The 41,878-nt window shown below is 71.6% G+C and carries 42 protein-coding genes and 2 pseudogenes; 23 read left to right on the forward strand and 21 right to left on the reverse strand.

Translation table 11 applies throughout. The features are described from left to right. The first annotated feature begins 110 nt into the window (after positions 1–110). Together AB0F61_RS31040 and AB0F61_RS31045 are read left to right on the forward strand one after the other, a co-directional pair. On the forward strand, positions 111–344 hold the full coding sequence (locus tag AB0F61_RS31040; RefSeq protein ID WP_357817066.1) for a hypothetical protein: 234 nt from the start codon (positions 111–113) through the stop codon (positions 342–344). A 63-nt stretch (positions 345–407) separates the two neighbouring features. Then, positions 408–602: a hypothetical protein gene (locus AB0F61_RS31045; RefSeq protein ID WP_091405645.1), complete on the forward strand. Its 195-nt coding sequence runs from the start codon at positions 408–410 to the stop codon at positions 600–602. Between the two features lie 58 nt (positions 603–660). Here the strand turns inward: AB0F61_RS31045 and AB0F61_RS31050 are convergent, their stop codons facing one another. The 3 genes from AB0F61_RS31050 to AB0F61_RS31060 are packed head-to-tail and all read right to left on the reverse strand — an operon-like array spanning position 661 to position 1,927. Then, on the reverse strand, positions 661–1,200 hold the full coding sequence (locus tag AB0F61_RS31050) for a DUF1360 domain-containing protein (RefSeq protein ID WP_357816967.1): 540 nt from the start codon (positions 1,198–1,200) through the stop codon (positions 661–663). Between the two features lie 53 nt (positions 1,201–1,253). Then, on the reverse strand, positions 1,254–1,586 hold the full coding sequence (locus AB0F61_RS31055) for a hypothetical protein (protein ID WP_357816970.1): 333 nt from the start codon (positions 1,584–1,586) through the stop codon (positions 1,254–1,256). After that, positions 1,586–1,927 carry a DUF6158 family protein gene (locus AB0F61_RS31060; RefSeq protein WP_357816973.1) on the reverse strand — a complete coding sequence of 114 codons (342 nt, stop codon included), beginning with the start codon at positions 1,925–1,927 and terminating at the stop codon, positions 1,586–1,588. The genes AB0F61_RS31055 and AB0F61_RS31060 overlap by 1 nt, the downstream gene beginning before the upstream one ends. 131 nt (positions 1,928–2,058) lie before the next feature. On the opposite strand from AB0F61_RS31060, the gene AB0F61_RS31065 reads away from it, so the two are divergent. Both AB0F61_RS31065 and AB0F61_RS31070 read left to right on the forward strand, forming a co-directional pair. Further along, positions 2,059–2,481, forward strand: coding sequence for a hypothetical protein (locus tag AB0F61_RS31065; protein WP_357816975.1), 423 nt, complete (start codon positions 2,059–2,061; stop codon positions 2,479–2,481). A 25-nt stretch (positions 2,482–2,506) separates the two neighbouring features. Then, positions 2,507–2,836, forward strand: a complete 330-nt coding sequence (locus tag AB0F61_RS31070) for a DUF3817 domain-containing protein (RefSeq protein WP_355028951.1) — start codon at positions 2,507–2,509, stop codon at positions 2,834–2,836. A gap of 49 nt (positions 2,837–2,885) precedes the next feature. Here AB0F61_RS31070 and AB0F61_RS31075 read toward each other — a convergent pair whose 3' ends face one another. After that, the gene (locus AB0F61_RS31075; RefSeq protein WP_357816980.1) at positions 2,886–3,386 is read right to left on the reverse strand and encodes a DUF6232 family protein; all 501 of its coding nucleotides are present in this window, start codon (positions 3,384–3,386) and stop codon (positions 2,886–2,888) included. Between the two features lie 510 nt (positions 3,387–3,896). On the opposite strand from AB0F61_RS31075, the gene AB0F61_RS31080 reads away from it, so the two are divergent. Next, a complete protein-coding gene (locus tag AB0F61_RS31080) occupies positions 3,897–4,874 on the forward strand; it encodes an NlpC/P60 family protein (protein ID WP_357816983.1) in 978 nt (325 codons plus the stop codon). Positions 4,875–4,945: 71 nt separating this feature from the next. On the opposite strand, the gene AB0F61_RS31085 is transcribed toward AB0F61_RS31080, so the two are convergent. The 4 genes from AB0F61_RS31085 to AB0F61_RS31100 all read right to left on the reverse strand — a co-directional run bounded on the left by AB0F61_RS31085 (position 4,946) and on the right by AB0F61_RS31100 (position 9,267). Next, positions 4,946–5,935, reverse strand: a complete 990-nt coding sequence (locus tag AB0F61_RS31085; protein WP_357554940.1) for a sigma-70 family RNA polymerase sigma factor — start codon at positions 5,933–5,935, stop codon at positions 4,946–4,948. A gap of 375 nt (positions 5,936–6,310) precedes the next feature. Then, positions 6,311–7,267 (reverse strand): N-acetylmuramic acid 6-phosphate etherase, encoded by a 957-nt coding sequence (gene murQ / locus AB0F61_RS31090; protein WP_357816987.1) that lies wholly within the window; start codon positions 7,265–7,267, stop codon positions 6,311–6,313. After that, positions 7,264–8,178 carry a MurR/RpiR family transcriptional regulator gene (locus tag AB0F61_RS31095; RefSeq protein WP_355028946.1) on the reverse strand — a complete coding sequence of 305 codons (915 nt, stop codon included), beginning with the start codon at positions 8,176–8,178 and terminating at the stop codon, positions 7,264–7,266. The genes murQ and AB0F61_RS31095 overlap by 4 nt, the downstream gene beginning before the upstream one ends. A 75-nt stretch (positions 8,179–8,253) precedes the next feature. Further along, positions 8,254–9,267, reverse strand: coding sequence for an NAD-dependent epimerase/dehydratase family protein (locus tag AB0F61_RS31100; protein WP_357816989.1), 1,014 nt, complete (start codon positions 9,265–9,267; stop codon positions 8,254–8,256). A gap of 113 nt (positions 9,268–9,380) precedes the next feature. Between AB0F61_RS31100 and AB0F61_RS31105 the strand changes: the two genes are divergently transcribed. Next, positions 9,381–10,073, forward strand: coding sequence for an SDR family NAD(P)-dependent oxidoreductase (locus AB0F61_RS31105; protein ID WP_357816991.1), 693 nt, complete (start codon positions 9,381–9,383; stop codon positions 10,071–10,073). Here the strand turns inward: AB0F61_RS31105 and AB0F61_RS31110 are convergent. Beyond that, positions 10,058–10,729: a dTMP kinase gene (locus tag AB0F61_RS31110; RefSeq protein WP_357816994.1), complete on the reverse strand. Its 672-nt coding sequence runs from the start codon at positions 10,727–10,729 to the stop codon at positions 10,058–10,060. The two genes, AB0F61_RS31105 and AB0F61_RS31110, sit on opposite strands and share 16 nt — an antisense overlap. 179 nt (positions 10,730–10,908) lie before the next feature. On the opposite strand from AB0F61_RS31110, the pseudogene AB0F61_RS31115 reads away from it, so the two are divergent. The 5 genes and pseudogenes from AB0F61_RS31115 to AB0F61_RS31135 form a co-directional block, all read left to right on the forward strand. After that, positions 10,909–11,496 (forward strand): annotated as a pseudogene (locus AB0F61_RS31115) (nucleotidyltransferase); the annotation flags it as partial. Beyond that, positions 11,493–11,768 carry a hypothetical protein gene (locus tag AB0F61_RS31120; protein ID WP_357816997.1) on the forward strand — a complete coding sequence of 92 codons (276 nt, stop codon included), beginning with the start codon at positions 11,493–11,495 and terminating at the stop codon, positions 11,766–11,768. The pseudogene AB0F61_RS31115 and the gene AB0F61_RS31120, both read left to right, overlap by 4 nt. Positions 11,769–11,778: 10 nt before the next feature. Beyond that, on the forward strand, positions 11,779–12,555 hold the full coding sequence (locus AB0F61_RS31125; RefSeq protein ID WP_355028941.1) for a metallophosphoesterase: 777 nt from the start codon (positions 11,779–11,781) through the stop codon (positions 12,553–12,555). Further along, complete coding sequence (locus tag AB0F61_RS31130) at positions 12,546–12,689, forward strand: GPGG-motif small membrane protein (RefSeq protein WP_007464364.1); 144 nt, start codon at positions 12,546–12,548, stop codon at positions 12,687–12,689. Before AB0F61_RS31125 ends, AB0F61_RS31130 begins: the two co-directional genes overlap by 10 nt. A gap of 378 nt (positions 12,690–13,067) precedes the next feature. Next, positions 13,068–13,562, forward strand: a complete 495-nt coding sequence (locus AB0F61_RS31135; protein WP_357817001.1) for a TspO/MBR family protein — start codon at positions 13,068–13,070, stop codon at positions 13,560–13,562. Positions 13,563–13,613: 51 nt separating this feature from the next. On the opposite strand, the gene AB0F61_RS31140 is transcribed toward AB0F61_RS31135, so the two are convergent. After that, on the reverse strand, positions 13,614–14,387 hold the full coding sequence (locus AB0F61_RS31140) for a peptidoglycan DD-metalloendopeptidase family protein (RefSeq protein ID WP_357817004.1): 774 nt from the start codon (positions 14,385–14,387) through the stop codon (positions 13,614–13,616). A gap of 250 nt (positions 14,388–14,637) precedes the next feature. On the opposite strand from AB0F61_RS31140, the gene AB0F61_RS31145 reads away from it, so the two are divergent. From AB0F61_RS31145 to AB0F61_RS31165, 5 genes are all read left to right on the forward strand, one after another. After that, positions 14,638–15,984 carry an ABC transporter substrate-binding protein gene (locus AB0F61_RS31145; protein WP_357817006.1) on the forward strand — a complete coding sequence of 449 codons (1,347 nt, stop codon included), beginning with the start codon at positions 14,638–14,640 and terminating at the stop codon, positions 15,982–15,984. Positions 15,985–16,054: 70 nt separating this feature from the next. After that, positions 16,055–17,101 (forward strand): sugar ABC transporter permease, encoded by a 1,047-nt coding sequence (locus AB0F61_RS31150; protein WP_357817010.1) that lies wholly within the window; start codon positions 16,055–16,057, stop codon positions 17,099–17,101. A 1-nt stretch (position 17,102) separates the two neighbouring features. Next, complete coding sequence (locus tag AB0F61_RS31155) at positions 17,103–18,071, forward strand: carbohydrate ABC transporter permease (protein WP_357817013.1); 969 nt, start codon at positions 17,103–17,105, stop codon at positions 18,069–18,071. Positions 18,072–18,139: 68 nt separating this feature from the next. Further along, on the forward strand, positions 18,140–19,186 hold the full coding sequence (locus AB0F61_RS31160; protein ID WP_357817016.1) for a LacI family DNA-binding transcriptional regulator: 1,047 nt from the start codon (positions 18,140–18,142) through the stop codon (positions 19,184–19,186). Between the two features lie 96 nt (positions 19,187–19,282). Next, the gene (locus AB0F61_RS31165) at positions 19,283–20,956 is read left to right on the forward strand and encodes a glycoside hydrolase family 13 protein (protein ID WP_357817069.1); all 1,674 of its coding nucleotides are present in this window, start codon (positions 19,283–19,285) and stop codon (positions 20,954–20,956) included. Between the two features lie 145 nt (positions 20,957–21,101). Here AB0F61_RS31165 and AB0F61_RS31170 read toward each other — a convergent pair whose 3' ends face one another. From AB0F61_RS31170 to xylA, 3 genes are all read right to left on the reverse strand, one after another. Then, a complete protein-coding gene (locus AB0F61_RS31170) occupies positions 21,102–22,556 on the reverse strand; it encodes an MFS transporter (protein ID WP_357817019.1) in 1,455 nt (484 codons plus the stop codon). Between the two features lie 94 nt (positions 22,557–22,650). Continuing rightward, positions 22,651–24,078 carry a xylulokinase gene (gene xylB, locus AB0F61_RS31175; RefSeq protein ID WP_357817022.1) on the reverse strand — a complete coding sequence of 476 codons (1,428 nt, stop codon included), beginning with the start codon at positions 24,076–24,078 and terminating at the stop codon, positions 22,651–22,653. A 9-nt stretch (positions 24,079–24,087) separates the two neighbouring features. Then, on the reverse strand, positions 24,088–25,275 hold the full coding sequence (xylA, locus tag AB0F61_RS31180) for a xylose isomerase (protein ID WP_357817025.1): 1,188 nt from the start codon (positions 25,273–25,275) through the stop codon (positions 24,088–24,090). 78 nt (positions 25,276–25,353) lie between these two features. Here xylA and AB0F61_RS31185 point away from each other — a divergent pair, with 78 nt between their 5' ends. Next, positions 25,354–26,592 carry an ROK family transcriptional regulator gene (locus AB0F61_RS31185; protein WP_357817028.1) on the forward strand — a complete coding sequence of 413 codons (1,239 nt, stop codon included), beginning with the start codon at positions 25,354–25,356 and terminating at the stop codon, positions 26,590–26,592. 404 nt (positions 26,593–26,996) lie between these two features. On the opposite strand, the gene AB0F61_RS31190 is transcribed toward AB0F61_RS31185, so the two are convergent. Further along, positions 26,997–27,623: a MarR family transcriptional regulator gene (locus AB0F61_RS31190; RefSeq protein ID WP_357817031.1), complete on the reverse strand. Its 627-nt coding sequence runs from the start codon at positions 27,621–27,623 to the stop codon at positions 26,997–26,999. 97 nt (positions 27,624–27,720) lie between these two features. Between AB0F61_RS31190 and AB0F61_RS31195 the strand changes: the two genes are divergently transcribed. After that, complete coding sequence (locus AB0F61_RS31195) at positions 27,721–28,851, forward strand: PP2C family protein-serine/threonine phosphatase (protein ID WP_357817034.1); 1,131 nt, start codon at positions 27,721–27,723, stop codon at positions 28,849–28,851. A gap of 10 nt (positions 28,852–28,861) precedes the next feature. On the opposite strand, the gene AB0F61_RS31200 is transcribed toward AB0F61_RS31195, so the two are convergent. The 7 genes from AB0F61_RS31200 to AB0F61_RS31230 all read right to left on the reverse strand — a co-directional run bounded on the left by AB0F61_RS31200 (position 28,862) and on the right by AB0F61_RS31230 (position 37,430). Beyond that, positions 28,862–30,328 carry a sugar transferase gene (locus AB0F61_RS31200; RefSeq protein ID WP_357817072.1) on the reverse strand — a complete coding sequence of 489 codons (1,467 nt, stop codon included), beginning with the start codon at positions 30,326–30,328 and terminating at the stop codon, positions 28,862–28,864. A gap of 224 nt (positions 30,329–30,552) precedes the next feature. Beyond that, on the reverse strand, positions 30,553–32,310 hold the full coding sequence (locus AB0F61_RS31205) for a substrate-binding domain-containing protein (RefSeq protein ID WP_357817037.1): 1,758 nt from the start codon (positions 32,308–32,310) through the stop codon (positions 30,553–30,555). 157 nt (positions 32,311–32,467) lie between these two features. Continuing rightward, positions 32,468–33,505, reverse strand: coding sequence for a lactonase family protein (locus AB0F61_RS31210; RefSeq protein ID WP_357817040.1), 1,038 nt, complete (start codon positions 33,503–33,505; stop codon positions 32,468–32,470). Between the two features lie 87 nt (positions 33,506–33,592). After that, on the reverse strand, positions 33,593–34,195 hold the full coding sequence (locus AB0F61_RS31215; RefSeq protein ID WP_357817043.1) for an ATP/GTP-binding protein: 603 nt from the start codon (positions 34,193–34,195) through the stop codon (positions 33,593–33,595). Continuing rightward, positions 34,176–34,565: a DUF742 domain-containing protein gene (locus AB0F61_RS31220; protein WP_357817046.1), complete on the reverse strand. Its 390-nt coding sequence runs from the start codon at positions 34,563–34,565 to the stop codon at positions 34,176–34,178. The genes AB0F61_RS31215 and AB0F61_RS31220 overlap by 20 nt, the downstream gene beginning before the upstream one ends. Continuing rightward, positions 34,555–34,977, reverse strand: coding sequence for a roadblock/LC7 domain-containing protein (locus AB0F61_RS31225; RefSeq protein WP_357817049.1), 423 nt, complete (start codon positions 34,975–34,977; stop codon positions 34,555–34,557). The genes AB0F61_RS31220 and AB0F61_RS31225 overlap by 11 nt, the downstream gene beginning before the upstream one ends. Beyond that, entirely contained in the window at positions 34,977–37,430 is a 2,454-nt protein-coding gene (locus tag AB0F61_RS31230) for a nitrate- and nitrite sensing domain-containing protein (RefSeq protein ID WP_357817052.1), read from the reverse strand. The genes AB0F61_RS31225 and AB0F61_RS31230 overlap by 1 nt, the downstream gene beginning before the upstream one ends. A gap of 376 nt (positions 37,431–37,806) precedes the next feature. Here AB0F61_RS31230 and AB0F61_RS31235 point away from each other — a divergent pair, with 376 nt between their 5' ends. From AB0F61_RS31235 to AB0F61_RS31255, 5 genes and pseudogenes are all read left to right on the forward strand, one after another. Then, on the forward strand, positions 37,807–38,400 hold the full coding sequence (locus AB0F61_RS31235; RefSeq protein ID WP_357817055.1) for a hypothetical protein: 594 nt from the start codon (positions 37,807–37,809) through the stop codon (positions 38,398–38,400). 11 nt (positions 38,401–38,411) lie between these two features. Next, positions 38,412–39,311, forward strand: coding sequence for a hypothetical protein (locus tag AB0F61_RS31240; protein WP_357817057.1), 900 nt, complete (start codon positions 38,412–38,414; stop codon positions 39,309–39,311). Between the two features lie 174 nt (positions 39,312–39,485). Next, positions 39,486–41,144, forward strand: coding sequence for a sodium:solute symporter family protein (locus AB0F61_RS31245; protein WP_357817060.1), 1,659 nt, complete (start codon positions 39,486–39,488; stop codon positions 41,142–41,144). 15 nt (positions 41,145–41,159) lie between these two features. After that, a complete protein-coding gene (locus tag AB0F61_RS31250; RefSeq protein ID WP_357817063.1) occupies positions 41,160–41,468 on the forward strand; it encodes a hypothetical protein in 309 nt (102 codons plus the stop codon). Between the two features lie 82 nt (positions 41,469–41,550). Continuing rightward, positions 41,551–41,787 (forward strand): annotated as a pseudogene (locus AB0F61_RS31255) (hypothetical protein); the annotation flags it as partial. Positions 41,788–41,878 lie beyond the last annotated feature (91 nt).

The following is a 41,878-nucleotide window of genomic DNA, read 5'->3' on the forward strand; positions in this document are numbered from 1 at the left end:
CGGGCTGCTCGGCTCGCTGCTGGCGGCCGGGGTGCCCGCCGATCGGGCCGCTGCCGCTGCCGCGTACCTGCACGGGCTCGCCGGCCGGGAGGCGGTTCCGCCCGGGGTAGCTGATCGACGTGACCGACGACGCACCCGTGACCGGCGAGCCGGACACCCGGGCCCTCGACGACCTGCTCGACGACATCTATCGGGCGCAGGAGCGGGTCACCCAGGCAGAGATCTATCGGCGGGCGGTGGCCGCCGAACTCCCGCCGGACCTGCTCGCCCGCATCGACGCGCTTCCCGAGGGTGAGTACGCGGTGGACGAGGCCAGTGACCTGCTGGGCGGCTCCATCGGCTGAGCCGCCTGTGCCAGCTCCGTCCGTGAGCGACTTCGCCTGAGCGACCGCAGAAGGGACATCGACATGACGCACCACGAGGACCACGACGAGAAGGTGCCAGCGTTGGGTCAACCGCCTAAGGGCCGGGACACCACGCCCGAGCCGGACTTCGCCAACGAACACGACCGCACCGCCGTCGACCGGGACATCATCACCGGGGCGGACGAGGACGAACGCGAACCGGAGTCGCCGCACGGCTGGTCCGGCATGCAGCGCTGACGTACGACGAGAAGGGGGGCCCGCGTCTGCCGGGCCCCCCTTCTTCGCGTCCACCCGGTCAGTCGTCCTGGTGCCCACCCTCGGCGGCCTGCTGTGCCGTCGCGTACGCCATCTGGAGGAAGTCGGACGCGGCGACCGCCGTCAGCGCGGTGGCCACCAGCCGGGTCAGCCGGGGTGCGAGCACCAGGCCACCGGTCAGCCCGGTGGCTACCCAGACCGCCAGGCAGAAGGGGCAGCTCAGCAGCTCGCCGATGGCGTGCCGGGTGGGGCTGCCCGAGTCGCGGACCTGCTCCATCACCTCACCGCTGCCGATCGGACGGTCGTAGCGGGTGAACGGCGCCCGCAGCGGGCTGGTCACCGCGTCCTTGGACAGCAGCCGGCTCAGCTTGTGCGTGGCGATGGAGAGCAACACCACGTCGGATGGGGCGGGCCGTTCCGGCACCTGTCGACCGGTGGCCCTGACCAGACCGGCGAGGGCCGCGGTCACCCCGGCGTAGGCACCCATGGCCACCAGGTAGCCGCCGAGGGGCCGGTGTTCGTGCGGCGCGTACGCCCGGCGCAACCGCGCCGCCTTGTGTCGCAGGCCGGTGTCGCTCACCCGGTCTCCTTTACATCTCGTGGTGGTGTGGGAGCGCCGTCCGCGCGGTCGCCTCAGCCGGCCTGGAGGTTGTCGGCAACCTCGCGTGCCAGGTTGGTGAGCGCCTCGTCAGCCAACTGGTCCGGGTCCGACCCGTCCGACCCGTCGGCCAGATCGAGCTGGATGCGGGCGCCGCCGGAGTCGGCCGACTCGACCCGGATCTCGGCGGACCAGTCGGCGTCGCCACCCCACCGGGCCCGCAACTCCGCGCCGCTGATCTCCGCGGCCTGGCTGCCGCCACCACGCAGTGGTTCCGGCAGCCAGGCCGAGGCCCGGTCGGGGTCGGTGGCCGTGTTGAAGACCACCTCGGGTGGCGCGGACATGCCGCGCACGGCACGCGCCGGCATCAGGAGTCCCGCAGACGGTTGGGGTCGACCTCCCGGCCCGGGTGACGCGCCAGGTATTCGGTCTCCAGCTCCGCGGTGCGCCGCAGGTGGTTGGCGAGCGCGGAGTCCGCCGCGTGCCGCAGGGTGTCCAGGCGGGTGCGGTGCAGGCTGTGCATCTCGCGGATCAGATCCTCGTCGGTCAACTCCGTCGGGTCGATGCCGAGCAGGTCGCCGTCGAGATCCGTGGCGCCCGCCGGGTCGGCGAGCTGGTCGCCACCCCACTCGGGCACCCGCTGCTCCGGGCTCATGTCGGTGCCGCCGCCTGACGCAAAGCCGTCCTCACGTACCGATCCGGTCATCATCGCCCCCCTTGATCTCGTTTGGGCTGGCGTCTAGACGATTGCCCAGGCGTGGTGACGCCAAACCATCCCGGCCGCGCGGCAACTACGACACCGTGTCGGAGACCGGCAGCGCCCCCGGTACTCTCGATGCCATGAGGCGGCTCTGGACCCCGGCGTGGATCGCACGTCACGTGGCCATGGTCGTGCTGGTCGTGGGCTTCCTCGGGCTGGGCTGGTGGCAGATCAGCCGGGCCACCAACGGCAACAGCCTGAGCTGGGGGTACGCGGTCGAGTGGCCGATCTTCGCCGGCTTCGTGGTCTACGTCTGGTGGCGTGAGGTGAAGCTCGCCCGTCGCCGGGCCGTCGACGCCGACCTGCCGTCGGCGGAGCCGGAGGCCGAGCCCGCGCCGGCGGTCACCGCAGGATCCCGACCGGCGGTACGCCGACCGGTGCGGGTGTCGCGGGGACAGCCCGGCGGCGATGTCGTCGAGGACACGGACCTGGCCGCCTACAACCACTACCTGTCATGGTTGAGCGCCAATCCTGGCGCCCGACCCGGTGACTATCCCGGCTGAGCCGGGCTCGGAAGGACGGACGAAGGTGGGCGCTGCCCTTACCCGGTACCGCGCGATCGCCTGGATCGTGGGCGTCGTGCTGATCCTGCTGGTCGTGATCGGCATGCCGCTGAAGTACGTGTTCGACAACGCGGTAGTGGTGGAGACGGTGGGACCCGCGCACGGGTTCCTCTACATGATCTATCTGGTGGCCGCGTTCGACCTGAGCCGGCGGGCCGACTGGCCGCTGAAGCGGATGCTGCTTGTGATGTTGGCCGGCACCGTGCCGTTCGTCTCGTTCTACGCCGAGCGCCGGGTCAGCGCCTGGGTCGCCGCGCCGCAGGAGACCCGGGCCCCGGAGCCGGTCGCCCGCTGATCGGCCGGTGGGCCGACGCCGGCTCGGCGCGGGCCCACCGTTCGTCGGCTCAGCGGCTGGGCCGCCACGGCTCGGCGGAGGCGAGCGGGTCGACCCAGCCGCCGTACCGGTTCACCTCCCGGGCTCGCAACAACGCCCGGGTGACCTGGCCGAACTGCCGCTCGTCGTCGGCACTGAACAACTGCACCTCCGCGCCTGCGTACCACCCCCACAGTTCGTGCGGCGGTGGGCGCCAGCGATCGCCGACCAGGGCCAGCGCGGCCGGCAGCAGGAACACCGCACCGAGGATGAGGTACGCCCCGGCGGTCAGGCGTTGCAGCCCGCCGGTGAAGCCGAGCAGCAGCCCGACGCCGCCGAGCATGCTGGCGGTGATGACGACGGCCCGGACGGCGATCCGGTCGTGCGGGCCCCGGGCGGTACGCAGATGGGTCAGGTCGGCAACCCGGTAACTGGTTCGGCCGACCGTGAACCGGTCGGCGGTCACGATGATGCCGGGCCGCGCGTACAGCAGGGTCGACCGGGCACCGGGCACCGTTCGCGGCGGTCGCACATTTGCGCCTTCACGATTCACGGTTCCTCCCGCGGGGACGGTTGGCCGAGGATGACCGGCGGTGACAGCTACCGCTGTCTGCCGACGGGATTCCCGGCGCCAGCCCTCATTGTGTTGGTGCGCCGCCAGCCGACCTGGGCAGTTACCGGTTCTCGACAGCTCACCGTCATCGGGGACATCGCCGGGAAACGGCATCCATTTCGGTTTTTATCGGTTATGGGGGCCAGTGATCCGGCGGTATACGCCGGGAACGACGAAAGTCGCATATCCGTCAGTAGTCCATAAACGGGTCTTTGCCCAGTCGCAGCAGGTGTCAGCAGCGCCACCGAGCGCAGAGACCCGAGCGGCCACTCGGCCAACTTTCGCCACTGCTTCAACTGCGAGCGACATGCGTCCCGGGTTAGGTTGGGTGCGCCGGTCCGGCCCAGTGCCGTCCGCCCGGATGGCCCCGGCCGGTGTCGCCGAGGGCGTCAGCAGCCCCGGCGGCCGTGGGAGAGGGGCCTTTCGCTCTTGTCATCCCTGAGAAACCTGCTGCGTACCGTGGCGCTCGCCGGCATGTCGGCCGCGCTGATCGCCCCGACGGCGGTGGCGCACGCCGAGCCGTCCCCCGCCGACCTGACCCGCCGGATCGAGACGTCCTCGGCCGAGTTGGAACGGGTCGTGGAGTCGTACAACAAGCTGCGTGAGGAGATCAAGACCAACGAAGCCTCGGTGGCCCGATTACAGACCCGCATCGGCCCGCTGGAGCAGCAGGTCGAGCAGAGCCGGGCCGACGTGACGGAGCTTGCCTCCACCGCGTACAAGAGCGGTGGCCTGCGGACCGCGGACGCCCTGCTGCGTCCCGGCGGCTCCGCCGCGCTGCTGGACCGGCTGGGCACGCTGGACCAGTTGACCCGCCAGCGGCAGGAGCGCATCTCCGGCTTCACCGCCGACCAGCGGCGACTGCTGGACGAGAAGGCCAGCCTGGACGCCACCCTGGCCCGGCAGGCCGCACGGGCCCGCCAGCTCGCGGCGGGCAAGAAGCAGATCGAGCAGGACCTGGCCAAGCTGTACGAGCTGCGTCGGCAGGCGTACGGCGCGGCGACCGAGCGCCCCGAGCCGAAGGCCGCGGCGGCCGTGGCGAAGAACGTGCCAGCGGTGGCCGGTGACGCCGGCGCCGCGGTGCGCTACGCGTTCGGCGCGGTGGGCAAGCCGTACGTCTGGGCGGCTGACGGGCCGAACGGCTACGACTGTTCCGGGTTGACCTCGGCGGCCTGGCGGGCGGCCGGGAAGTCCCTGCCGCACAACACCCGGATGCAGTGGGGCGCCGTGGCGCACATCGGGCGGGGCGACCTACGCCCGGGTGACCTGGTCTTCTACAGCGGGCTCGGGCACGTCGCCCTCTACGTGGGCGACGGTCAGGTGATCGACGCACCGAGCGCCGGCCGGAACGTGCTCAAACGGGGCATGAACATGATGTCCATCCAGGGTTACGGGCGGGTCCGCTAGCGGACCCGGCAACGGCGAACGGCCGGCGTCCCCCTATCGGACGCCGGCCGTTCGCCGTCATTACTACCCGGTCAGGCTGCCTGCAGCCCCTCTGCCCGAGCCAGCTCACGCAGCCGGCCGAGGGCCTGGATCTCCAACTGCCGGATCCGCTCGCGGGACAGCGAGAACCGGGACGCGACCTCGGTGAGCGAGTGCTCCCGGCCGTCCTCCAGCCCGTAGCGGGCCCGCATGATGCCGGCGGACCGGTCGTCGAGGTGGTTGAGCAGCCCCTCGATGCGCTGCCGCTCCAGGCCGCTGAGGACGATGTCCTCCGGCGACGGCGCGTCGCTGTCGGCGACCAGGTCGCCGAGGTTCGTGTCGCCGTCGTCGCCCACCGGGGTGTCCAACGAGACGGTGTCCTGCGACCAGCGGCGGAGTTCGTTGACCCGCTCGACGGTGACGCCGAGGGAGGCAGCGATCTGCTCCGGCTCCGGGTCGGCGCCCAGCTCACGGGTGAGCTGCCGGGCCACGTTGCGCATCCGGTTGACGTCCTCCACGAGGTGCACCGGCAGCCGTACGGTGCGCTCCTGCTGGGCGATCGCCCGGCTGATCGCCTGGCGGATCCACCAGGTGGCGTAGGTGGAGAACTTGTAACCGCGCTCGTAGTCGAACTTCTCGACCGCCCGGACCAGGCCGGTGTTGCCCTCCTGGATCAGGTCCAGCATGGGCATGCCCGAACGCACGTAACGGCGGGCGATCGACACGACCAGTCGGAGGTTGGCCCGGATGAAGAGATCCTTCGCCCGCTCCCCCTCGACGACCAGCCACTCCAGGTCGGCCCGGTCCACACCGGCGGGGACGGCTTCCTCACCGAGCAGGTGCTCGGCGTAGAGGCCGGCCTCGATAGCCTTGGAGAGGTCGACCTCCTTGGCGGCGTCCAGCAGTGGCGTCCGGGAGATCTCGTGCAGGTAGACGCCGACCAGGTCGCGCTCCTCGGCAACCTCGTCGGTTCGCATGCCGATGTTCTTGTCCACGTTGCCCACGGTCCCCTCGCTCGCGCCGGTTGCCCGGTTCCTTGCCATACCCCACGTCCGTCAACCCCTGGTAACTTCTGCTGTGCCCATCGGTGCTGACACCTACACAACAGATGAGACGTGTCGGGGATTCCGTGTGGTGAGTCGAAAGTGTCACGAATGCCTGAGTCTTAGCTGAGAGCACGGTCCACGTTTGCTGTCAGCATCCCGTCGGATGGCTCGCCGCTGGGCACCACGCACGGGTTACGCACCATGGCAACACCGCCCGCCGTGGGGGCACAGCGACCCGGGTCACCACCACGCTGCGATCCTGGTCACTGCCAGATACGCGTCGAAGGACCGGTCGGTTCATCCTCGGGGGTGTATTACCCCCCGGCCAGTTGAACAATCCGGAGCCGCGTTCGCTTCCCGGGGCGTGTGAGCCTAGGGGGCGAGCAGGGCGAGGGCCCCGCGTACCTGGTCGGCGGAGCGGGCCAGCGCGGCTCGCGCGGCGGCCACCTCGGCACCGGAGACCAGGGAGACGAGCGCTGTCTTCAGGTCACCGTCGGCCTCGGCGAGCGCCTGCCGGGAAACCTCCTCCGAGCAGCCGGTGGCCTCGATCAGAATCGAGATCATTCGTCCGCGGAGCTTCGCGTTGGTGGCCACCATATCGATCATGAGGTTCGAGTAGACCCGCCCCAGGCGCACCATGACAGCTGTCGAGAACGTGTTGAGCACCAACTTCTGCGCCGTGCCCGCCTTCATCCGGGTCGACCCGGTGACCACCTCGGGTCCGGTGTCCACCCCGATGAACACGTCCACCGACCGGGCGGCCTCCGCCTCCGGATTGGCGCAGAGCAGCACCGTCGAGGCGCCCTTGGCGCGGGCCGCGGCGAGCGCCCCGAGCACGTACGGGGTGCGTCCGCTCGCCGCCAGACCCACCACCAGGTCACCGGTGCGCACACAACTGGCCGCCTCGACCGCGCCGCCCCGGTCGTCGTCCTCGGCGTCCTCCACGGCCCGCCACATGGCGTCCGGACCACCGGCGAGGTGGGCGCAGAACCAGTGCCGGGGCGAGTTGAAGGTGGGGGCCAACTCGGCCGCGTCGAGGACGCCGAGCCGGCCGGAGGTGCCGGCACCGAAGTAGTGCACCCGGTGGCCGCCGCGCAGCGCCTCGACCGCCAGGTCGACGGTGGTGGCGATCTCGTCGAGCACCGCGGCGACCGCCGCCGGCACCCGCCGGTCCGCCTCGTTGATCACGGTGAGCACGTCCCGGGTCGACATCAGGTCGAGGTCGACGCTCAGCGGGTTGCGCCGTTCGGTGGGTGCGCCCACCCGGACTGTCGGGCGGGCGTGCGGTGCTGGCAGGTCCTCGTCCGGTTCCACCGCACCGGCCGTCATGGCCGCCTCCGGTTGGCACCCACCCGGTGCGACTGGACCGCCTCGGCGGTCGACTCCAGGGCCTTGCGGGCCCGAGCCCGGTTGCGGGCGGCCACCCCGACGAAGAGGCAGTCGACCACGGTGAGCTGTGCCAGCCGGCTGGCTGTCGCGCCGGAGCGGTAGGTTGTCTCCCGGGCCGCCGTGGTCAACACGAAGTCCGCCACGTCGGTGATCGGCGAGCGCGGGAAGTTGGTGAGCGCCACGGTGACGGCACCTCGCGTCCGGGCCTGCTCCAGCACCTCGATCACGTCCGAGGTGGTGCCGCTGTGTGAGATGCCGATCGCCACGTCGCTCCGGCCGAGGAGGGCGGCAGAGGTCAGCGCGGTGTGCACGTCCGGGAAGTAGAAGGCGATCCGGCCGATGCGGTGCAGCTTCTGCTGGAAGTCAGACGCGACGAACCCGCTGGCACCGGCGCCGTAGATGTCGATCCGACCGGCGCTGTTGATCGCTTCGACGACCTGCTCGCAGACGGCGGGGTCGAGCTGCTCGGCAGTCTCCTCGACCGCGCGGGCGTCGTTGAACGCTATGGTGGCGATGATCTGGGCGAGGTCGGCACCGGGCGGGATGTCGCCGCCGACCACCCGGGCGTCCGGTGGCTCGATCCGGCGGGCGGCCTCGGCGGCGAGCCGGATGCGCAGTTGGGGATAGCCGTCCATGCCGACCGAGCGGCAGAACCGGATGACTGTCGCCTCCGATGTCTCGGCTGCGGTGGCGAGGTCGGTGATGGTCCGCCGTGCCGCGGCGGCCGGGTCGGAGACGACCAGCCGGGCAACCCGCTGCTCGGCGGGCGACAGCGACGGCAGCAGCCCGCTGATGTGGACGATCAGCCCACCGGGCTCCTGACTCGCAGAAATCTTCGGACTCTTCGCCACGGATGAAACTTACTTTCACCTGGCGTGAGCGTCAACCATGACCGGCCGGGACGAGGGAAACGACCGACGGCCGGATCACCGGTCCCGCACAGCCTGCCACTCCCGCAGCACCGCCGCCTCATCCGCCGGGTCCAGTCCCCCCTGCTGGACGGCGGCCGGGTCCGCTGTCATCCACGCGGCGGTCGCCCGAACAGTGTCGGACAGTGGACGGATCGCCAACCCGGCGCCCAGAGCCGGTCGCGCGTCCCGGTCCATCAGGCCAGCGGACTCCGGCAGCCGCACCCAGAGCGGCAGGGCCCGCTCTCCCGACCACTCGCGGACGTCATGGGCCAGCAGGAACTCCTGGTCCACCCAGGTGAGCACCGGATCGGCCACACCCAGCCCGGCGGCCACCCCGTGCAGCAGCTCGGCGCGGGACATCGCCGGCCCGGTGCCGTCGTACGTGCCGGCGAGGCCGGTGCCGGCGGCGTGCAGCAGCCAGCCCGCCAGATCGGCCACGTCCACGAACTGCACCCGGTCGGTCGGCCGGCCGGGTGCGAGCACCTCTCCACCGGTCGACAGCCGCCGCACCCAGTACGGGAAGCGGTCACTGGGATCTTCCGCGCCGACGATCAGCCCCGCCCGGCAGATGAACGCACGGTCACCACCCATCCGCTCCCGGACCAGCCGCTCGATGCTCACCTTGCACTCGCCGTACCAGCGGTGGTCCGGGCCGGGGCCGTCCACCTCCGGTGGGGCCGGTGCCAGCACCGGCGCGTCCGACGCGGCCTGACCCGGTGTGGCGTGGTCGGCGTACACCGAGATCGTGGACACGAAGGACCAGTGCCCGACCCGCTCGGCAAGCGCGGCGAGCGCGTACCGGGCGTGACTGATCTGGCGGGTCACGTCGACCACTGCGTCGAAACCGACGCCGCCGAGCGGGGCGAGCCCCTCGGGATCGTCCCGGTCCACCGGCACGAACCGGACGCCGCTCGGCGCGGCTCCGGACACGCCCCGGGCCGCGCAGGTGACGTCGTGCCCCTGTGCGGCGGCGAGTCGGGCCACCGCCCGGCCCAGGAAACGGGTGCCACCGAGAACGAGAATCCGCATGCGGTGATCCTGCGCTGCCGCCGGGTGGTTCAGCCAGCCGGTCTGCTGTGGGCAGAGCGCCGGACAGCGGACCGCCACGGCCGACGTCGGGGGTGGAGGCTAGCGTGAGGCGTATGGCGGAGCGCAGCGTGTTGGTCACCGGAGGCAGCGGCGGGCTCGGTGGGGCGGTGGTGGCCGCGTTCGTCGAGGCGGGTTGGCGGGTGGTCGTACCGGAGCGGACCGCCCGGCCCAGCTCGGGCCCGGCGGCTGACGAGCTGGTCCGGCTGGTCGCGGACCTGAGCGAACCGGAGGGGGCCGCGCGGGCGGTCGAGGCCGCTGCCGGTGCGCCGGCCGCGCCGCTACGGGCGGTGGTCAACCTGGCCGGCGGGTACGCCAGTGGCGGTCTGGTGCACGAGACGCCGATCGCGGATTTCGAGCGGATGTTCACCGTCAACCTGCGGCCCACCTACCTGGTCACCCAGGCCGCGTTGCCCCATCTCGTGGCGGCCGGCGGCGGCGCGGTGGTCTGCGTCGCCGCCCGCGCGGCGGTCGCCCCGTTCGCCGGCGCCGCCGGGTACGTGACGGCCAAGGCGGCGGTGCTGGCGCTCGCCAACACGGTCGCGGTGGAGTACCGGTCCCGCAACGTGCGCTGCAACACGGTGCTGCCGAGCGTCATCGACACCCCGGCGAATCGGGCCGCCCAGCCCGACGCCGACCACTCCCGCTGGGTGGCCCCGGCCGAGATCGCGTCGGTGATCCGATTTCTCGCCTCGGCCGAGTCCGCGCCCACGAGCGGCGCCACCGTGCCGGTCTACGGGCGGGCCTGAGCCACGAACGCGTCGCCGTCACCCTCCGCCGCCCCGGGGGACGCCGGCAGCCAGGTCCCCAGGTGCGCCTGGATCTGCTCGGTCACCTCCTCGGCCGGGCGGCCCGCGTCCACAACCACGAAGCTCGGGTACTCGGGCAGGGCCCGGTAGGCGGTGTCCGCCGCGGTCAGCCAGCCCATCGTCTCGTGGTCGGTGCCGCGCTCCTCGATGCGCCGGTACGCCTCCGCCGGGTCGACCGTGAGCAGGAAGGTCACCTGCGGGGTCGGGAACAGTCGGTACCCGGCTCGGGCCAGCCGCTCCCAGCGGTGCCCGCCATGGGCGCGGATGCTCGCGTACTGGCAGGCCGAGTAGCGGTCCATCACCGCCGTCCGGCCGGTGAGCAGGCAGGTGAGCAGGGCTACGGCGATGGCGAGCCAGCGCAGCACGGACTCCACCGCCAGCACGCCGTCACGCCCGACGAGCCGCTGCGCGTCCGGTCGCCCGAGCCGTTGGGCGAGCCGGCCGAGCCAACGGCGCCCGCTGGCGTTGCGGCGGTAGGTGGCGGGGCGCCCGGCGGCCGTCAGCGCGTCGGCCAGGCGGTGCGCCTGAGTGGTCTTGCCCGAACCGTCGATGCCGATCAGGGCGACGGTGCGCAACCGGGCCCTGCCGCGTCGCATCCCCGATGATCTGCCCACCCTCCACAGATTATCCGACCGACGCACCGACTCCGCGAGGTTTGTACGGTTTCATCCCTGTTGACACCCGACCGCGTCCCCACCAGGTGTGGCCGACCGGAATGCCGGGTACCGGAGTCTGAAACCCAACCCCCGGTCCACCAACACGACGACGGGAGACCCAGATGGCTGAGCGCGGGGACGAGAGTCTGGTGCACACCCTCAAGAAGGTCGCCGCCGTGCTCAAGCAGTCCGAGATCCCGTTCGCCCTGGGCGGCAGCTTCGCCGTCTACGCCCACGGGGGCCACTCCAGCGAGCACGACGTCGACTTCCTGATCCGGGAGGCCGACGTGGAACAGGCCCTGGAGGCCCTGGTGGCAGCCGGCTTCGTCGCTCAGCGGCCACCGGAGGACTGGCTGGTCAAGGTCTTCGACGACGGCCGGATGGTGGACCTCATCCACCGGCCGATCGAGACACCGGTGACCGAGGAGACGTTCGCCGACACGGTCATCCGGCCGGTGGACGCGATCCACATGCCGGTGCTGTCCGCCACCCAGCTCATGGTGCACAAACTGCTCAGCTTCTCCCAGCACTACTGCGACTTCGCCCGCGGTCTGCCGCTGGCCCGGTCGCTGCGGGAGCAGATCGACTGGGAAAGGGTACGCAAGGAGACGCAGCACTCGCCGTACGCCGAGGCGTTCCTGGTGCTGCTGGACCGGCTGGAGGTGGTGCCGGCGGTCGGCACCCAGCCAGGAGAGGGGACACCGTGACCCATCATCGCGACATCGGCGCCGGGCCACCGGACGAGTACGTCGACGCGGAGATCCAGCGGCTGCTCGCCGAGGACCCGGCCGTCGCCGAACAGGGCATCACCGTGGTCCGCCGGGACCACGCCCTCGTGCTCCACGGCGAGGTGGAGAGTCCGCACCGGCGTGCGGAGATCCTGCGCCGGGTGTCCGAGCGCTTTCCCGACGTACCGATCGCCAGCGACATCGGGGTGATCCGCACCCAGGCGCCCACGGAGATCGAGCAACTGCCCTGAGGGAGGTTCCATGGTGATCCGGATCGCCGCCGTGGGCGACGTGCATCTGGACGAGGACGTGGTCGGACGCTTCCGACCGGCGTTGGAAGAGCTGCCGGAGTGCGCTGACGTGCTGCTGCTGGCCGGGGACCTGACCCGGCACGGCACCGAGGCCGAGGCGCGCTGCGTGGCCGAGGAGTTCGGTGGGTTGGCCGTGCCGGTCGTGACCGTGCTGGGCAACCACGACCACCAGTGTGACCAGGTGCCCCAGGTGGTCAAGGTGCTCGAGGACGCGGGCATCACCGTGCTGGAGGGCAACGGCGTGGTGTTGGACTGCGCGGGTGGCCGGCTCGGCATCGCCGGGGTCAAGGGCTTCGGCGGCGGGTTCGCCGGGCGGTGCGCGAGTGACTTCGGCGAGCCCGAGATGAAGGCTTTCGTGCGGACCACCACCGACAGCGCGGACCGCCTCGGCGCCGCGCTGCGCTCACTCGACTGCGACATGCTCGTCGCGCTCACCCACTATGCGCCGGTGCCGGACACGCTGGCCGGCGAACCGTTGGAGATCTACCCGTTCCTCGGGTCGTACCAGTTGGGGCAGGCGATCGACTCGGCACCCACGGCGCTGGCCCTGCACGGGCACGCGCACGCCGGCACCGAGCGCGGCACGACCCCCGGCGGGGTACGCGTACGCAACGTCGCGCACCCGGTGATCAAGCAGGCGTACAGCGTCTTCCACGTGGGCGATCAACTTGATACCGACCAGGTTTCCCCGATCGGCCAGTCGGGTATTCAAAGGTCATGGAGCTGATTCTTTGGATTCTCGCAGTCGTACTCGTGGTCGCCGGCATCCTCGCGCTGTTCCGCCGGCAGATCCTGTGGGGCATCGTCCTCATCGTTGTCGGGCTGTTGGTCGGCCCGGGTGGTGTCAGCATCTTCAATTGACGTTCGCACGACGCAACACCGGGACCCGTCGGGGTCGCCGCGACCGGAGCTCCGTCCTCCCGACAGGAGCACCGGCCGGGGCGATCCCGGCGCTTTTTTGTGGGCGCTCCCGTCCCCGGTCCCGGCCTCGGCCCGACCGCAGATGTCCCGTTGAGCCCCTGTAGAGCTGCCCCAGATGTGGGGCACGGGCGCACGCACGGCATGAGCACGGGCACGGGCACCGGCACCGGCACCGGCACGGGCACGGGCACGGGCACGCCCCATGCATGGGGCAGCTCTACAGGACCGTGCTGGTGACGGTCGGGCCGCTGCGGGTGCCGGAACGCCTGCTACGCCCTCCGACGGTTTGAGCTGACGTTGCCGGGAAATATCTCGACCATGAAGACATCCCAGCGGACGCGACCCACCTCCGGCCGACGGTCGTGGTGGGTCCTCGTGGGCTTCGCCGCGGCCGTCTTCGTCGCGGCCGCGATCGGCGGGCTGGGAGTGCAGGGCACCACCGACGAGTACGCGAGCCTGCGGCAGCCCGACTGGGCGCCGCCCTCCTGGCTGTTCGGCCCGGTCTGGTCGCTGCTCTACGCGCTTGTCGCCGTGGCCGGCTGGCTGGTGTGGCGGCGGGTCGGCTTCTCCACCGCCCTCTGGGCGTGGACCGCCCAGTTGGTGCTCAACGCCTTCTGGACCCCGCTGTTCTTCGGCGCGGGGCGGTACGGGCTGGCGTTCGCCGAGATCGTGCTGATGTGGCTGGCCATCGGGCTCACCGTGGCGCTGTTCGCCCGGGTGTCCCGGGTGGCGGCGGCGCTGCTGTTGCCCTACTGGGCCTGGGTCACCTTCGCTGCCGCGTTGAACCTGTCGATCTGGCAGCTCAACTCCTGACCGACAGGTCCCCGGCGGTGGCGACCGCCGGGGACCGTGGCAGTGCCCGGGTCAGCAGCGGGGCACGCCGGGGATGTATCCGTCCGATCCGGTGTACACGTACGCGTCGGCGATGTACCTACCGGAGCCGATGCGGTCCCAGATCGAGCTGGTGCCGTACGTGCCGGTGACCGTGGTGCCACTGGTCTGGCAGGCGATGGTCACCCGGGTGCCGTCGGCGACGGTGCCCACCGAGGCGTACCCGGTGCCGGGGCCGGAGCGGACGGTCAACGGGGTGCCGCTGGTGTCGACGGTGCCGTTGCCGCCGCCCGAGGAGCACCCGTTGTCGCTGGTGTAGGTCTTGGTGCCCCAGTAGAGACCGAGGGCGCCGTTGAAGCGGACCTGGATGTCGCTGCCGTTGAGGCGCTGCTCGTAGTGCAGGTGTGGGCCGGTCGAGCCGCCGGTGCTGCCGACCCAGCCGAGCACCTTGCCGTAGGCGACCGTCTGCCCCACCGAGACGTTGAAGCCGCTGAGGTGGGCGTAGTAGGTGCTGTAGCCGCCGCCGTGGTTGATCCGGACGTACTTGCCGTAGCTGGTGCCGCCGAGGTCGGTCACCCGGTCGACGGTGCCGGGGGCGCTGGCGACCACCGGGTCGCCGTTGTCGTCGGTGCGGTTGAAGTCGACGGCGTTCGCCGGGCTGTGGTCCGACCGGGTCTGCCCGGACCAGGACTGGCCGCACGGGAAAGGCACCTTGAAGGTCGGCGCGGCAAGCGCCGGGCTCGCCGGCACCAGTGCTCCACCGACGAGCAGGCCCGTCACCAGCAGGCTCATCCACCGCTTACGCATGCAGCTCCTCCTATGTCGAAAACCTTCGATCCGGTGCGCTCAGCCTGACAGATATCGTCAATCTTCGAAAGAGTCCCCAGCATGTCCCGGGAGCGCGCCCACCAGGCAGCCCGCAGGTTTCCGGATTGTTACTCGCTCGTGTCTGACAGGGGGTGGACCGGAGCGAATGCAAGCGCTTACATGTGTGCACGCCCAATCGGACCGGCGACGGGTCACCAGCACGACCGCGCCGGCTAGGAAGGAGGACGGCATGGCGGTCTTTACCAGACCACGCCAGGCCTTCGTGATCGCCGGCGTACTCGGGCTGGCGCTCAGCGCCACCGCCTGCGGTACCGGCGACGACAAGAAGAGCAACAACGCGGGCTCCGCGGAGTGCGCCGCATACGACAAGTACGAGGGCCACGACGGCAAGAAGGTCTCGATCTACGCGTCCATCCGTGACGCCGAGGCCGACCTGCTGGAGCGCTCCTGGTCGCAGTTCACCGAGTGCACCGGCATTGAGATCGACTACGAGGGCAGCGGCGAGTTCGAGGCGCAGCTCCCCGTCCGGGTCGACGGCGGCAACGCCCCCGACATCGCCTTCGTGCCCCAGCCGGGCCTGGTGAAGCGCTTCGCGGACGCCGGCAAGCTGAAGAACCTGAGCGCCGACACCAAGGCCCTCGCCGAGCAGAACATGCCGGCGGACTGGCTGAAGTACGGCACCGTGAACGGGACGCTCTACGGCGTGCCGCTCGGCGCCAACGTGAAGTCCTTCGTCTGGTACTCGCCGAAGACGTTCAAGGAGAAGGGCTGGGAGGTCCCGACCACCTGGGACCAGCTCATCGCCCTGAGCGACAAGATCGCCGCCAGCGGCATGAAGCCGTGGTGCGCGGGCGTCGAGTCCGGTGACGCCACCGGCTGGCCGGCCACCGACTGGATCGAGGACGTGATCCTGCGGACCCAGGGCCCCGAGGTCTACGACCAGTGGACCACCCACGCCATCCCGTTCAACGACCCGAAGATCGTCGACGCGGTCGACCGCGCCGGCAGCATCCTCAAGAACGACAAGTACGTCAACGGCGGCTTCGGCGGCGTCAAGAGCATCACCACCACCGCCTTCCAGGAGGCGGGCCTGCCGGTGACCACCGGCAAGTGCGCGATGCACCGACAGGCGTCGTTCTACGCCAACCAGTTCCCCGAGGGCACCAAGGTGTCCGAGGACGGCGACGCGTTCGCCTTCTACTTCCCGACCATCGACCCGGCCAAGGGCAAGCCGGTGCTCGGCGCGGGCGAGTTCGTCGTCGGCTACGCCGACCGTCCCGAGGTCCAGGCGGTGCAGACCTACCTGGCTTCGGCCGAGTACGTGAACAGCCGCGCGAAGCTCGGCAACTGGGTCACGGCGAACAACAAGCTGGACATCGCCAACGTGGCCAGCCCGATCGACAAGCTCTCCGTCCAGATCCTTCAGGACAAGACGGGCACCTTCCGCTTCGACGGATCCGACCTGATGCCGGCCGCCGTCGGCGCGGGGACGTTCTGGAAGGGCATGGTCGAGTGGCTGAACGGCAAGCCGACCGCCCCGGTGCTCCAGGGCATCGAGAGTAGCTGGCCTAAGTGATCCCGGCGGTGGCCCGGTCCGCGGTCGCGGACCGGGCCACCGGCCGAGGTGGACCCGGAAGGGAGGGTTGATGAAGTTCGACTTCGCCGATCAGCAGCCGAAGTTCCTCATGCTGATGTACGGGCTGGTCGCCTTCGTGGTGGTCGTGGGCGGTCTGCTCCTGTTGCTCGACGTGGTGCCGGCCTGGTTCGCCCGTCGGCGGGAGGCACAGCTCGTCGCCGCCTCCGTGGGCGGGGGCCCGCTGCCCCGCCGACGCAAGCAGCGGGAGGGGCTCTTCGCGTTCTTCTTCCTGCTGCCGACGCTGCTGCTGCTCGTCATCGGCCTGGTCGTGCCGGCCATCCGCACCACGCTGCTCTCCCTGATGGACGGAAGCAGCACCAACTGGGTGGGTCTGCGCAACTACGGCTGGATGTTCTCCGACGACTCGATCGTCCGGGTCCTGATCAACACCCTGGTCTGGGTGCTCCTCGTCCCGTTGGTGGCGACCGGGTTCGGCCTGATCTACGCCGTACTCGTGGACAAGGCCCGCTTCGAGGCGGTGGCCAAGTCACTGATCTTCCTGCCGATGGCCATCTCCTTCGTCGGTGCCAGCATCATCTGGAAGTTCGTCTACGCCTACCGGGGTGACGGCGACCAGATCGGTCTGCTCAACCAGATCGTGGTCAGCCTCGGCGGCGAGCCCAAGCAGTGGTTGCTGGAATCACCGCTGAACACGCTGCTGCTGATCGTCATCATGGTCTGGATCCAGGCCGGTTTCGCCATGGTGGTGCTCTCCGCCGCGATCAAGGCCATCCCCGGCGACATCGTCGAGGCTGCCCGGCTCGACGGCGTGAGCCCCTGGCAGATGTTCTGGCAGATCACCATGCCGAGCATCCGGCCGGCGCTGATCGTCGTGGTCGTGACACTCACGATCGCCACGCTCAAGGTCTTCGACATCGTCCGGACCTCGACCAACGGCAACTACGACACCAGCGTGATCGCCAGCGAGATGTACAACCAGGCGTTCCGGTACGGCCAGAACGGGCAGGGCTCGGCGCTCGCCGTCTTCCTCTTCATCCTGGTCATCCCGGTCGTGATCTACCAGATCCGCAACCTCCGTCAGCAGCGGGAGGGCTGAGATGACCACCGCAACGCCCACCGTCGCCGTCGGCACCCAGAAGACCGACGGCACCCCGACCACCACGGCCGGACGGGTCCGCAAGCGGTTGAACAGCCGCACCGCGACCCTCGTCTCGGTCGTCATCGCGGTGGTCTGGACCATCCCGACCTTCGGCCTGCTCGTCTCCTCCCTCCGACCGGAGGACGAGATCAAGACCACCGGCTGGTGGACGGCGTTCACCAACCCGCAGTTCACCTTCGACAACTACGAGCAGGTCCTGTTCGGGCGGTCGGCGTCCTCCGGGCAGCTCGCCGGTTCCTTCATCAACTCGCTGGCGATCACCATCCCGTCGGTGCTCTTCCCGCTGGCCTTCGCGTGCCTGGCCGCGTACGCGCTGGCCTGGATCAACTTCCGCGGCCGGGACTGGGTCTACATCGCGATCTTCGCGTTGCAGATCGTGCCGTTGCAGATGGCCCTGGTGCCACTGCTGAAGTTCTTCTCCACCGGCGTCACCCTCGGCGGCGTCACCCTGATGCCGGCCTGGGACCTCGTCGACGAACAGAAGTTCGCCCAGGTGTGGTTCGCCCACACCTGCTTCGCGCTCCCGTTCGCCGTCTTCCTGCTGCACAACTTCATCTCGCAGCTACCCGGAGACCTGATGGAGGCGGCCCGGGTCGACGGGGCCACCCACCCGAAGATCTTCCGCACCATCGTGCTGCCGTTGATCACTCCGGCGCTCGCGGCGTTCGGCATCTTCCAGTTCCTCTGGGTCTGGAACGACCTGCTGGTCGCGCTGATCTTCGCCGGTGGCGGCAACGAGACAGCCCCGCTCACCGTCCGGCTCGCCGAGATGGCCGGCACCCGGGGCAACGAGTGGCAGCGGCTCACCGCCGGCGCGTTCGTCTCCATCGTCGTACCGCTCATTGTCTTCCTGTCCCTGCAGCGCTTCTTCGTGCGAGGTCTGCTCGCTGGCAGCGTCAAGGGCTGACCCGCTTGCCCGCCGCCGCCTGGCCCCTCGGGCGGCGGCGGGCGCTCAGGGCACCGAGCGGGGGAACCGTGACGAGGATCGATGATGTGGCCCGGCTGGCCGGTGTGTCCACGGCCACCGTCTCGCGGGCCCTGCGCGGGCTCCCGACGGTCTCCGCCGCCACCCGACACCGGGTGCTCGCCGCCGCCGAGCAACTCGACTACGCGGTCTCACCGAGCGCGTCCCGGCTCGCCGGTGGGCGGACCGGCACTGTCGCGGTGGTGGTCCCCCGGATCACCCGCTGGTTCTTCAGCACCGTCGTCGAGGCGGTCGAGGAGTACCTCCACCAGTCCGGCTACGACCTGCTGCTCTACAACCTGGGCGGACGGGAGCAGGTCCGCCAACGGGTCCTGCGCACGGCCAACCTGCACAAGCGGGTGGACGCCATCATGCTTGTCGCCACGCCACTGCGGCCGGCCGACCTGACCGCGCTTGCCGCCCTGGAACTGCCCGGGGTCACCATCAGCTCGGGCAGCAGGGTGCCCAACTGGCCCTGCGTACGGATCGACGACGTCGCGGCCGCGCGGGCCGCAACCCGGCACCTGATCGACCTCGGCCACCACCGGATCGCGCACATCTCCGGCGACCCGGACGACGAGTTGGCCTTCACCACCCACCTCGACCGACGCCGTGGCTACCGGGCGGAGCTGCGCTCCGCCGGCCTGCGGCCCGACCCGAGCCTGGATGTCGAGTCCACCTTCACCATCGACGGCGGCAACCGGGCCACCGCCGAACTGTTGGCCAGTGGCGAGCCGCCGACCGCCATCGTCGCCGCCTGCGACGAGATGGCGATGGGGGCGATGACCGCGGTACGCGACGCCGGGCTGCGGGTACCGCAGGACGTCAGCGTGATCGGCATCGACGACCACGACCTGGCCGGTGTGCTGGGGCTCAGCACCATCGCGCAGCCCGCCGCCGAGCAGGGCCGGCTCGCCGCCCGGATGTTGCTCGACCCGCTCGGGGCACGCCCTCCGGGCCCCGTCGTGGGGCAACGCGACGCCGGGTACGACACACCGGTGATCCTGCCCACTCGGTTGGTGGTCCGGGACTCGACCGCACCACCCCGGGCACACTGAAAACTTCACCATCCGCCGCCGGCCGGCGGCGGGCGGCGACGCGGCCGGCGGTAGCGCCACCGGCAGTCCACCCACAGCTCGACACGGGAGAAGACCCTGAACACCGATCCGACACAGCAGAACTCCCCCGGTCACCCGGTCACCGGCTGGTGGACCGAGGCGACCATCTACCAGATCTACCCCCGTTCGTTCGCCGACTCGGACGGCGACGGGATCGGTGACCTCCCCGGCATCACCGCTCGGCTCGACCACCTGGTCGAGCTGGGTGTGGACGCGGTGTGGCTCTCCCCCTTCTACCCGTCGCCGCAGGCCGACGCCGGCTACGACGTGGCCGACTACCGCGACATCGACCCACTGTTCGGCACCCTCGCCGACGCGGACAAGTTGATCGCCGAGGCCCGGTCCCGCAGCCTGCGGGTGATCGTCGACCTGGTCCCCAACCACACCTCGTCCGCGCACCGCTGGTTCCAGGCGGCGCTGCCCGCCGCGCCCGGCAGCCCGGAACGGTCCCGGTACATCTTCCGGGACGGCCGCGGGCCGGCCGGTGACCAGCCGCCGAACGACTGGCAGAGCGTCTTCGGCGGCCCGGCCTGGACCCGCACGGTGGACGCCGACGGGCAGCCCGGCCAGTGGTACCTGCACCTGTTCGACACCGGCCAGCCGGACCTCAACTGGGACAACCCGGAGGTGCACGCCGAGTTCCTGGACATCCTGCGGTTCTGGCTCGACCGTGGGGTGGACGGTTTCCGGGTGGACGTGGCGCACGGCCTGATCAAGCAGGCCGACCTGGCCGACTGGCAGGAGCCACAGGAGATCCTCTCCGGCAACGAGGTCGACAAGCCGCGCCCGCCGATGTGGGACCAGGAGGGCGTGCACGAGATCTACCGGCAGTGGCGGCAGGTTCTCGACAGCTACCCCGGCGAACGGGTGCTTGTCGCCGAGGCCTGGGTGGAGCCGGCCGAGCGGCTGGCCCGCTACGTCCGCCCGGACGAGATGCACCAGGCGTTCAACTTCGAGTATCTGCTCGCCGCGTGGACCGCACCGGCCCAGTACGCGGTGATCACCCGCTCGCTGGAGGCGACCGACTCGGTCGGCGCGCCGACGACCTGGGTGCTGTCCAACCACGACGTGGTGCGGCACGCCTCCCGGCTCGGCCTGCCGATCGGCACGGTACGGCCCAACGGCATCGGCATCGGCGACCCGCAGCCGGACGCCGCGCTCGGTCTGCGCCGGGCCCGCGCGGCGACCCTGCTGATGCTCGCCCTGCCCGGCTCGGCCTACCTCTACCAGGGCGAGGAGCTGGGGCTGCCCGAGCACACCACGCTGCCCGACGAGGCCCGGCAGGACCCGACCTGGGAGCGCAGCGGGCACACCCAGCGTGGCCGGGACGGCTGCCGGGTGCCGATCCCGTGGGAGGCCGACGCCCCGTCGTACGGCTTCGGGCCCACCGACGCGAGCTGGCTGCCGCAGCCCGCGCTCTGGGCCGAGTACGCCCTGGACCGCCAGCGCGAGGTGCCCGGCTCGACGTACGAGCTGTACCGCACGGCGCTGCGGCTGCGCCGCGAGCACGGGCTGGGTCGCGGCACCCTGGAGTGGGTGTCCTCCGGCGACGAGTCGCTGACCTTCCGCAACGGCGAGCTGACAGTGCTCACCAACTTCGGTGCGGCGTCGGTGCCGGTGCCGGCCGGTGCCGAGGTGCTCGCCGCCAGCGCGCCCCTGGACGACGACGGCGCGGTGCCGACCGACGTCACCGTCTGGCTGCGGGGCTGACCCGAGCCGTCCGGCCCGTCCCGTCGAGCGATGCTCTCGGGCGGGCCGGACGAGGTGGGGCCCTGTCGCTGTGGAGCTGATGTCGTAAACGATTCGCGCCCCCGCGACGGGCGCGGCGAGCGACGAGCGCGGCGAGCGACGCGGGTCAGAGGCGGTTGGCGCGGGTGTGCAGCAGGTCGTGCACGTTGTCGATGTCCGCTGGTGAGGTCCGCGAGGCCAGCCAGTACATGACGCCGGTGGGGATGAAGAAGAGCTGGAACGCGGCCAACCCGACGGCGAAGTTCAACGGCGGCGGGAACGCCGCCCGCAGCGCCTGGAACGCCACCCCGACCAACCCGTTGCCAGCGGCACGACCGACCCCGTTCACCAGGTTGCCCAGGCTGTAGACGGTGCCCCGGTGCTCCGGCGGGTTGACGTCGGCGATCAGCGCGAACCAGTTCGGCGAGTTGGCGGAGGTCAGCGCGAGCGCCACGACCGCGGTGAGCAGGCTCAGGCCCACCGACGGCTCGGTGAACACACTGGACAGCACCGCGCCCACGACCGCGCCGCCGCTGGCACCGTCCGGCACGTCGATGGTCACCGGGACGAAGAACAGCACCAGGTAGAACGGCAGCGCGGCGAGGATGCCGACCGCGGCGACCAACGCCCGGCCCCGAGGGGTACGGCGTTGCACCGCGTCGCCGATCAGGCCGCCCACGATGGACAGCACCCCGCCGAGTTGGAACAGCGTGGCGAAGACGCTGCCCACCACCACAGCGGTCGACGTCGAGTAGCCCTGGGCCTCGGCCCGTTCGGCGAAGAGCACCGGCAGCCAGACCAGTGAGCCGAACGCGGCCTGCGCGGTCAGCCCCTGCAGGATCAGCCACCGGTTGGTCCGTCGGGCCAGGATGCGCGGCAGGTCGGCGCGGCTGATCCGATAGTCGTACTCGGCGCCGGCGTCCAGCCGGTCGGCCAGTTCCGGCTCGCTCTGACCACGCCGGATGTCGTACGTGAAGAGGTAGGCCACTGTGGCGACCAGGCCGACACCGGTCAGGATCACGAACGGTCGCCGCCAGTCGGTCGCCCCGAGCAGCCCGCCGACGAGGGTGCCCGCCAGGGTGCCGACCCCCTGGGAGAGGCCCCAGAAGCTCATCACCAGCCCCCGCCGGGTCGGTGAGATCAGGTCGGTGACCACGGAGAACCCCACCGAGCCGACCGCGCCGAGACCGACGGCCGCGACCAACTGTGCGGCCAGGAACGTCAGGTACCCGCCGGCCAGCGCGCTGCCGCCGGTGCCCGCCGCCCAGAGCAGCGTGCCCACCATGAGCAGCGGCTTGCGGTTGGTCCGGTCACCGACGTACGCCCAGCCGACCGCTGCCACCGCGCTGACCAGGAAGCTGACCGCGGTGACCAGGCCGAGCAGCCGCCCGGACACGTCGAACGCGTCGGAGATCGGGCCGTACAGCGGCGGGACCAGCCCGATCGCCACGTTGTCGAGCGAGGCGAGCAGCACGAACACCACGACGCTGTACAACCGGTGCGCCGGACCACCGCCCCGGCCGGGCGGGCGTGGGCCGGGCTGCGCCCGACCCTGGCCGGACCCGCCACTGGTCACCGTCATGACCGGCAGCCAACCAGACCCCGCCGAGGGGGCCGTCACGCGGGTGGGTGCCGGTCGACTTCCGGCCGGCGCCCACCCGCGTCGATCCCGACGGTCAGCGCCGGTCGAGAACCAGCCCGCGAGCCGCCGCGTACCCGTCGCGAACGGCGGGGACCGGCTCGGCCGCGTACTCCTCGGTGCCCTCCACCGCCCAGACCGGCGGCGTCGGGCCGCCCAGGGCGACCCAGGCGGCCTGCCGGGCGGCGCCGTCGGCGACGTACTCCCCGGCCGGCGGCACGACGACCGGGCAGCCGAAGACCTGCGGGGCGATCCGACGCACCGCGGCCGACCGGGCGCCGCCGCCGACCAGGATGACCCGGCGGACGGTGGCGCCCTGCGCGGTCAGTGCGTCCAGGCCGTCGGCGAGGGCGCAGAGCATGCCCTCCACGGCGGCCCGCGCCAGGTGCGCGGGGGTCGACGTGCGCAGGGTAAGCCCGTGCACCGCGCCGGTGGCGAGCGGGCGGTTCGGCGTCCGCTCACCCTCCAGGTAGGGCACCATGACCAGCCCGTCCGCGCCGGCTGGCGCGGAGAGCGCCAGCTCGGCCAGCTCGTCCAGGCTGACGCCGAGCAGCGCGGCGGCGGCGTCCAGCACCCGGGCCGCGTTGAGCGTGCAGACCAGCGGCAGGAACCGACCTGACGCGTCGGCGAAACCCGCAACCGCGCCGCTCTCGTCGGCGGCCGGCACGTCGGCCACGCTGAACACGGTGCCGGAGGTGCCGATCGAGACGACCACGTCGCCGGGGCCGGCACCGACGCCGAACGCGGCGGCGGCGTTGTCCCCGGTGCCCGCGCCGAGCAGCGCGCCGCCCGGCCCACCCAGCTCGTCGGCCAGCTTGCCGGCCGACTCCGCCGGACCGAGCACCTCGGGCAGCACCAACTGCCGACCGAAGGCCCGTTCCAACAGGTCCGGCCGGTAGTCGCCGGTCGCCGGCGACCAGTAGCCGGTGCCACTGGCGTCACCACGGTCGGTGCGCAGCGCACCCAACCCCGGTGCGCCGGCCAGCCGCCACGTCAGCCAGTCGTGCGGCAGGCAGACGGCGGCCACCCGGGCCGCCGCCTCCGGCTCGTGGGTAGCCAGCCACCGCAGTTTCGTGATGGTGAAACTGGCTACCGGGACACTGCCGGCGGCTTCGGCCCAGAACCGACGCCCGGCCGCGCCGCCGCCGGCCTCCTCGACGAGATCGGCGGCGGCGTCGGCGGACCGGGTGTCGTTCCACAACAGCGCCGGGCGGACCACCCGGCCGTCCTCGTCGAGGCACACCATGCCGTGCTGCTGGCCGGCGACGGAGATCGCCGCCACGTCGGCCAACCCACCGGCCTGGTCGACGGCGCTTCGCAGCGCCTGCCACCAGGCTTCCGGGTCGACCTCGGTGCCGTCCGGGTGCGGTGCCCGGCCCTGCCGCAGCAGAGCCCCGGTCTCCGCATCCCGGATGACCACCTTGCAGGACTGGGTGGACGAGTCAACGCCTGCGACCAACGGCATGGCGGGGCCTCAGCGGGCGCCGAGCAGGTGCTCGACGGCGAGCTGGTTGAGCCGGACGAAGGCGAAGCCCCGCTCGGCCACCGCGTCGACGTCGACCTCCTCGAACGCGGACCGGTCGGCCAGGAACTCCTCGTAGCCCTCGCCCTCGCCGAGCGTCGGCGTGTTCAGGTCGCCGACCTTGCTGGCAGCGAGCGCCTCGACCACCTCGGGGTCGGCGCGGAACGCCGCCGCCCGCTCCTTGAGCAGCAGGTAGGTGCTCATGTTGGCCGCCGCCGAGGCCCAGACGCCGTCCATGTCCTCGGTCCGGGAGGGCTTGTAGTCGAAGTGCCGGGGGCCGTCGTAGGCCGGGCCGCCGTTCGGGCCGCCGTTCTCCAGGAGGTCCACCAGGGCGAACGCGTTCATCAGGTCACCGTGGCCGAAGACCAGGTCCTGGTCGTACTTGATGCCACGCTGGCCGTTGAGGTCCAGGTGGAACAGCTTGCCCTGCCAGAGCGCCTGGGCGATGCCGTGGGCGTAGTTGAGCCCGGCCATCTGCTCGTGGCCGACCTCCGGGTTGAGACCGACAAGCTCCGGGTGAGCGAGCTGGGAGATGAAGCCGAGCGCGTGCCCGATGGTGGGCAGCAGGATGTCGCCGCGCGGCTCGTTGGGCTTGGGCTCAAGCGCGAACCGCAGGTTGTAGCCCTTGTCGATGGAGTACTGGGTGAGCAGGTCGACTGCCTCGCGGTAGCGGTCCAGGGCGGCGCGGACGTCCTTGGCGAGGTCGTACTCGGAGCCCTCGCGCCCGCCCCACATCACGAACGTGCTGGCACCCAGCTCGGCGGCCAGGTCGACCTGGCGCAGCACCTTGCGCAGCGCGAAGCGGCGGACGTCGCGGTCGTTGCTGGTGAAGCCGCCGTCCTTGAAGATCGGGTGGGTGAAGAGGTTGGTGGTGACCATCGGCACCACCAGGCCGGTCTCGTCGAGGGCCTTGCGGAACCGGGCGATGTGCTGGTCCCGGGTGGCGGCGTCGGCGCCGAACGGGATCAGGTCGTCGTCGTGGAAGGTGATGCCGTACGCGCCCAGCTCGGCGAGCCGGTGCACCGCCTCGACCGCGTCGAGCTCGGGACGGGTGGCGTCACCGAACGGGTCGCGAGCCTGCCAGCCCACGGTCCAGAGCCCGAAGGAGAACTTGTCGGCGGGGGTGGGACGGGGTGCCATGAGCGACCTCCGGGGTGGTGTTGTCCGCTATTTGTTCAGCGATTGAATTATTTGCTCAGCGTATGGCACTGTCAAGGGGTGAGCCTCACCCACGCCCCGGCCAGCGCAGTCCGTCAGGGCAGTCTGCGCGAGCTCAACCTCGCCCTGGTCCTGGGCCGGATCGCCGCGGCCGACCGACCTCCGTCCCGGGCCGACCTGGCGACCGCGACCGGCCTGACCCGAGCCACGGTGTCCGCGGTGGTCGAGGACCTGCTCGCCGGCCGGTTGGTGAGCGAGTCCGACCCCGCGCCCCGCGCCGGCGCCGGCCGCCCGGCCCGTGGTCTCGTCCTGGCCGACCAGGGGCCGGCGGGGCTCGGCCTGGAGGTCAACGTCGACTACCTGGCGGTCTGCGTGGTGGACCTCGCCGGACAGGTCCGGCACCGCACCGTGCACCGGGCCGACCTGCGCCCGGTGGCCCCCGCGGACGCCCTCGCCCAGTTGGTCGAGATAGCCGCAGCGGCCCGCGACGACGCCGCCAGCGAGGGCCTCACCCTGGTCGGCGCCGCACTGGCGGTGCCCGGCCTGGTGGACGAGGCCGGGCTGGTCCGGCTCGCGCCGAACCTGGGCTGGCGCGACGTGCCGGTGCCCGCGCTGCTCGCCGAGCACCCTCCGCTTGTCGAGCAGGTGCCCGGCGTCCCGGCGCTCGTGGTGGACAACGAGGCAAACCTCGCCGCACTTGGCGAGCTGCACTTCCGGCCACTCGGCCCGGCCAGCTTCCTGCACATCTCCGGAGAGGTCGGCATCGGCGCCGGCATCGTGCTGGACGGCGCGCTGTTCCGCGGCGTCCGCGGTTGGAGCGGCGAGATCGGACATCTCCCGGTGCACCCCGAGGGTCGTCCGTGCCGCTGCGGCGGGCAGGGCTGCCTGGAGCAGTACGCCGGCCAGGAGGCGATCGTGACGGCCGCCGGGCTGACCCGGACGGAACTCCCCGCGGACACCGCGACAGCGCGCCTGGCCGAGCTGGCCGAGGCCGGTGACCCAGCCGCGCTGCGGGCGCTGCACGACGCCGGGACGGCCCTCGGTGTCGCGGTGGCCGGTGTCGTCAACCTGCTCGACCTGGACACCGTGGTGCTCGGTGGCGGTTACGCGGCGCTGGCGCCCTGGCTGTGCCCGCCGGTGCTCGCCGAGATCGCCAGTCGGGTGCTCACCGCCGCCTGGTCGCCGGTCACGGTCCGGCCGTCGACGCTCGGCGCGGAGGCCGCCGCGGTGGGCGCCGCCGGCTCGGTGGCCCGCCGGATAGTCGCCCAGCCCGCCGGCTGGTTGGCCCGCTCCGGCTGATCGACGACCCACGCTCGCTGGGCGTGTGCCCGGGGGCTCGGTAGCCTTCCCCCAGGCAGCGATCCGTGGCGAGAGGGCGAAAAGAAAGCATGCGCACCTGTCGTCAGACGCGCGGTGGCGTCCCGAGACCCGGGTGCACCTCGATCCGGGTGACCTGCTGCTGGCGTACACCGATGGGGTGACCGCGGCCCGCACGGCCGTGCGGCGTTCGGTGCGGCCCGGCTGCGCGCCGCGCTCGCCTCGGCAGCCGGGCGGTCGCCGGCGGCGCTTGTCGACCGGGTGTTGCGCGCGGTCGACGACTGGCTGGCCGGGGAGGCCCACGACGACATCGCGATGCTGGCCCGTGGGCGCCCCGACGACGGGGTGACCGGCGGCCCTGCCGAGGGCCGGGGCCGGCGAGGTGATCAGGCGGTCCGCGCCACCGGCGGTCCGCCCGCCGACCGGTCCCGGTCGGCGTCGATCGACAGGTGCGGGTCACCCGACTGGTCCGCCCAGCCCGCGCGGGTCTGCCGTTCCGGGTCGATCGACAAGTCTCCCGAGCGCCCACTGGGCCGGTCCGGGTCGTCCGGCCAGTCCCCCGGCTCCGTCGGGTCACCCGACGCCTGGGTGCTCTGCGCCCGCTGCTGGCGAGCGACCTCGTCGAATTCCCGCACACCGTCCAGCAGGGCGTCGCGGCCCGCGGGGCTCATCCCGCCCAGCACGACGGCGAGCCGCGCCCGGCGGTCGGCCCGCAGCTCGGCGAGGAGCCGACGGCCCTCCGGGGTGAGGTGCAGCGAGATCTCCCGCCGGTCGAAGCGGCCCGGCTCACGCTCAAGCATGCCGGCGGCGACCAGCCGGTCGCAGAGGCGGCTGGCGGAGCTGAGCAACATGTCGAGCCGGGTAGCCAACCGGCGCAGGTTGATCCCGTCGTGCTGCTCCACCACCGTCACCGCCCGTAGTTGGGCGCCGGAGACGCGACCGGCCGTCCCCTCCCGGGCGGATTCCCAGACGCCCAGCAGGGCAGCAGCCGCCTCGTCGAGCGCGGCAGCCATACTCGTCTCAGGGTCCGTCGGACGGTGCAGTTCAGCCATGGTGGCCCGAGACTACTCCGAAACCACTGGTGGTCGAGCTTTCAGCGAGGGAGCGACGATGAGCGAACCGGTCAATCAGGCACGACGTGCCCTGAACGAGACACCGGCGGACCGGCTCGTCGGCGCTGTCGGAGACGTGCTCGCCCGGTCGTACGCGATCACCGACGTCGAGCTGTACCAGGTCGACTACCGGCTCTCGGAGCTCCTGCCACTCACTGAGGGTGACTCGATCGCCAACCCCGGGCACCCCGCCTGGCGCGCCTTCGACCACCAGTCGCCCATCCTCACCGACGGCACCGCCTGGTTCCCGGTGACCATGCGCGGCGAGCGTCGGGGAGTGCTGTGCCTGGCGCCCGTCCCGGACGACCGGGAGGTCCTCGCCGAGCTGGCCGACATCGCCACCGCGCTCGCCCACGAGGTGGCGGCGGTCTCCGCCGGCACCGACGTCTACCGGGCGGCGCGGCGCGCCCAGCGCCTCACCCTGGCCGCCGAGATGCAGTGGGACCTGCTCCCCGGCCGCAGCCGGATCCGTCCCTCGTTCAGCCTGGCCGGGCAACTGGAGCCGGCGTACGCGGTCCGCGGCGACAGCTTCGACTGGTCCGACGACGGGCAACGACTCTGGTTGTCCACGATCAACGGCACCGGCGAGGGGGTCGCCGCGTCCCTGCTCACCTCGCTGGCCACCCACGCGCTGCGCAACGCGCGCCGGGCCGGGCTGAGCCTGGCCGACCAGGCCGCCCTCGCCGACCAGGCGATCTACGACCTGTACCGGGGCGAGCAGCACCTCTCCGCGTTGCTGATGGAGCTGGACCTGCGGTCCGGGATGATGACAGTGGTCGACGCCGGCTCCCCCCGGCTGGTCCTGCTGCGCGACGGGGAGGTCACCGAGCAGCCCCTGGAGGCGCAGTTCCCGCTCGGCATGTTCGAGGAGACCGACTACCACGAGCAGAAGTTCCCGATGGAGCGCGGCGACCGGGTCTTCGTCGTCAGCGACGGGGTGGTGGAGGCCACCGGGCAGCACATGCGCTACGGCGAGACGGCGCTGGACCGGTTCCTGCGGCGGACCGGGCCGATGGAGCCACTTGACGCCGTCCGGTCCCTGATCGGCGACCTGCGGGCCTTCGTGGCCGGTGACCTGGTCGACGACGCGGTGGTCGTCTGCCTGGACTGGACCGGCCCGCAACCGTGACCGCCGGCCGTCAGTATGCTCCGCGGCCGTTCAGGACCGCACCGAAGGTCTTCCAGAGAATGGTGAGGTCGGCGGCGAGGGACCAGTTCTCCACGTAGTAGAGATCGAGCCGGATGCCGTCCTCCCAGCTCAGGTCGGAGCGGCCGCTGACCTGCCACAGCCCGGTCATGCCGGGCTTGACCAGCAGCCGCCGGGCCACGTCGCCGTCGTAGCGGGCCACCTCCGAGGGCAGCGGCGGGCGGGGGCCGACCATGCTCATCTGACCCAGCAGCACGTTCACCAGTTGCGGCAGCTCGTCGAGCGACCACTTGCGCAACAACCGGCCGACGCGGGTGACCCGGGGGTCGTGGCGCATCTTGAACATCAGGCCGTCGGTCTCGTTGCGCGCGGTCAACTCGGCGAGCAGTGTGTCGGCGTTCAGCACCATCGTGCGGAACTTGAACACGCCGAACTCCTGCCCGCCCCGGCCGACGCGGACCTGCCGGAAGAGCACCGGACCCCGGCTGTCCAGTTTGATCGCCAGGGCGATGACCGCGATCAGCGGCATCAGCAGCGCCAACGCCAGCGACGAGGCAGACCGGTCGACGAGACCCTTCACCAGCTTGCGGGCACCGCGGAACTCCGGTGCCTCGACGTGGATCAGCGGCAGGCCGGCAACCGGGCGGGTGTGGATCCGCGGGCCGGCGACGTCGGTGAGCGCGGGTGCCACGACCAGGTCGATGCCGGTGCCCTCCAACTGCCAGCCGAGGCGGCGCAGCCGGGTCGCGGTCAGCTCACCGGACGCGGTCACCGCGACGGTGTCCGCGCCGATGGCGGTGGCGGCCTCCGGGATACCCCGGAACGACCCCACCACCGGCACGTCGCCGAGTCGCTGTGCCACCGGTGCGAGCAGCGCGTCCGGAATGCACGCGCCGACCACCTGGTAGCCGGCGTACGGCTCGCGGCGCAGCGTGTGCACCAGCTCCAACACGTGGGCGGTGTCGCCGACCACAAGCACCCGCCGGGACCAGCCGGCACCCATCGAGCGGGCCCGGTGCAGGCGCTTTCGGGCGGCGAACCGCGCCACCTCCAGCCCGACGGTGCCCACCGCGAAGGAGATGCCCAAAAAGCCCCGCGAGACGCCGAGGTCGGTGATGTAGCCGATGATGGCTATCGCGCCGGCCAGCCGCAGGCTCGCTGAGCTGACCCGCCGGTACTCGTCCGCCCCGTAGCCGATCACCCGGTCGTCGTAGCAGCCGAGCGCCTTGAGCGAGATCAGCCAGGCCAGCACCAACCCGGGGGCCACCAGCACGTACGGGATCTCGGAGCCGGCCGGCTGGTCGTCGCCGAAGCGGGTGACATACCCGATGAGCAACGCGATGATGAGCACGGTGGTGTCCAGGACCACCATGACCCGGATGTAGGACCGCTCGTCGGCGCGCGCCACCAGCCCGGCGCGATTGTCGTTCGGCTCCGCCGTCTTGGCGGGGGTCAACAGTGTCGCCGCGGTCACCGGCCCTCCCACTCTGCTCAGGATGGCCCCGGCCAACGGGTCGGACCGGAGGCGGACCGACCATGCCGGAACAGTCGACATCCTGCCTCGATAACTATGACCGCCGATTGCTTCGGACGTATTGCCGTCACTTTTCTTCAACCTGGAAGCCAAAAAAGGCCTGCCCACCGGGGATCCGGTAGGCAGGCCTGTGACCTCCGTGCGTCAGGTCAGCGCGGTGCCGGCGGACGCCGCGCGATGGCGCTGAGGAAGATGCTGCCGATCTCGCTCGGGTCCTTCGTGACGAAGACATCGCCACCTGTCACCTTGGTGATCGACTCAAGCTCGGTTTTGCTGACGCCCTCGCCAATACCGATCATGATGACCTGGACCGGCCGCTCCGGATCGGCGAGTTGCTTGAGCTTCGCGAGCAACTGCTGCTGGTTGATGCCGTTGTCGTCGTCGTTCTTGCCGTCCGTGAACAGCACGATCGAGTTGACCCGACCGGGTTGCCAGTTTTCCTGCACCGCCTGGTACGCGGCAAGCATCGTGTCGTTGAGGCCGGTGTCGCCGTCGGAGGGCTTGACGCTGCCGAGCGCGCCCTCGAGCTGGGCCCGCTGGCCCGACAGCGGGCCGATGCCGACCAACTCCCGGTAGTCCCGGTTGCCGACCAGTTTCGTGGAGAAGGTCCACAGGCCGATCGACCAGGAGTCGTCGAAGAGGCCGAGGCCACGACGGGCCGCGTCGACGGTGACCTCCTCCCGGCTCCGGTTGTTGGCGGAGGGCACCGGGTCCTTCATCGAGCCGGAGACGTCGATGACGGCCAGCATCCGGCCGGACTGGGTGGCGATCGACCAGCTCGAGACGACCCGCTGGATCGCGGCCGGGTCCAGCCCACCAGCGGCGGTGCCGCCGTTCGCCGGCGCGGTCGGCGCGCCGCCGGCCGGGCTCGGGGCACCCTGCGGCGCCTTGAAGCCGTCACCCCAGTTGCCGTCCGGCGCGCGCAGCGACTGCGCCGCGAGCCGGTCCCGGAAGGAGGGGCTGGTGAGCAGCTCGAACAGCACCCGGGCCGCCGACGCCTTGCTCGGCTCGATGCCGGGCAGCACCGCGTACGGGTAGTCGAGCGGCATCGGGGCCGGCTCCATGTAGAGCGCGGCGAGCGGCACCGGTGGCTTCTTGCTGTTGTACGCGATCACGTCTTCTTCGGAGAGCGCCGCCGCGCCGAGACCGCTGGCGATTGACGTCGCGTCGTTGGCGGTCGGGAAGCGGGCCAGCAGGTCGTTGCGCAGCGAGGAGCGGCCGGTGGCCAGTGCGCGAAGCGCCCCGACGGTGTTGCGCTGGGCGTCGCCGCCCGCGCCGTTGGCGGCGGCGGTCAACGAGAGCAGACCGGACAGGCCGGCGGCGTCCCGGGTCGGCTCGACGATCCCGGTGCGCAGCGGCGCGCTCGTGTTGTTCACCTGCTTGAGCAGGTCGGTCCAGTTGAACTTCTTGTCCGGCCAGCCCAGCCGGGTGGCGATCGGTTCGGGCATCGCGACCACGATGGGGCTGCGCGCGATGGACGCGCCGTTGGTCGGAGCGAACGCGGTCGCGTCCTTCTTCAGCCGCAGCAGCCAGGTCGAGGAGTCCGGCACCCAGACGTCCGGGCTGACGGCGGTGCCGCTGGCCTGCCCCACACCGGCGAGGACCGCGCCGTGCTTGGCCGCCACCACGGCCGCCACGTCGACCGGGTCGGACGCGGAGACGTCGACCCGGATGCAGGTGGGGCCTACCGCGGCGCCGTCCTTGACCCACTGCGACGCGGCGGCGTCGACCGCCGGCGCGAGCTCGGACGCGACCGAGACCGCGAGCCGGATCTCGCCCGAGCAGTTGGACTGGATCAACTCCCGATAGCCGAACCACACGCCGGTCGTGACGACGAGCACCGTCGCCGTCGCGGCGGCGGCTGCTAGGTGGAGTTTCGAACGCATGCGATGGCGGCCTGCTGACACGGTGACCATCTTGCGTACAAGGTGCCGTCTCTGCCACATCCGTTCGGACTAAAGTTACGGAGGAGAAACAGTTGACCACCATTTAGCGACACAGAGTGACGCACCGGCCCCGAGGTGTTGCCAAATCAGCGCCACCCTCACATCTCTGTGGCGACCCTCACGGCAGCACGCACGTCGGGCTCGGCACCGGCACCGGCTCTCCGACCGCCTCCGGCACGCCGGTCTCGACGTCGCGTCGGAAGACCCGCACCATGTCGGCCCGTTCGTCGGCGACGTAGAGGTGCTCACCGATCAGCGCGAAGTGCCGGGGCCACTCACCACCGGTGTCCACTTCGGCCACCAGCTCGGGCAGCTCCCCCGCCAGGCGGAACGTCGACAGGGTCCCCACCCCCCGGTTGGCGACGTAGAGAAACCGGCCGTCCGGGCTGACCGCGACCTCCGACGGCTGAACATGACCGGGCCGCTCACTCGCCTCGACCCGACCCCGCTGGTGCAACGCTCCGTCGTCGGTCAGCTCGTACGCGGTGACGGAGGCGTCCAGCTCACCGACGAGGTAACACCGCCGCCCGTCCGGGTGGCGGGCCAGGTGCCGGGGCCCGCTGCCGGGCGTCGTGCGGACGCGCGGCGCACGCGGCACCAGTCGCCCGCTCGCCTCGTCCAGGTCGTACCGGTAGACCGAGTCGGTGCCGAGATCCACCGCGAGCAGCGGCCCCCGACCCACCCCCGGGGAGACCATGTGGGCGTGCGCGTGGTCCTGCCGCTCCGGGTCGGGGCCGTGCCCCTCGTGCACCACCAGGTCGGTGCGCTCGCCGGGCACCCCCTGCGGGTCGAGCGCGAAGACCGCCACGCTACCGCTGCCGTAGTTGGCGGCCACCAGGTGGCCGCCGTCGGGCAGCACCGCCAGGTGACAGGGCTCGGCGCCACCTGTCGACCGGCTGCCCAGCGAATCCAGCCCGCCGTCCGGCCCGACCCGCCAGGCGCTGATCTCCCCGGCCGTCAACTCGTTGACCGCGTACAGCACCGGGTGGGTGGGGTGCCGCGCCAGGAAGGAGGGCGACGGTGTGACAGCCACCGTGCCGAGCGGGGTCAGCGCCCCGGTCGTCGGGTCGCGGCGCGCGGCGACGATGCCGCTGCCCCGCCCTCCACTCTGCGCGGTGTAGCCCCCGATGTGGACGACCTCACCCTGACCGCTCACGTCCCACTCCTCCGCCGGCATCCTCCGCTGATCCAACCAGAGGCTGCCCGCATCGCCCGCCGGTTAACCGGCTTTGCCGGCCGGATCTCAGGCCGCCGGCACCGGCTCCCCGCGCTGCCGGGCGACATGCTCGACCAAGGAGATCAACACCATCTTTCCGGACTGCCGGTCCCGGGCGTCGCAGAGCACCATCGGCACGTCCGGGTCCAGGTCGAGTGCCCGGCGTACGGTCTCCAGGTTGAACCGGCGGGAGTCGTCGAAGCAGTTGACACCCACCACGAACGGGATGCCACGCTGCTCGAAGTAGTCGATGGACGGGAAACAGTCGGCCAGCCGACGGGTGTCGGCGAGCACCACCGCGCCCAGCGCGCCGAAGGCCAACTCGTCCCAGAGGAACCAGAACCGATCCTGGCCCGGGGTGCCGAACAGGTAGACCTGCAGGTCGTCGTTGATGGTGATCCGGCCGAAGTCCATCGCCACAGTGGTGGTCGACTTACCCTCCACCCCGGAGACGTCGTCGGTGCCGATCCCGGCGCCGGTCAACACCTCCTCGGTCTGCAACGGGCGCACCTCGCTCAGGGCACTGACAAGCGTCGTCTTGCCAGCCCCGAAGCCTCCCGCGATGAGGATCTTCAGTGCCAGCGGGATGGTGGTGCTGGTGCCCGCATGGTCATAGCGCACGGAGTCCACTGACCACCGCCTTGAGGATGTCGTCGTCGGGAAGAATTCCGGCGGCCGGCGGCTCGTGCACCGCGACCAGGCCCTCGGCCAGGAGATCACCGAGTAGTACCCGGACCACACCGACCGCGAGGTCCAGTTCGGCTGCCAACTCGGCCACCGACACCGGCCGGAGGGCCGACGCGATCAGCCGCCGATGTTCGGGGAGCAGGTGCGGATGGCCCGCCGCGTCGACGTCCGATGCCGCAAGCACGAACGCGACCAGGTCGAACCCATCGACGGCGGAGCGTACCCGGCCTCGGGTGAGGGTGTACGGGCGCACCACCGGGCCGGCCTCGCCGTCCAGCCACTCGTGTTGTGGCCCGGGCGGCTCAGCCCGCATCACCGGCTCCCGCCGACGATCGGGCCGGCACGGCGAGGCTCTCCCCCACCCGGATGACGAGCATCGCCATCTCGTACGCGACCAACCCGATGTCCGCGTCGGCGTCACTCACCACGGCCAGGCAGGTGCCCTGCCCGGCGGCGGTGACGAAGAGGTACGCCGACTCCATCTCCACCACCGTCTGCCGGACCGGACCGCCGTCCACGTGCCGGCTGGCGCCACGGGCCAGGCTGGAGAAGCCCGCGGCGAGCGCACACAGGTGCTCAGCGTCGGAGCGCTCCAACTCGGCCGAGCAGCCGAGCAGCAGACCGTCGGCGGACAGCACCACCGCCTCCCGGGCGGCCGGCACCCGTTGCACCAGCTCGTCGAGCAACCAGTCCAGGCCGGCGCTCTGCTTCGTCGAATGCCGCACTAGGCGTCCCTCTCAGTCGCGGTCGGGGGTTCGGGGGGCGTCGCCGGGCCGGCCGGGGCGACCGGGGCCGCCGAGCCGTTCGATGCCGCCGGGCCGGCGGGCGCTCCCGACGACCCCATGCCGTCCGAGGCCGCCGGGGCCGCGGGGCCGGTCGGCACTGCCGGGCCGGTCGGCACTGCCGGGCCGGTCGGCGCTGCCGGGCCGGTCGGCGCTGCCGGGGTCGTGACGGTGGCGCGTCCGCGTGCCGTGCCGGCCTGCAGGGCCGCCATCACCCGGCGCACCTCCTCCGGAGACCGGGGCGCCGGGGTGTCGGAGACTGTCGACCGGGGCTGGGCGGCCGGGGTACGGCGGCGTACCCGGCGGGGCAGACCGTCCAGCTCGTCGTCCGCTGCCGACCCCGCGTCTCCGGGCGTCAATGCGCCGGTGGGTGGGGCGGGCGGTGCGGCGACGGCGCGCGGTGCCGTGGGTGGGCGGCTGCGGGGCACGGCGCCCCGACGAACCGAACGGACCAGCCGCCGGGCCGGGTCGGCCGACGCGGCAGGCAGCGTGGCGGGGTCGGGGCCGGCCGGCGGCTCGTCGGTGACCAGGTCGACGGGGATCAGCACCACAGCCGTCACCCCACCCTGCTCGGAGGGGCGCAACCGCACCCGTACGCCGTGCCGGGCCGCCAGCCGGGCCACGACGAACAGGCCGAGTCGGGCGCTCTGCGCCGGGTCGAACTCGGGCGAGCTGGCCAGCCGGGTGTTGGCGCTCTCCAGGGCCGCTGCGGACATGCCCAACCCCTGGTCGGTGATCTCCAGGGCGTACCCGTTGGACACCTGTTCCCCGGTGACGGTGACGCGGGTGTCCGGCGGGGAGAAGGCGGTGGCGTTCTCGACCAGCTCGGCGAGCAGGTGGATGACGTCGCCGACCGCCCGGCCCAGCACTCCGGCGGGCTGCGCGGCGGTGATGTCCACCCGGTCGTACGCCTCGACCTCGGAGATCGCGCCGCGGACCAGGTCGACCACCGCGACCGGGTTTCGCCAACCGCGGCCGGGCGCGGAGCCGGCAAGGATGACCAGGTCCTCGGCGTGCCGACGGAGCCGGGTCGCCAGGTGGTCGACCTGGAACAGCTCGGCCAGCTCGTCCGGGTCCTCGACGCGGCGCTCCATCCGGTCCAGCAGGTGTAGCTGACGGTGCACCAGGCTCTGGCTCCGGCGGGCGATGTTGAGGAAGACCTCGTTGAGCCCCCGACGCAGGGTGACCTCGTCCACGGCGGCCTGTACGGCGGTGCGCTGCACCTCGGTGAAGGCGCGGCCGACCTCGCCGATCTCGTCGTGGCCGTACTCCAGTGGCGGTGCCTCCCGGGCGACGTCGACCTGCTCGCCCCGACGCAACCGGGTCACCACGTCCGGGAGACGGTGCTCGGCCAACTCGAGCGCGGCGGTGCGGACGCCACTGAGGCGCTGGACCAGCGTGCGGCCGAGCCGCAGCGCCACCAGCACCGAGACGACCACGGCGACGAGCCCGAGCACACCGGCGGCGGCGAGCCGCACCAGGATGCGTACCGCCATCGGCACGGAACGGTCGGTGAGACCGTCGGCCTCGGCCAACTCGAAGTCGCGCAACTGCTGCTGCACCGCGTCGTGGCTGGTCTGCCAGGCCGCCGCGTCGACGGGCGGTCGGCCGGACCGGTTGGCCACGAGCAGCGCGTCCTGCATCGTGCGCAGTCGGGTGAACGCCTCGCCCTCGGTCAACCGTTGGTACGCGACCCGGCCGGCCTCGGGCAGGTCGGCGACGGCGCTCTCGGTGAGCCACCGTTGGTTGCCGATGGCCTGCACGAGCTGGGTGTGCTCCCCCTCGGCGAACCGTCCGGCGCTCAGCGCGCCGGCCAGCAGCGCGTCGCTCTGGCCGAGCAACTCCCGGGAGCGGCCCAACGCGGTGAGCGCCAGTGCCTGCCGGTTGAGGTCCGGGTCGTTGAGGGTCGCCATTGCCGAGAACGCCTGGAAGGCCGCGGAGACCATGCCGCTGTACAGGCCGATCGCGCCGCTGCGGTCCACCTTGCGGTCGTCGATGAATTTCCGGCCGGCCGGCAGCGCCGCCAGGGCGGTGACCAACTGGTCGACCCGCGCCTCCAGCGCGTCGTCTGCGGCGTCGCGCAGGGCTTCCCCGTCGACGCGGCGGCGCAGCTCGGCGACGGCCCGATCGGTGCGCTCCCGCTGCTCGGTCAGGACGGGCAGCGCGGCGGTGCCCGCGAGCTGCACCACCGAGAGTCGCCGCTCCCGTTGCAGCTCGGTGACCACGACCTCGCCGGGGCGGCCCAGGTCGTACAGGAGGGTGCGGGCGGAGAGCAGGTCCAGGGCGGGACCGAAGGTAAGCGTGGTCGCGAAGATCCACAGCGCAAGGAGCGCGGTCACCGGCGCGACGACCAACGCGGTCAGCTTCGAGCGGATCGGCCAGTCGCGGGTTCTCATCAGACCTCGCCCGTACAGGGGTGGCAGGAGGGGTGCCGGCACCGCCGGGCAACGCGTCGGCCGGTCGCGCGCCCGGCGTACGCCGGGCACCGGCGCGGGCGCCTTGGGCAGGATACGTAATCGGGGGCCGTTGCACTACTGCCCGTCGCGCCGACATCGACGCTCCGAGATGTGCCTCACAGGGCGACGGCGGCTGCGCTCCCGGTCGACGCGGGCCGGCGCGTTTTCTGGACTCGGTCAGGTCTGAGTCGGTTGGCGGGGCTGCGGTCCTGGGCAGCGCTTCTCCCGGCCCGGACGCCAGCCGGCCAGAAAGTACCCCGGATCGGGATTGGCGATCAGTACGCGGAGGGAATACCAGGTGACGAAGGAGGAGCCCATGTCGCCCACGCAGGTAATCGTCATCGTGCTCGTCGTGCTGGTGATCGTCGCGGTGCTGGCCGTGGCCGTCCGGTCGCTCGGCCGCCGTCGCGCGCTGCGCGACCGGTTCGGGCCGGAGTACGACCGGGTGGTGGAGGAGCAGGACAGCCGGTCCGCCGCGGAGCGCGAACTGCGCGACCGGGAACGCCGGCACGCCGAGCTCACGCTCACCCCGCTCAGCCCGGAGTCCCGGGCCCGCTACAGCGCCGCCTGGGAGGAACTCCAGGTGCGCTTCATCGACTCACCCGGCGAAACGGTTGGCGACGCCGACGCTCTGGTCACCCGGCTCATCGAGGAGCAGGGCTACCCGACCGGGGACTTCTCCGACCAGATCGCCCATCTCTCCGTCGAGCACGCTCGCACGCTCACCAACTACCGCGACGCGCACGACATCCACCTGCGCAACTCCCGGGGCGAGGCCAGCACCGAGGAGCTGCGACAGGCGGTCGTGCACTACCGGGCGCTCTTCGCCGATCTGCTCGGCGAGGAGCCGGTCGGCCACCGTACGCCGGAACAGCGCCACCACCCGGACCACGACTCCACGAGCCGCTGAGGAGGCCACCGATGCGCCAGGAAGAGCAGCAGGTGAGCAACGACCACCCGGAGGCCGTCCGGTCCGCGCCCGTCCCGGTACCGCCCACCGGCGACCGGGCCGGCCGCTCGGACGTCCCTGAGGATGCCCTGGACGACCGGGGCACCTTCGACGACCAGACCGCCGCCGACGAGCGGGCCGCCGACGAGCGGGCCGCCGACGACGAGCGGGCCGACGACTCCGACCCGCGCCACCGGCGCGACGACCGGTCCGCCGACGAGGGCGATTTCCACGAGCCAGGCCCGCTGCCGACGGCGTTCGGCGCCACCACGGTGGCCGACGCGGTGGCGGCCTCGGCACTGGCCAGCCCCAACCCGCAGGATCAGCCGGACGCCAGGGCCGAGCGGACCGCCCAGCCGGGCGACGGCGCCGAGGACGGCGAGCGTGAGGGCCTGCGGGCCGACCCCACGGCCGAGTTGCACCGCCGGGACGCCGCCCCGGGGACCGACCCGGACGCGGTGGCCGCCGGCGCGGCCGGTTACGGCAGCGCGACGCCGGAGATGGTCGATCCGGACGCGGACGGCGAGCCGGTCGACAGTGAGGGCGACGGCACGTTGGGGGCAGCCGGGACGTCGCGGCCCGCCGGGGCGACCGTCGCGGCCGAGCCGGCCACACTGCTGGACACCGACACCGCGCAGGGCTTCCGGGACCGTTGGCGGGACGTGCAGTTGCGTTTCGTCGACGATCCGCACGCGGCGGCCGGCGAGGCGCAGTCGCTGGTGGAGGAGGCCATCCAGGCTCTCTCCTCGGCACTGGCCGCTCAGAAGAACACGCTGGGCGGGTGGCAGGACGCCGGCTCGGCCGACACCGAGCAACTGCGGATGGCGGTGCGCAACTACCGGGACTTCCTGGACCGCGTCCTGGGTCGCTGAGCAACGCACCAAGGGGCGCTCGGCCGATCGGCCGAGCGCCCTTGCGGTGCGCGGTAGATGACCCCGAATCGCCCGAACCCAACTCAACATGCGTCCAGGCGTGAAAACGTCCGCACGGGGTAATAGGGCGCGCGCGCACCGATCAGCGCAGACGTCGGGACGAGGGGTGACGGGATGGACGGCGACGGTCTTCGGCTCAACATGAACGGCCTGGACTACCTGATCCTGGCGCTGTACTTCGTCACAGTCCTCGGGGTCGGCATCGCCGCGCGCCGGGCGATCCGGACAAGCGTCGACTTCTTCCTCTCCGGCCGGTCCCTGCCGGCCTGGGTGACCGGGCTCGCCTTCGTCTCGGCGAACCTGGGCGCGTTGGAGATCATCGGTATGGCCGCGAACGGCGCCCAGTACGGCGTCATGACGGTCCACTACTACTGGATCGGCGCGGTGCCGGCGATGGTCTTCCTCGGCATCGTGATGATGCCCTTCTACTACGGCTCCAAGGTCCGCAGCGTGCCGGAGTACCTGCGGCTGCGGTTCAACCGCCCCACCCACCTGCTCAACGCGCTCAGCTTCGCCGTCGCGCAGGTGCTCATCGCCGGCGTGAACCTCTACGCGCTGGCCCTGGTGATGCAGGCGCTGCTCGGCTGGCCGCTCTGGACCGCGATCGTGGTCGGCGCGGCGATCGTGCTGGCGTACATCACCATCGGTGGTCTGTCCGGCGCGATCTACAACGAGGTGCTCCAGTTCTTCGTCATCCTGGCCGGCCTCATCCCGGTCACCGTGATCGGCCTGGTCAAGGTCGGCGGGGTGAACGGTCTGATGGACGCGGTACGCGACTCCAAGCTCGGCGAGGCGGGCCTGCACGCCTGGCAGGACACCGGCAGCACCGCCAACCCGCTCGGCGCGCAGTGGATCGGCATCGTCTTCGGCCTCGGTTTCGTGTTGTCCTTCGGCTACTGGACGACGAACTTCGCCGAGGTGCAGCGGGCGTTGTCGGCGAAGAACATGAGCGCCGCGCGGCGTACGCCGATCATCGCCGCGTACCCGAAGCTGTTCATCCCCCTGGTCACGGTGATTCCCGGCCTGGTGGCCCTGGTGACGGTGAAGGGCCTGGGGGCGGAGAGCGGCGACCTGCAGTACAACAACGCGATCCCGCTGTTGATGCGCGACCTGCTCCCCAACGGCGTACTCGGCGTCGCGGTCACCGGCCTGCTGGCGTCGTTCATGGCCGGCATGGCGGCAAACGTGAGCGGTTTCAACACCGTCTTCACCTACGACATCTGGCAGGCGTACATCCGTCGCGACCGGCCGGACGACTACTACGTGCGGGTCGGTCGGTGGGCGACGGTCGCCGCCGTGGTGGTCGGCATCGGTACGGCGTTCATCGCGGCCGGGTTCAGCAACATCATGAACTACATCCAGGCGCTCTTCTCCGTCTTCAACGCGCCGCTCTTCGCCACCTTCATCATCGGCATGTTCTGGAAGCGGATGACCGCGCTTGCCGGCTTCTGGTCGCTGCTGCTGGGCACCCTGGTGTCGCTCAGCCTCTACCTGCTCTACAAGGGTGGCGTCATCGACTTCAACTCCGACCTGGAGGAGAGCTTCTGGGGCGCCGGTCTCGCGTTCGTCACGGCGGTGGTGGTCGCCGCGATCATCACCCCGCTCACCGCGCCCAAGCGCGACGCGGAGCTGCGCGGGCTTGTCTACGGCATGGGTGGCGTCGACCTGAAGGGGGACGTGCTCGCCGGCGACGCCGTCTGGTACCGCTCCCCGGTGCTGCTCGGCGTGATCGCGGTGGCGCTGGCCGCCCTCTTCTACATCCCGGTCTTCTAGGAAAGGAGTCGGCAGATGAGCAACGACGGCCAGCCGGCACAGGACCCGCTGATCGACGAGGCGCAGGAGGAGCAGCGCCGCTCCGCCGCCGCCCGCTTGTTCGACCTCCGTCGGGTGATCGGTGGTCTCTTCGTGGCGTACGGGGTCATCGTGACGTTGATCGGCGTCTTCGACAGCGCCGCCGAGATCGACAAGGCCCAGGGTGTCCGGATCAACCTGTGGGCGGGCTTGGTGATGCTCGTCTTCGGCCTGCTCATGCTGCTCTGGCAGTGGCGGCGCCCGGCGGAGCCGCCGGCCCCCAACGAGAAGCAGCCCGGCACCTGACGGCTGGCCCTTCGGCATGAGCCCGGCACGAGGGGGTACGCCGGGGAAAGCAGGCAACGTGTCGGACACAGGAGGCACCACCATGACCGATCGCGATCGTCAACCGCCGTTGGAGGACAGCCCGGAGGTGGCCTCGGCGGTGGACGACGACGCCACCGTCCCGCAGTTTCGGACCGGCGGCGGTCCCGACCGGGACACCCCCGGGTTCGCCGAGCCTCGCAGCCGGCCGGACGACCTCGCGCCCGACACCGACGAGCTGATCGGCGACCCGTACGCCGCCGGCACCGGCGCGACCGGGACGGGCACCGGGGCCGGTGGACCCGAAGACCTTCAACGCCGGCCCGGCCGCCATCGAGGCCATCTTCTCCGGCGCGCTGGACGCCACCTACATCGGTCCGAACCCGACGGTC

Source organism: Micromonospora sp. NPDC023888 (assembly GCF_040639415.1).
Taxonomy (GTDB): domain Bacteria; phylum Actinomycetota; class Actinomycetes; order Mycobacteriales; family Micromonosporaceae; genus Micromonospora.

Bases quoted from the DNA above. Each gene is read 5' to 3' on its own strand.
- AB0F61_RS31250 (WP_357817063.1), top strand. From the start codon at position 41,160: ATGAGCAACGACGGCCAGCCGGCACAGGACCCGCTGATCGACGAGGCG.
- AB0F61_RS31105 (WP_357816991.1), top strand. From the start codon at position 9,381: ATGGCGGAGCGCAGCGTGTTGGTCACCGGAGGCAGCGGCGGGCTCGGT.
- AB0F61_RS31065 (WP_357816975.1), top strand. From the start codon at position 2,059: ATGAGGCGGCTCTGGACCCCGGCGTGGATCGCACGTCACGTGGCCATG.
- AB0F61_RS31140 (WP_357817004.1), bottom strand. From the start codon at position 14,387: ATGCGTAAGCGGTGGATGAGCCTGCTGGTGACGGGCCTGCTCGTCGGT.
- AB0F61_RS31230 (WP_357817052.1), bottom strand. From the start codon at position 37,430: ATGAGAACCCGCGACTGGCCGATCCGCTCGAAGCTGACCGCGTTGGTC.
- AB0F61_RS31220 (WP_357817046.1), bottom strand. From the start codon at position 34,565: ATGCGGGCTGAGCCGCCCGGGCCACAACACGAGTGGCTGGACGGCGAG.
- AB0F61_RS31235 (WP_357817055.1), top strand. From the start codon at position 37,807: ATGTCGCCCACGCAGGTAATCGTCATCGTGCTCGTCGTGCTGGTGATC.
- AB0F61_RS31110 (WP_357816994.1), bottom strand. From the start codon at position 10,729: ATGCGACGCGGCAGGGCCCGGTTGCGCACCGTCGCCCTGATCGGCATC.
- AB0F61_RS31100 (WP_357816989.1), bottom strand. From the start codon at position 9,267: ATGCGGATTCTCGTTCTCGGTGGCACCCGTTTCCTGGGCCGGGCGGTG.
- AB0F61_RS31135 (WP_357817001.1), top strand. From the start codon at position 13,068: ATGAAGACATCCCAGCGGACGCGACCCACCTCCGGCCGACGGTCGTGG.
- xylA (WP_357817025.1), bottom strand. From the start codon at position 25,275: ATGGCACCCCGTCCCACCCCCGCCGACAAGTTCTCCTTCGGGCTCTGG.
- AB0F61_RS31045 (WP_091405645.1), top strand. From the start codon at position 408: ATGACGCACCACGAGGACCACGACGAGAAGGTGCCAGCGTTGGGTCAA.
- AB0F61_RS31155 (WP_357817013.1), top strand. From the start codon at position 17,103: ATGACCACCGCAACGCCCACCGTCGCCGTCGGCACCCAGAAGACCGAC.
- AB0F61_RS31195 (WP_357817034.1), top strand. From the start codon at position 27,721: ATGAGCGAACCGGTCAATCAGGCACGACGTGCCCTGAACGAGACACCG.
- AB0F61_RS31240 (WP_357817057.1), top strand. From the start codon at position 38,412: ATGCGCCAGGAAGAGCAGCAGGTGAGCAACGACCACCCGGAGGCCGTC.
- AB0F61_RS31170 (WP_357817019.1), bottom strand. From the start codon at position 22,556: ATGACGGTGACCAGTGGCGGGTCCGGCCAGGGTCGGGCGCAGCCCGGC.
- AB0F61_RS31055 (WP_357816970.1), bottom strand. From the start codon at position 1,586: ATGCCGGCGCGTGCCGTGCGCGGCATGTCCGCGCCACCCGAGGTGGTC.
- AB0F61_RS31060 (WP_357816973.1), bottom strand. From the start codon at position 1,927: ATGATGACCGGATCGGTACGTGAGGACGGCTTTGCGTCAGGCGGCGGC.
- AB0F61_RS31130 (WP_007464364.1), top strand. From the start codon at position 12,546: ATGGAGCTGATTCTTTGGATTCTCGCAGTCGTACTCGTGGTCGCCGGC.
- AB0F61_RS31190 (WP_357817031.1), bottom strand. From the start codon at position 27,623: ATGGCTGCCGCGCTCGACGAGGCGGCTGCTGCCCTGCTGGGCGTCTGG.
- AB0F61_RS31085 (WP_357554940.1), bottom strand. From the start codon at position 5,935: ATGGCAAGGAACCGGGCAACCGGCGCGAGCGAGGGGACCGTGGGCAAC.
- AB0F61_RS31125 (WP_355028941.1), top strand. From the start codon at position 11,779: ATGGTGATCCGGATCGCCGCCGTGGGCGACGTGCATCTGGACGAGGAC.
- AB0F61_RS31150 (WP_357817010.1), top strand. From the start codon at position 16,055: ATGAAGTTCGACTTCGCCGATCAGCAGCCGAAGTTCCTCATGCTGATG.
- AB0F61_RS31145 (WP_357817006.1), top strand. From the start codon at position 14,638: ATGGCGGTCTTTACCAGACCACGCCAGGCCTTCGTGATCGCCGGCGTA.
- xylB (WP_357817022.1), bottom strand. From the start codon at position 24,078: ATGCCGTTGGTCGCAGGCGTTGACTCGTCCACCCAGTCCTGCAAGGTG.
- AB0F61_RS31245 (WP_357817060.1), top strand. From the start codon at position 39,486: ATGGACGGCGACGGTCTTCGGCTCAACATGAACGGCCTGGACTACCTG.
- murQ (WP_357816987.1), bottom strand. From the start codon at position 7,267: ATGACGGCCGGTGCGGTGGAACCGGACGAGGACCTGCCAGCACCGCAC.